This is a genomic window from Parabacteroides goldsteinii DSM 19448 = WAL 12034 (assembly GCF_000969835.1).
GTDB classification, from domain to species: domain Bacteria; phylum Bacteroidota; class Bacteroidia; order Bacteroidales; family Tannerellaceae; genus Parabacteroides; species Parabacteroides goldsteinii.
The window spans coordinates 1,307,229-1,352,537 of sequence record NZ_KQ033912.1 but is presented as its reverse complement, the minus strand read 5'-3'; the positions used below and the strand labels follow the sequence as shown (position 1 = coordinate 1,352,537).

General features: G+C 40.4%; 35 protein-coding genes and 1 riboswitch (1 of these 36 cut by a window edge). Of the genes, 24 read left to right on the top strand and 11 right to left on the bottom strand.

Features of this window, described 5'->3' with window-relative positions; genetic code table 11:
- The first annotated feature begins 660 nt into the window (after nucleotides 1–660).
- The gene (locus HMPREF1535_RS05175; RefSeq protein WP_046145488.1) at nucleotides 661–2,727 is read left to right on the top strand and encodes a response regulator; all 2,067 of its coding nucleotides are present in this window, start codon (nucleotides 661–663) and stop codon (nucleotides 2,725–2,727) included.
- A gap of 130 nt (nucleotides 2,728–2,857) precedes the next feature.
- On the opposite strand, the gene HMPREF1535_RS05170 is transcribed toward HMPREF1535_RS05175, so the two are convergent.
- Nucleotides 2,858–3,139, bottom strand: coding sequence for an HU family DNA-binding protein (locus HMPREF1535_RS05170; RefSeq protein WP_010801728.1), 282 nt, complete (start codon nucleotides 3,137–3,139; stop codon nucleotides 2,858–2,860).
- Between the two features lie 753 nt (nucleotides 3,140–3,892).
- Here HMPREF1535_RS05170 and HMPREF1535_RS05165 point away from each other — a divergent pair.
- Entirely contained in the window at nucleotides 3,893–5,461 is a 1,569-nt protein-coding gene (locus HMPREF1535_RS05165) for an ATP-binding protein (protein WP_046145487.1), read from the top strand.
- Nucleotides 5,462–5,551: 90 nt separating this feature from the next.
- Here HMPREF1535_RS05165 and HMPREF1535_RS05160 read toward each other — a convergent pair whose 3' ends face one another.
- Complete coding sequence (locus HMPREF1535_RS05160) at nucleotides 5,552–6,436, bottom strand: Rpn family recombination-promoting nuclease/putative transposase (protein ID WP_046145486.1); 885 nt, start codon at nucleotides 6,434–6,436, stop codon at nucleotides 5,552–5,554.
- Nucleotides 6,437–6,810: 374 nt separating this feature from the next.
- Here HMPREF1535_RS05160 and HMPREF1535_RS05155 point away from each other — a divergent pair, with 374 nt between their 5' ends.
- The 16 genes from HMPREF1535_RS05155 (at nucleotide 6,811) to HMPREF1535_RS05080 (ending at nucleotide 24,883) form a co-directional block, all read left to right on the top strand.
- Nucleotides 6,811–8,079, top strand: a complete 1,269-nt coding sequence (locus HMPREF1535_RS05155; RefSeq protein WP_082150468.1) for a fimbrial protein — start codon at nucleotides 6,811–6,813, stop codon at nucleotides 8,077–8,079.
- Nucleotides 8,080–8,324: 245 nt separating this feature from the next.
- Nucleotides 8,325–9,596, top strand: a complete 1,272-nt coding sequence (locus HMPREF1535_RS05150) for a fimbrial protein (protein ID WP_046145484.1) — start codon at nucleotides 8,325–8,327, stop codon at nucleotides 9,594–9,596.
- Between the two features lie 56 nt (nucleotides 9,597–9,652).
- On the top strand, nucleotides 9,653–10,567 hold the full coding sequence (locus tag HMPREF1535_RS05145; protein ID WP_046145483.1) for a FimB/Mfa2 family fimbrial subunit: 915 nt from the start codon (nucleotides 9,653–9,655) through the stop codon (nucleotides 10,565–10,567).
- Nucleotides 10,568–10,578: 11 nt separating this feature from the next.
- Nucleotides 10,579–11,655 carry a fimbrial protein gene (locus tag HMPREF1535_RS05140; protein WP_046145482.1) on the top strand — a complete coding sequence of 359 codons (1,077 nt, stop codon included), beginning with the start codon at nucleotides 10,579–10,581 and terminating at the stop codon, nucleotides 11,653–11,655.
- A gap of 34 nt (nucleotides 11,656–11,689) precedes the next feature.
- Nucleotides 11,690–13,162 (top strand): fimbrial protein, encoded by a 1,473-nt coding sequence (locus HMPREF1535_RS05135; protein ID WP_046145481.1) that lies wholly within the window; start codon nucleotides 11,690–11,692, stop codon nucleotides 13,160–13,162.
- Between the two features lie 341 nt (nucleotides 13,163–13,503).
- Nucleotides 13,504–14,610: a hypothetical protein gene (locus HMPREF1535_RS05130; RefSeq protein WP_046145480.1), complete on the top strand. Its 1,107-nt coding sequence runs from the start codon at nucleotides 13,504–13,506 to the stop codon at nucleotides 14,608–14,610.
- Nucleotides 14,611–14,645: 35 nt separating this feature from the next.
- Nucleotides 14,646–15,941 (top strand): hypothetical protein, encoded by a 1,296-nt coding sequence (locus tag HMPREF1535_RS05125; protein WP_046145479.1) that lies wholly within the window; start codon nucleotides 14,646–14,648, stop codon nucleotides 15,939–15,941.
- A 19-nt stretch (nucleotides 15,942–15,960) separates the two neighbouring features.
- On the top strand, nucleotides 15,961–18,684 hold the full coding sequence (locus tag HMPREF1535_RS05120; RefSeq protein WP_046145478.1) for a DUF4906 domain-containing protein: 2,724 nt from the start codon (nucleotides 15,961–15,963) through the stop codon (nucleotides 18,682–18,684).
- 599 nt (nucleotides 18,685–19,283) lie between these two features.
- On the top strand, nucleotides 19,284–19,676 hold the full coding sequence (locus HMPREF1535_RS05115; protein ID WP_046145477.1) for an HU family DNA-binding protein: 393 nt from the start codon (nucleotides 19,284–19,286) through the stop codon (nucleotides 19,674–19,676).
- 43 nt (nucleotides 19,677–19,719) lie between these two features.
- Nucleotides 19,720–20,169, top strand: a complete 450-nt coding sequence (locus tag HMPREF1535_RS05110) for an HU family DNA-binding protein (RefSeq protein ID WP_010801736.1) — start codon at nucleotides 19,720–19,722, stop codon at nucleotides 20,167–20,169.
- A 261-nt stretch (nucleotides 20,170–20,430) separates the two neighbouring features.
- A complete protein-coding gene (locus HMPREF1535_RS05105; RefSeq protein WP_010801737.1) occupies nucleotides 20,431–20,883 on the top strand; it encodes an HU family DNA-binding protein in 453 nt (150 codons plus the stop codon).
- 126 nt (nucleotides 20,884–21,009) lie between these two features.
- Nucleotides 21,010–21,252 (top strand): DUF6722 family protein, encoded by a 243-nt coding sequence (locus HMPREF1535_RS05100; RefSeq protein ID WP_046145476.1) that lies wholly within the window; start codon nucleotides 21,010–21,012, stop codon nucleotides 21,250–21,252.
- Between the two features lie 221 nt (nucleotides 21,253–21,473).
- On the top strand, nucleotides 21,474–22,055 hold the full coding sequence (locus HMPREF1535_RS26190) for a hypothetical protein (RefSeq protein ID WP_235438477.1): 582 nt from the start codon (nucleotides 21,474–21,476) through the stop codon (nucleotides 22,053–22,055).
- Nucleotides 22,056–22,095: 40 nt separating this feature from the next.
- Nucleotides 22,096–23,142, top strand: coding sequence for a hypothetical protein (locus tag HMPREF1535_RS05090; RefSeq protein ID WP_046145475.1), 1,047 nt, complete (start codon nucleotides 22,096–22,098; stop codon nucleotides 23,140–23,142).
- A gap of 9 nt (nucleotides 23,143–23,151) precedes the next feature.
- On the top strand, nucleotides 23,152–24,249 hold the full coding sequence (locus HMPREF1535_RS05085; RefSeq protein WP_046145474.1) for a hypothetical protein: 1,098 nt from the start codon (nucleotides 23,152–23,154) through the stop codon (nucleotides 24,247–24,249).
- A gap of 4 nt (nucleotides 24,250–24,253) precedes the next feature.
- Nucleotides 24,254–24,883, top strand: coding sequence for a hypothetical protein (locus tag HMPREF1535_RS05080; RefSeq protein WP_046145473.1), 630 nt, complete (start codon nucleotides 24,254–24,256; stop codon nucleotides 24,881–24,883).
- A 425-nt stretch (nucleotides 24,884–25,308) separates the two neighbouring features.
- Here the strand turns inward: HMPREF1535_RS05080 and HMPREF1535_RS05075 are convergent, their stop codons facing one another.
- The 3 genes from HMPREF1535_RS05075 to HMPREF1535_RS05065 form a co-directional block, all read right to left on the bottom strand.
- Nucleotides 25,309–25,476, bottom strand: coding sequence for a Txe/YoeB family addiction module toxin (locus HMPREF1535_RS05075; protein WP_282097433.1), 168 nt, complete (start codon nucleotides 25,474–25,476; stop codon nucleotides 25,309–25,311).
- A gap of 33 nt (nucleotides 25,477–25,509) precedes the next feature.
- Complete coding sequence (locus HMPREF1535_RS05070) at nucleotides 25,510–25,815, bottom strand: hypothetical protein (protein WP_007655283.1); 306 nt, start codon at nucleotides 25,813–25,815, stop codon at nucleotides 25,510–25,512.
- A 165-nt stretch (nucleotides 25,816–25,980) separates the two neighbouring features.
- The gene (locus HMPREF1535_RS05065) at nucleotides 25,981–26,850 is read right to left on the bottom strand and encodes an Rpn family recombination-promoting nuclease/putative transposase (protein WP_046145472.1); all 870 of its coding nucleotides are present in this window, start codon (nucleotides 26,848–26,850) and stop codon (nucleotides 25,981–25,983) included.
- 320 nt (nucleotides 26,851–27,170) lie between these two features.
- Here HMPREF1535_RS05065 and HMPREF1535_RS05060 point away from each other — a divergent pair, with 320 nt between their 5' ends.
- The 3 genes from HMPREF1535_RS05060 to HMPREF1535_RS05050 are packed head-to-tail and all read left to right on the top strand — an operon-like array spanning nucleotide 27,171 to nucleotide 29,650.
- A complete protein-coding gene (locus HMPREF1535_RS05060; protein WP_046146413.1) occupies nucleotides 27,171–27,728 on the top strand; it encodes a DUF3575 domain-containing protein in 558 nt (185 codons plus the stop codon).
- An 8-nt stretch (nucleotides 27,729–27,736) separates the two neighbouring features.
- Entirely contained in the window at nucleotides 27,737–29,224 is a 1,488-nt protein-coding gene (locus HMPREF1535_RS05055) for a DUF3868 domain-containing protein (protein WP_046146412.1), read from the top strand.
- Nucleotides 29,225–29,281: 57 nt separating this feature from the next.
- Nucleotides 29,282–29,650 (top strand): hypothetical protein, encoded by a 369-nt coding sequence (locus HMPREF1535_RS05050; RefSeq protein WP_224263558.1) that lies wholly within the window; start codon nucleotides 29,282–29,284, stop codon nucleotides 29,648–29,650.
- Nucleotides 29,651–29,775: 125 nt separating this feature from the next.
- Here HMPREF1535_RS05050 and HMPREF1535_RS05045 read toward each other — a convergent pair whose 3' ends face one another.
- The 6 genes from HMPREF1535_RS05045 to HMPREF1535_RS05020 all read right to left on the bottom strand — a co-directional run bounded on the left by HMPREF1535_RS05045 (nucleotide 29,776) and on the right by HMPREF1535_RS05020 (nucleotide 39,728).
- Complete coding sequence (locus HMPREF1535_RS05045) at nucleotides 29,776–30,411, bottom strand: thiamine diphosphokinase (RefSeq protein WP_046145471.1); 636 nt, start codon at nucleotides 30,409–30,411, stop codon at nucleotides 29,776–29,778.
- Between the two features lie 26 nt (nucleotides 30,412–30,437).
- Nucleotides 30,438–31,499 (bottom strand): PDDEXK nuclease domain-containing protein, encoded by a 1,062-nt coding sequence (locus HMPREF1535_RS05040; RefSeq protein ID WP_046145470.1) that lies wholly within the window; start codon nucleotides 31,497–31,499, stop codon nucleotides 30,438–30,440.
- Nucleotides 31,500–31,559: 60 nt separating this feature from the next.
- Nucleotides 31,560–32,153 (bottom strand): nicotinamide riboside transporter PnuC, encoded by a 594-nt coding sequence (pnuC, locus tag HMPREF1535_RS05035; protein WP_010801817.1) that lies wholly within the window; start codon nucleotides 32,151–32,153, stop codon nucleotides 31,560–31,562.
- A 13-nt stretch (nucleotides 32,154–32,166) separates the two neighbouring features.
- Complete coding sequence (locus HMPREF1535_RS05030) at nucleotides 32,167–34,368, bottom strand: TonB-dependent receptor (protein WP_046145469.1); 2,202 nt, start codon at nucleotides 34,366–34,368, stop codon at nucleotides 32,167–32,169.
- A gap of 63 nt (nucleotides 34,369–34,431) precedes the next feature.
- Nucleotides 34,432–34,547, bottom strand: a riboswitch (TPP riboswitch).
- A 137-nt stretch (nucleotides 34,548–34,684) separates the two neighbouring features.
- Entirely contained in the window at nucleotides 34,685–36,292 is a 1,608-nt protein-coding gene (locus tag HMPREF1535_RS05025) for a SusD/RagB family nutrient-binding outer membrane lipoprotein (protein WP_046145468.1), read from the bottom strand.
- A gap of 40 nt (nucleotides 36,293–36,332) precedes the next feature.
- Nucleotides 36,333–39,728, bottom strand: coding sequence for a SusC/RagA family TonB-linked outer membrane protein (locus tag HMPREF1535_RS05020; protein WP_046145467.1), 3,396 nt, complete (start codon nucleotides 39,726–39,728; stop codon nucleotides 36,333–36,335).
- A gap of 994 nt (nucleotides 39,729–40,722) precedes the next feature.
- On the opposite strand from HMPREF1535_RS05020, the gene rimP reads away from it, so the two are divergent.
- The 3 genes in view from rimP to infB are tightly spaced (at most 21 nt apart) and all read left to right on the top strand, a layout consistent with a single transcriptional unit that may run on beyond the window.
- Nucleotides 40,723–41,190 (top strand): ribosome assembly cofactor RimP, encoded by a 468-nt coding sequence (gene rimP, locus HMPREF1535_RS05015; RefSeq protein ID WP_173012337.1) that lies wholly within the window; start codon nucleotides 40,723–40,725, stop codon nucleotides 41,188–41,190.
- Between the two features lie 9 nt (nucleotides 41,191–41,199).
- On the top strand, nucleotides 41,200–42,465 hold the full coding sequence (gene nusA, locus HMPREF1535_RS05010) for a transcription termination factor NusA (protein WP_007655272.1): 1,266 nt from the start codon (nucleotides 41,200–41,202) through the stop codon (nucleotides 42,463–42,465).
- Between the two features lie 21 nt (nucleotides 42,466–42,486).
- Nucleotides 42,487–45,309: the 5' portion of a translation initiation factor IF-2 gene (gene infB / locus HMPREF1535_RS05005; RefSeq protein ID WP_010801821.1), read on the top strand. The gene runs 219 nt beyond the window's last position; 2,823 of the gene's 3,042 nt are visible here — the first part of the coding sequence; it begins with the start codon at nucleotides 42,487–42,489; its stop codon lies off the right edge, out of view.

Below are 45,309 nucleotides of genomic sequence, written 5' to 3'. Positions count from 1 at the left end.
TGAAAGAAATTGCTGCCATCAGTGTGCAAACAATAAACAAACAATTTGTGAAAATTCTACCCTTTTTCATGACCTTAATTTTTTATATGCTTAAAATTACCCTATACTCGAGAGATTATTTCCGGTTAAGACCCTCATCAAAACCTTTTCTCTCATCTTGATGTTGCAAATATAGAGACTAAAATGATATGTGTATCGTATAGTGAGATAATAAAAGTTAAAGCAATCAAAATAATCGCCGAAAATATCAAAACAAGTGGTGTGAATGTCTCAAATAGGTGGTGTAAGTGTCGTTTTAGCCCTCGAATCAGTTTCTGATATTACTGTATTTATATCTTATTTGATAGGAATAGCCTGCGTTTGTGATACGAATACACCCGCTTTTGCCCTGCCGGTTAGTAATAGTACTTATTTCTGTTCCGGTCAATCCCATTATTATGCTAAATATTACTGATAAGCTGGTTTGAATATCGGAAATCGTGCGAAAAAAATATGATAATCATTTCTTTTTACGCAAATAATCTTGCGTTGATGTTCGCAAAACGAAAATTTATTATCATCTTTGCATAGATGATTATACACAGTTATGAGGAGGGTTTACTGTTGGTTCTGAAATACTCGGGAGAAAATTATCTTAGAAATTAAAATATATATATCATTATGAATAATAGAACTTTGTTCAGGAAGTGGTCTGTCTTTCTTGCATGCTTTGCTTTTTGCGGTCAGCAGGCATTTGCAGCAGGAGGCTCCGCCAGCCCTTTGGAGATAACTGTTCTTGTAGTAGTCATTCTTTTGGCATTGTTGTTTGTCCTGGCGGCTTTTTATTTGAGAAAGATGTATGCCGGTTTTTCGAGCCAGTCCCAAAAGGCGGTAAAGGAAAAGGAGTTGCTTGCCCTGAACCAGATTGAGATTGAGCAAAAAAATAATGAGTTGGAAGCTGCTAAGAAGAAGTTGGAGGAGCAGAAGGAGGCTATCGAGTCCAAAGCGGCAGAACTCGAATCTGAGAGAAATGAACTGGAATCTCAATATAATGTATTGTCAACAGCGAATAAAGAGCTGGTTCAGAAACTTTCCACGCAGGAGACGATGATCTCTACGCTGAACAGCAATAAAAAAGACCTGGAGCAGTTGCTCGTCACCAAGATCAAGGAGAGTGATGCCATGCAGCGGGAGGTTGCCGACAGGCTTTCGGAAGCCGAGTCCCGTTTGAAGGATGCCGAAATGATCCACGATAACTTCTTTATCGAGACAATCCACGAAATGCGTACGCCTCTTTCACTGGTGCTCGGTTCATTGGCATTGGTGGTACAGAATAAGGATGAAGAAAAAGATATGTCCACCCAATTACTTTCGGCTTATCGTAATACACTTGCTTTGCAGGACCTTGCCGATCAGTTGATCGGAACCCGCAGGGCAAACGATGTCGCCAATTATCTGCGCATCGCCCGTTACGACCTGGTGGAAATATCCCGGCAGATATGCGACCTGTTTGTAGACTGGGTTGCGATGAATAATGTCGATTTCCAGGTCAATACCCAGACGGCTAAGTTATGGATCTGGCTCGACCGCCGTAAAATGGAATATGCTTTACGCACATTATTATCTAATGCATTTAAGAATACATTTGTTTATGGCAAAGTCACGCTGGATATTTCAGTCGTCAGGAAAGACGGGAAAGCGTATTGCTCTCTGTCCGTGCAGGATGAAGGACTGGATGAGAATGAAAGTGCTCGCCGCGGTTTGAAGCAGGTGCACGATATGGTGGATGACATCGGCGGATTTTATAGCAACGAAACGACTTCGTCGGGCACTGTCTATACATTATTAATACCGTTAGGCAAACAACACCTGATGGAACGCCGGGTGGAATTTGTAGAACCCGAAGCTGACCTGGTGAGATTGAACGACCGTCAGAAGGAAGAGATCGCCGAATTTATTCAGGTTGTCCCGCAGAAAAAGCTCACCGGCAAGAAAATCCTAGTCATCGACGACAGCGACCAGATCCGTTGGTTCCTGAAACATGTCTTTACTAAGGAATATGAGATTCTCGAAGCCCGTAATGGGGAGGAGGGAATACAAGTTGCCTTTGCCAACAATCCGGACCTGATCCTTTGCGACGTGATGATGCCTGTGAAAGACGGTTTTCAAACCTGCAAGGAGTTGAAGGCCGATCCGCGCACTTCACAGACACCGGTTGTCATGCTGACGGCGAAGGTGGAGAGCGAAGACATCATTGTCGGTCTCGAAGCCGGGGCGGACGATTATATCACCAAGCCGTTCGATGTGGAGATTCTTCGCAGCAAACTGAACAACCTGGTGAAACGCCGCGAACAATTGAAGCAATTCTTCACCAAGTCGCTGGCAGGAACAAGCGCACCGAATACGGATGAAAGCGATTCCGGCATACCGAGCAATCCGTTTATGGACCTGGTTGTTAAAAACATCGAGATGCATCTCGATGATTCGACCTTTGAGGCAAAGGTGCTCGCAGACTCATTAAACATGAGTCTGCCGACATTGTATCGTAAAATTAAGCAATTCTCTGATTGCAGTATCCTGGAACTGACCCGTACGATTCGTCTGAAAAAGGCCGCCGAATTAATCCAGACGCAGCAGTATTCGGTGCAGGAAGTCGCAGAAATGGTCGGTTTCAACGACACGGCCACCTTCCGCAAACGTTTCACGGAACAATATGGAACGACGCCTTCGCAATACGGGCAGCCGTAAGATCAGTATATAGTTATATTTACCTGAAAACCCGTTTTAAATGAGCACAAACTTCGTTTAAAACGGGTTTTTTCTCGTTTTAAACGAGATTTTTTGCATCATCGACCTTTAGAAGATGAATGTGTCGGTATTATTTTTTACCGTTTATAGCTTCCAACAAGAATTTGCCTGGTTTGAATTTTACGGTTGTTCTGGCCTTGATCCGTACCGGAGTGCCGGTCTTTGGATTACGTGCCATCCGGCTACTCTGCGGTCTGGGAATCAACGTTCCGAAGCCAATAAGGGCTATTTCTTCATTTTGGGACATTTTTTCAGTCACGATCTCCATATAGGATTCCAGGACTTTTTTTGCTTTTTGTTTGCTCAATCCGGACTTTTCAGCTAAAGCCTCAATGAGTTCTGCTCTGTTCATGGGTATTTATTTTAATGATTAATAATTCTGCAAAGCTAATGAAAACAAACTGTATAATAGAATGGTTCCGGCAAAAAATATAGATGTTTTTGACAAAATGATATTTAATGTGTCTTGTAGGTGGATTGTACGGAGTGTAGCACGATATTGATTGTTTGCAGGCGATTGTAATAAGGTTATGTGTATCCGATGTGCTCTGTATATCGCGTGATAAGCGTCATAATATTCCATGTTAGTTGTGATTCTTGTTATAATGCTCGTTTAGGTGTCTTTTTTGTATGAATTTTGATAGTTGACTGCGGGTGAATATTTCTGTGCTTCCGGAAGGAAAATATGTTCCATAACACGTAATATAGCGCTTGAAAAATTAAAAAAACGGGATTATTCGTCTGTGATTAACAAAAATTTGCTTTAAAACGAAATGAAATTTTGCTGCAGTCAAATTTTATTTCGTTTTAAACGGATTTGAAATTCGTTTTAAATGAACTTTTTTTTGTTTGCAGAGAGTTGAAAAGTTAGTTGTTATCGAATGTTGTGTTAATAAATGTGTATTTTGTTTTTCTAAAAGGGAGAGATATGGCAATTTGAATGTTACTGAATTTGCTATATCTTTATCATAAAGTTGGAAAATGCGCTTTTGTTGCTGCAAAATGCTATTAAAGTCGTTGGATAATACCGAACCTATCTGTATTTACATTGGCATATTCCTTCATTATTCTTATCTTTGTATTGGTACTTAAAAACGACGGAAATATGGAAACAATGCCGATCAGAAAACTCCCGGTAGGGATACAGGATTTTACAAAATTGCGTGAAGAAAATTTTTTGTATGTTGATAAAACGGCTTTGGTCTATCGAATGGCTGTTTCCGGAAATCCTATATTCCTGAGCCGCCCGCGCCGTTTTGGCAAAAGCCTGCTGCTTTCGACGCTCGAAGCTTATTTCCTCGGACGAAAAGAGGTCTTCAAGGGACTCGCTATCGAGCAGTTGGAAAAGGATTGGAAAGTATATCCGGTGCTTCATCTGAGTCTGAATGCCCAGTATTACGAGGATAAACGGAGTCTCGAACAAGTGTTTGAAGTTCATTTTATTGAATGGGAAAAGCAATACGGTAAAACAGATAAAGAAGTGGGCTATGCCGGACGTTTCATGCAAATCATTCGTCAAGCCTGTGAGAAAACAGGGGAGAAAGTGGTCGTCCTGATCGACGAATACGATAAACCGCTCTTGCGTACATTATTTAATGATGATCTACAAGACGTTTACCGTGAAATGCTGACCGGCTTCTATACCGTACTGAAAGATGCCGACCGCTATCTGCGTTTTGTGTTTATCACCGGTGTAACGAAGTTCTCACAGTTGGGAGTCTTCAGTAACCTGAACCAACTGATGGACATTAGCATGAATCCGGTTTATGCCAATATCTGCGGTTTGACCCGCCAGGAGATTGAACATACCTTTACTCCGGATGTAAAAGCGGTTGGCGAAATGAATGGTTTAACCTTTGAGCAAACGATGAATGAACTGACACGCAGATACGACGGTTATCGTTTTACGCAGATCAAGACAGAAGGACTATATAATCCGTTTAGTATTTTGAATGTGTTTAGCAGTCGTGTATTTCAGAGTTACTGGTTTGCCACCGGCACGCCTACTATGTTGGTCGATATACTGAAAAAGACAGATTATGACCTTCGGAAACTGGATGGCATAGAAGTACCTGCTGCTGCACTGACCGATTACCGGATGGATTTTCATAACCCGGTACCGATCATTTACCAGAGTGGGTATCTGACGATTAAGGAGTACGACTTCTTAAAGAACTTCTATGTACTCGGTTATCCGAATGCCGAGGTAGAATATGGATGGTTAAATTTCATTACCCCCTATTACACACCTATGTCGGAAGCGAATGCCCCGTTTTATATAGGAAAATTCTGGGATGAGTTGCGTGAAGGTGATGTCGACAGTTTTATGGAACGCCTTCGCGCCTTCTTTGCCGGTATGCCCTACGAGCTGAACGACAAGACGGAACGTCATTATCAGGTGATTTTCTATATTGTCTTTAAGCTATTGGGGCAATATGTCGATGTCGAAGTGCGCAGTGCCCGTGGTCGTGCCGATGCCGTCGTAAAAACAACAGATTATATCTATGTATTCGAATTCAAACTGAACGGTTCGGTAGACGAAGCCCTCCGTCAGATCGACGACAGAGGCTATCTGATCCCTTACGCAGCCGATGGCCGTCAGTTAGTCAAAGTAGGCGCCTCCTTTAACAAAGAAGATCGTAATATCGGTGAATGGAAAGTCGTTGACAGTTAACAGATGACAGTTGATAACTTCAGAAATGAAACAAAAAATCAGCAAAGCTTTCCGGAAAGGCGAAACTTTGCTGATTTATATAGTTATGGATTATAATTCGTTTATCTCTTCTATGGACAGACCGGTACATTGGGCTATCGTTTCGATGCAGATTCCCTGCTTTTTGAAATTGGTTGCAATCAGACGTTGTCCTTCGGCAAGACCTTCTGCTTTCCCTTCTGCAAGACCTTCCGCTTTCCCTTCGATCCAGCCGGTTTTGATCACGCTGCGTTGATAACGCAGTGCTTCCATATCTGCATAATATTGTCGCCGGTCTTTCTCATTTAACTGGTCTATGCGCAGGCGTTCGCGAGCTTCCTGTAAGCCATAAGCCGTGCTGTTCTGGTCGATCTCGCCTGTTTTCAGGAAAGCGATCCATTCATCGAGCGGGGTTTTGGCCTGCTGGTTGAAACCGTCCACGCGTAATACGTAATATTCAGGAAAGATATCACCGGCTTCGTGGCGGACAAACTGCTCTTTCTGCCGGACAGAGAGTTGAAGAACGTCATTGTAATGGATACCTTTAAAGGTTGTTTTTCCATGATAGACATAATCTTTTCCCTGGCCTAACTCAAAATAAACGATGTTGATCGAATATACTTTACGGATAATACCATATTCCTGTCCTTCGTTGATATAATCGGTGATAGTTTTGGGTGCTCCGTATAACATACGATGATAATAATAGAGTTCACGGTTGTTATGTAATTCAATGATAATAAGTTCACCTTTACTGTCTTTTGCCAATATATTTACCGGGTTGAACTTATTATCGATACTTTCCTTATTGTTTTCGCTTTCCAGCATTTTTACAATACGTATCTCTTGCCCCAGTAAAGTGGACAAAAAACCTTCCAGCACAACAAAATTCGACTTAATACGCAAAATGCGCTTGACGGCCCAATCAAAATGAACCAATGCAGAATGATTTTTCATAGTTACTCTTATTTATATGTTACTTGGGCAAAGATAAGTGATTATCTCATGCCTGGGTCCTCTTTCTCATTTAAAATCAATTTATTTCCGCGGCTGCTCAAAAAATCTCCTTCTTCCACCCTCAAAAGAGATTTTTACCCCTTTTTTGAGAGTCTTGCAGTTGTCTCTAAATGCTTCAAAAGACCCGTTGAAAAACATTTAGAGTTTTACCGCTGATTATTGAGACGGACACCTATTTCGATTTTTTTAGGACCACCATACCTTTGCATTGTCATCAGGAAACAAATTATCGTATAGGGTAAAAATGATAATCCTCTTATGGCTAAAGCTAGTATTTATTAAACGTATTATATAACTTCTAAATTTTAAAAAATATGAAACTAAGAAATTTATTATTCGGTACAATGATCGCTTGTGCGTTCGTTGCTTGTTCAAACGATGACGATCCTACACCGGAACCAACACCAGAAGTTGGAACAGGAACTTTGATTGCTGGTCTAGATTCAAAAGCTCTGACAAAAGCAAATTCTTCTGAAATAACCTCATTGATTGTCGCTCTTTATAGGGCTGATGGTTCTTTTGTTCAGTCTGCAACTTTAGCAGATAATCAACCGACTGAAATAGAGGCGGATAATGATGTTAAATTTACAGGACTTCCTGTCGACGTAGAGTATACAATTGTAGCTTTTGCCAATATGCCTACAACTTTTAATGCAGCACAAAGTTTATCAACAGTTGTTGCGACACCTATACAACTGCCTTCTGGTGCTTATTCTACAGGTGGATATCCAATGAGTAGTCAAGGAATTGATAAAGTAACCTTAAAGGCAAATACAACAACTTTTTATGGATATACCCAAGCTGAATTTGATGCGGCTACTACTGAGGGAACTAAAGAATTGGTAGCAGCAAATAGTCCTGTGAAATTATATAGGAATGTAGCAAAAGTAAATTTGAATAAGGTAACATTAAATGTACCCACCAATGAAAAATTCACATCTGGAAAAGCTGAGGTTACACTTGATGCTGCTATTATTTTAAATGCTGCGAATACATCTTTGGCTGCAGATGTTAAAGGTGCATATTCAACTAATAATTGGGGATCTGTTCAGAATTTGACGGGTAATGCTTTTGATGCAGGTACTTGGTTTAAAAAGGACGGAACAACTGCTTTTGCAGTAAAACCGGATTATATAACTTCAGAGAGTGCTGTAACTTATACTGAAGCTAATTATATAGCAACATTGACAAATACTTTAAATCAAGCAGCATTGGGTACAGGTGTAAATACAGGCAATGACCAATTAGCATCTTTCTATGTATTTGAAAATCATGGAGAAGCAAGTACCTCTAAAACAATATTGACTTTGCGTGGAACATACAAATTTGATGCTATAACTACTAATGGTGCTCCATATGCTGAAGCTAGAACTGAAGCTTATTGGCCTTTGCAAGTAGGTATAACAGGTCTTACAGATGGTGTAAAAGACGGTGTTCATAGAAATGTTCAATATGATATAACTATAACTATTACAGGTAATGGTAATTTAGATCCGACAACACCGGATGTAGAAAGTAATATGTTTGTAAAGACAGAAGTTGTTGAGTGGGGACATATTTCTCAGGATGTTCCAATTGAATAATTAAAAAAAATAGGAATTTAAGTAAAAGGGAATGTTTCAACATCCCCTTTCTTATTTAAATTGGATTAAGATGGGTTTATCGGTAATCCTCGCACAATATAGGGAAAAGTATCAGTTTTAGTAAATTGATACTTTTGTCTATTAATATAGATACTTGCACCTATCTGAGAAACAAGGCTTCTTGGCTACTTTTGTAATGTGAAAATAAATGAAGCAAATGGGGTAAATAAAAAAAATATATATCTATGAATTTCAAAAACTATTTTCTTCTCGGATTATTATTGTGCGGAATATCTGCCTGTTCGTCAGACGATTCTGCAGGGCCTGAGGAGCCGGTTCTTCAGAAAGCAAAATTCGCTGTATCCGTAAAAAATGATCAGGTAGCTAAGCGTACAAAAGCAGGAAATACTGATTATGATAAAACAGTTAATAAACTGACAGTCGGAATATTTGGCGATTCTTGGAGTACGATTTATACACAAACACCGACAACATCCGTAGATGGTCAGTTTAGTCAGATAGGTCCTCAGGAGGTTTATGCTGGTGATGTTCAGGTGGTAGTTGTAGCTAATGCGAGTACCAAAGTTGAGGCTGCTTTAAAGAGCGCTAAAACGATGGAAGAATTTATTGCAACTCCGATAACATTGAGCGATGAGTATTCGGAAAACGGCCTGACGATGAGTAGCCAGGTTTTTGACGATATTAAAATTATTGCTGATAAGACCAATTATTTTGGATATGCAGAGAGTAAAGGTGATTTGCCATCTGTAGATGGGCAGACTGATGGCGTTGAAATAAAAGGAGATGGAGCTGTTAAATTAGTTCGTAATGTAGCTTCTGTATCTTTAAAATCAATTAATTTATCATCTGAAGGGAATTATAATAGTAAGTCTTTCCTTTTAAAAGAAGTTTTCGTTGCTAATGTGAAAGGCCTGTCACAAGCTGCTTCAAGGGAAGAATGGGGTAAGATAGAAACTCCGTTTACAATAACCGCTGATAATGATTATTTAAAATATTGGGTAGGTGAAATGTTTGAGGGAACGATGGATATGGGGACATATAAATATGGAACTCAGACTGAATCTGAAAATTTGAAAAAAGAAGAAACAGAGAATTGTTTACTAACCGACAGTTGGAACAAAATCCCGGCATCCATTGATTATCCTTTTTACGTATATGAGAATGTTAATGGAGAAACAAACAGCACAGGTAAAAATTATACTCTGTTTGTCGTAAGAGGTGATTATACTTATACAAGTAAGGGTGGAGGAGATATAACAGATAAAGACCGATTTTATGCTGTTATCGTTAATAATCCGGCAGATATGAATGCGAGCAATTACGAAGGCGTTGGAAAGCATAATTATGTGAAACGTAATTGTAAATATGAAATAAACTTGACCATTTTAGGTCCGGGTTCTGAAGTCCCTTATGATCCGATGATTTCTACTAACCTGAGTACTGCCGTTAAGGTAGAACCTTGGAATGTAAAGAATGTCCATGAGGAAGTTGAATAAGCTAATATTTGTAATAGGGTAAATAAAATAAACTATATCAAGTAAAATTAATTGTTATGAAACGCAATGCTATTATAAGACAACTTTTATTTCCGGCGCTCTGTCTGTTGGGAGTATTGGCTACCAGTTGTATCAAGGATGATTTGGACGAATGTTATAAACTTCGGTTAAAGGCAGAGAATATAAAGGGGGAAGATGTTACCGGATTGGGATATGTGTCGGCTGCATCACTCTATATCTTTGATGAGAATTTGAACTATCTTGAAACTCGTGTTCTGGATAAGGATTTTATTATTTCGCATGATGAGATCGTGCTTGATAACTATCCTGCTTCCCAAAAGCTGAATATCGTGGCTTGGGGTAATGTGAATGTGTTGGGAGATAAGCAGGAAGTATCCGAAAGTAAACGAATCGAAGATCTGAAAGTGATGTTGAAAAGCCAGAATAGCCTGGCCGTATTGCCGGATAGTTTGTATTTTGGAATCCAACAGGTACAAACAAAAGCGAGTGGGGGAATTACTGAGAATAAGGAGATTGTAGTCCATCCGAAAGTCGGCTCTGTAACGATTGAAACTATAAACCTGAAATACGGTTTGAGAAGTAAAGGTATATCATCGGTTAATGAATGTGACTTTTATCTGAACCGGACATTGAGTGGCTTCGATTACCAGGGAGAACAGATAGGTGATAGTGTCTATTATAATCCAGCCAGTGTTCCCAATGATAAAAATACAGGTGAGTGGAAAACTCCGAATCTGCAAACCGCTTGTCCGGGTGACGGTCTGGGAGTGTCTCTTGATATCAACGGTATTAATCTGGGTAGTGCTACGCATGACCAGGATAATAAACCGATTGCCACTAAAGCCGGTGAAAATACTCATATCGTACTTGAATTTGCAGAAGATGGAACTTTATCAGCCCGTGTACAGGTACGTCCTTGGGGAGAAGTAAACGATCATATTGAATTTTAACAGGACAGATCATGAAAATAAAACAACTAAAATCTCTTTTGTTGACGGGTGCTTGCTTATTGGCTTGTCTGGCTTGTTCAAAAGACGATGATTCTAAAATCGATACAACGGCCGATGCTAAATTGACTGTTACTATCAAAGCAGCCAGCGTGAAAACAAAGGCTTACAATCCGGACGATAAGAATGAATTGCAAGGTGAAGCTAACATAAACAATTTGGCAGTAATTGTGTTTAGTGCTGACGGTTCAGAGGTGTACGGTTCAAGATGGGAGCCGGTGCAAACCGAATATACAGCAACTTTGGCAGATGTACCTGCTAAATCGAATAATGCGCGTATCGTGATTGTTGCCAATATACCGAAAAATATAGTCGACGGCATAACCTCTTACGCAGATTTCCAATCGGTGTTGGTTGACCTGGCATCTCAATCACAGATAAGTCTGGCTATGAGTAGCCGGGTGATCGATACGGAAAAGCCGCTGATTGCAGGTGACAACTATCTAGGATATACTTCTATGGGGGATGACAATATCAACGGAATATCTTCTCCGATCTATTTAACTCGTGTCGCTTCCCGAATTGATTTGGTCACAGTAGATACTAAGTTTGCCGGAACTAAACTTGAAGGAAATTCAGTAAGACTAGAACAGGTATCAGTTATTAACCGTAAAACTCAGGCGCATTATTTTAGTGAAGCCGAATGGGGAGTGGTAGAAGTGGATGGAAACCTGGATAATTCTCCGGTTGTTTCCCTGAATTCTACGATAAACGATGCCAATTCATTGACAGGAACAAGCTATGTTACTTATGTAATGGAAAATTCAGATGCAACAACCCCGACTAGTATTCAGATCCGGGCCAGCCTGGTGAATGCTTCCGGTAACGTTGCACAGACTAAGACATTTATTTCGCCTATTAACCTGAATGGTGTAAATCAGGGATATGGTCATAACCTGATCAAACGTAACTATGTTTACCGTGTATGGATTACCTTCGGTGAAAACAGCTTCGACCCGGAAACAACTTTGAATGTCCGTGTAGAGGTGGTTGACTGGGGAAATGTCTATCAGGATGTAGTGATCGATTAGCAATATACCAACGAATAAATAAAAAATTAAAGATATGAAACTCAAACATTTATTTTTAACCGCATTAGTTGTCGGTTCATTGGCTTCCTGCTCGAAAGATGATGACGGTCCAAATGAACCGGTCTACCAAAAAATAGATACTTATTTGACGATTTCAGCAACATCAAATAATGGTATAGTTATGAAATCCGTTGTAGATGAAGGTCCTGATGAAGATGGTAAACAATTATTAGAGAATGAGGCCTTTATTAATAAATTGACAGCATATGTGTTTTATAATGAAGGAGAAAAAAAGTTAGCTGCAAAAGAAACGGCTTGGGCTAAGAATAATAAATCAGTAGATCGTATTGAAGACGTGATTGTGAAGGTTGATGCAACTGAGGCCGGAGCAATTTCTAAAACATCATTGATCGTTGTTTTATTAGCAAATGTAGATTTAGCGGAAGAACCAGCGTCTTATTCAGATCTGGAAAAGGGAATAATATCTGGTATTGATAAATATAGCGTTGAAGGTTTGGCCAGTACAGGCACTACACTAAGTTATTTACCTATGAGTAGTAAAGTTATAGAGATTGAAGCAAATACATTGGCTGCAGGAACTGCTTATGATAACTGGATAACTTTGGATAATGGTAAAACTAAAGTTATAAATACTACACAGAGGGATAAAAATACAGACGCTTTGCCTATTTTGATACCAAATAATGGTTCAGTAAAAGATGTTACTTCTAATAATGATTTAACAGTTTCAAAAATAGGTGAGAATGCAAAAATAACTTTAACTCGTTATGTGGCTCGCGTCCAGTTAGAGGGTTTAGACTGTAATTTTGCAGGTAATTATGAGAATGCAACTTTTACTGTAAAAACAGTTTCAATTGCAAATGCAAGTAATAGTTCTAAATTATTCGGAGAAGGTAATTTTGCTCTGCAAAATGTATTAGGTAAAACTGATGTTACCGGAGTATATAATCAGGCAGATGCTTTCTTTCGTGGATATCCGGAAACTATTGATCGTGTAGACTATTATTTAGCGGCAGGGACACGAAAAGATGTGTTGAAGAAAGAATATGAAAATGGTCCTGTTATAAAGAATGGTACTTCTGTATTATTTAAAGGGGTAGAGAATGCAGAGGAAGGTGCACCCGAAATGGCTAGATTTTATGTTTTTGAATTTCAAAAATTTGCTATAGGTCAGGATTCAAAAGCAGAAGAAGGGGATAAATTAGGTGCAAATGATACAAAAGATATTTATACTACATTGATTATTACCGGTGAATGGGAGAATGGTGCAATAAAAGGTATTCGTAATTTCAGAATTCCTATTAAATCGACTGATGGGGCTGAGGGAGAAGGTGTAATGCGTAATAATGTATATAAAGTTTCAGCAACTTTGACTGGCGAAGGTACTGACAACCCGGATAAGAATATGTTGAATGCTTGTATTAGCTTTAGCGTTCAGGTCAAGCCCTGGAAAGTGATCAAACAAACGGAAACGGATATAAATTAATTGGCCTGCATTCATAAAATAACGGAGAGGTCACTTCAACATTCGTTGAAGTGACCTCTCCGTTATTTTTCCTATGTATAAGTTTCACTTCTGATGGGTGCGCCTCTCAAAATGAGAATTTATTGTTTTATTGATATATATACCCTTCAAATGGATAATAATCAGTTCTTTTATGGGCATTTCTATCGTTCCGCAAAGGCACTTCTATCAATCTTATCGGTTGCGATTTTTACCACTTAATCTTGAAAGTTTCGCCTATCGCCACTCTTTATAAATCGCCATACATTTGCATCGTAAGACAAACGAAAATGATTTTAGAAACGATTTATAAGTGTAGGGTCATGAAAATTATAAATACATTATCAGTTTTATTTTTCCTGTTGGTAGCGGTAGCTTGTTCTTCGGAAGGCGATACGATCATGAATGATATAGATAAAGAAGTAGAAGCGTCTTCTGAAGCAGTTGCTTTTTTTGACATAGCGTTGGCAAACGATGGAATTCAGACACGCTCTTCTGAAAAGTTGGAAGATCAAGATCCTAATGCTAATGAGTACAGTTTAAATAATTGTTTTATTGCTGTGTTTAATAATGATACAAAGGCTTTTATAACTTCTTATTTATATCAAAAAGATGAATTGGGAAGCTGTAATACTGAAAATGGAAACTTTCAATATAGTTTATCTAAGCGAATATCAGTGAAAGTAAATAATACAACTCCAAAACTTTTATTTGTTGCTATTGCTCAGACGAATGATGCATCGGGAGAATATGAAGTTTATTCTACTCGTAAAGATTTATTGTCATGTACAAATTATAATGACTTACAAGATATCATCATCCGTGAAAATCCTGCAGTTATGGTAAAATGTGGAGAAGTAGTTTTGGATAATTATAGGGCCGTTGAATCTTTGAAACATCAAAATCATGAGTCATGTAATCAAGTGACTATACCTTTATTTCAGCGTTCTGCAGCTATTCAGTTGGAAAGTTTTAAGGTCTTGGATGCGAATAATAAAAATTTAGATGCTACCATCACTTCTTTACAGTTGAAGAATATGAAGATGTTTGCAAAAGTGAAGGGCGAAGTAAATAGGTTGTCCAGTGAGTTAGCTTCTATATATGACGGAGTATATTTTGAAGATTATTCAGGGCAAGTATATAGCACAGATCAGTTTCCGGAAGGTTGGATGAATAGGGCTTGTTTTTATACATATGAGAATACAAATTCTGACAGGCCAACGACTTTCATTATCAATTATTCTGTTGGAACAGAAACAGGACATTTTGAGGTTGCTATAGAAAGTCCGAATGGAACAAAGGAAATTCTAGCCGGGAATTTTTATAAGTTGGATGTAACAATTAAAAATGCAGTGGCAACTGCTACGATTAAATGTTCTACAAATGACTGGGAAGAAGGTGGTGTAATTGAAGTTCCGGTACAAAAGTAAAAGATTAATAGGGTAAGAAATAAAATATATTTATCATGAAACTAAAAAATATATTTCTGGTATTTGTTTTAGGAGCTATTTGGGGATTTTCCTCTTGTAGTTCGGAGGAGATAATTGATACTCCGCAAAATGGAGAGGCTACTCTGTCGATTTCTTTGTCTGTGAATGATATCGAAACAAAGGCTGGTGAACAAATTGCTACATCTGAGGAACTTCAGATTAGCAATTGTCATATTGTCGTATTTGATAATGAGTCAGGTGTTACAAATGGCAAATTTATAACCTCTTTTGATTTTTCGGATGGCGACGGTTTGACAGGAGACAACAACAATTATACTTGTACTTCTCAACAAATTCGAACTTTCGGATTAAAAAGAAATGTTAAGTTTCTGGCAATAGCCAATATAGATAAAAATGTAAATCAATTAGAAGATGTGGCAGGCAAGTCATATTCTGAATATCTTAATGCAGTTGTGACATCTTCGTCTTTTAATTCAACAAGTTTGGTGAAAGTTGGAGAGAAAGATTATCTAATAGAAAAGGATAAATCTTATACTGTTGAAATTAAATTGACGCAGTTGACTGCACGGTTTGATTTCGAAGGAATTACGATGGGGGGAGGGAACAGTGCTTCTAAAGCAGCATCTTCAAACGAAAGTTATAGGTACGAATTCTTAACTAAGACAGAATTGGATGAACATCAGAGTCTAAAAAATGCAATGTCTAATGTCTTCTATTATGGCGGCGGTTCTTGGAGCGGAAACAGTTTTCAAGCTGAGTACGGTAGTCAAAGAGTGATTGGTATTAAAATTACAAAAACAACATCTCAACCATCAGGTACTCAATTTAGCGATACTAAAGTGTGGGGAATAAATAAGAAATCTATAATAGGTGCTTATAAAGGTGGAAGTAATGATGCATCTGAATCTCCAGTTGAAGGTGTTACTTTTGGCGAAAGGTTTTATACATATAAAAATGTGTCAGATGAATTTAAAGTGACTGTTGTGAAGTCAAGTAATCAGTCCGTTTTTTACGGTTATATATATCAATCTGATTATTATGGGTACGGGTGGTCTCCGAGCTTGAATAATTTGTCTTCTGAATCAGATGTTTACAATGAGAAAAATCAAAAAATTACAATAAAAAATATAAGCTGGGGAAACAATGGCAGTCAAGGTGAAACTTTTACTTTGGATTTGTCAAAGGTTGATTTTGAAAATGGAAAAAGGTATACAATTAAAGGTACATACAATCCAACCGTAAGTGCTGAAATTGATTGGGTTGTTCAGGATTGGAGTTCAAAAGAGAATATTAATATAGGGTTTAATTAATTCATAAAGTGTTGATTCTATGAAACGATATATAAATTCATTGGCAGTTTTATTGTTGGCATGTTTTATCGGTACTTCTTGTACGGATGAGGATGCGGTAAATGGAAAATCAAAATATGAAAGTGGGATACCTGTTTCTCTGTCTCTGTCATTTAAACCGGATGTCCCGGATGTTGTTACCAAGGCGGGAGAGAATATGGATGATTATAAGGATGATGTATATGATATTACCATATTTGCCTTTGCAGAAAATGGTAAAGTGAATGGAATACAAACTTATCAAAATGAAAACGGAGAAAAATTAGGTACTAAATCGGGAACAGTAACAAATTTTTCAACACTTTCCGGGGTGAATTATATATATGCCGTAGCGAACGCACAGACATACTATTATCAGGGACTGATTGACCAGTTGAAGGGTTGTAAGGATCGTAGTGACTTTTTAACTCAGGTCGCAACTCTCCAACAAAAGAGTATTGATTTAGTGGACGGTCGTTTTTTGATGAGTGGGGTATTTGGACCTAAAAACATAGGGACGGAAACAGTGGATTTGGAAGCATCGAAAGTGGATATTGCTCCCGAAGTGACGAAGTTGTCTGGTGAAATTAAATTATCGCGAGTAGCTTCCTCTATCACATTTAATATCAAGGTGGGAGAAAATAGTGATTGCACAGCATTTACTCCTAAGTCGTGGAAAGTGGTCGATGTTCCGGCTGTTTCCTATTTATTTGATCAGGGACACGATTACATAGGAAAAGCAGGAGAAGAAGGAAAATATTATTTTGATTCTGATTCCGCATTGTTTAATCAGAATCAGACCTCAATCACATTTTATATGACTGAGAACCGAAAGAATGCAGCAAAAGTGGATTCTTATTTGGACAGAATGAAGGAGCGCCCGGAACGTGCCACTTATTTACAGTTGACTGGTGTTTATTCGGGAAAAGCGAATAAGTATGATGAGAATAATAAAAAAGTTACGGATGATAAAGTTACATCGGAAGCGTATGTTACTTATTATATTCCATTAGGAAGTGCAACAAATCTTACTAGTGTAACAAATTTAGGTAATTATGAAACGAAGAGAAATACCCAATATATTTATAATGTTTTTGTAAATGGTGTGAAGGATATTGTTGTAGAAGTGATTGAAGGAAAGGAAACTTCTGTTGCAGGAGGTGATGTGATTTATAGGTCGGATGATGGAGCTTCTTATAAATTATTGGATGCTCATTATGAAGCGAGAGTATTAACCTTTAAACTTAGTGATATCACTAATAAAGTAAAACTTATTTATGGGGTAAAAACGCCTTATACAAATGGATATCAATATGATAAAGATGCTAAAGATATCGATTGGGTAAAATTTCTTGTGCATACGGATGGAAAAGAAAGCATAAAAGATTATCCGGGGGATAATTCTAAGGAGTTTTTGACCGTAGAAGAGTTAATGAACAAAATGATAGAAGCTAAGAGTGCTGGTAAAGAACAAACATTGTTTAATGTATCTAAAGGTGAAGATAAATTACTATATGTGACAGCATTCATAGACGAGTATTATTATGAAAATAAAGATTGGAAAACATTTGTTAATAAACCCAACCGGGAAATGTTACTACTTTGCACGACTAAAAATGGTTTTGATAGTTCAGTAACAGATGCGACCTTTGTTTTATCTCAGCGTTCTATACAAACTTATTATACTTTAGATGAAAAAGCTGGTAATATTATTGCTGTTGGTTTGGAATGGGCGAATGAGACACCGATACGAAATAATGCCGAAGGAATAGGGGCTACTTCTTCTAAAAATCAAAATGGACGTGCAAATATGTTGTCTAATTTAAGTGGTAAGTCTTGGTCTAATGTTCCTACTATGACAAAAGATTATTTGGTTTCTAATACAGACGATAATGATCATTTTACAAATGGAGGAATAACACTTGGAATGGCTAACTTGAGTCCATTTACAGCCTGTATGTCTAGAAACCGGAGTTCGGATGGTAAAAATAAGATAGATGAATCAGATGTTAAATGGTTTCTTCCCTCAATTGAACAATATCAATATATGGTATTGGGTCAATCTGGTTATGATCAGGGTGCTTATTTATATCCTTCTGGTCGTGATAAGTCTAAAGAGGAGAATAGACTACATTTTTATTCAAGTAGTGTAAATACTGATGGTAGAAATATTTTATGGGCTGAAGAGGGAATGTCTACTAGTACTAATGATGAATATCCAAAAGATCCTTCTAATTATTGGCAAAGGCGTCATTCTATTCGTTGTATTAGGTATTTGGGTAAACTGGAAGGTAGTGAAACTTCTATTGTAAAAAAAGATACTTATCGTGAAAACAATGTGTCTTATGATGTTGTAAGAACTACATATTTGAATAATAATTCAATTAGAGGATCAAAAAATTCTTCATCATTAACAAAACACAATGAATTGGAAGAAAATAACAAACCTTATGAGGCTTTTGCAATAGCGAAAGGTGATATTGAGTATAACAACTCCTGCCCTAGAGGATGGCGCATACCTAATCAGAGGGAAATGTCTTTGATGTATTCTCTATATGGTATTGGTGCTAATGACGCGAGTAAAAGATATATTACAAGTACCGAGTTTTCAGGATTTCCAAGTCGTATGTTTATATTATCCAAGGGCGGTATGGGAGTAGGGTATATTTCAGATATACCTCATGGTATGAGGAATTACATTCGTTGTGTCCGTGATGTCGATTAATTACCCTTTTCTAACAAAAAGCGCTTGAAAGTACCTGTATAATTTCGTATACTTCCATAGAATTTTGAGTTGGTGCCTCCATCTTATCTTTGTATCATAATCAAGAAACAAAGATAGGATGGCGGTTCTTTTTGTGCCTGTCTCTCCCTATTAACGGTACAAAAGTGCAATTAAATGAAAAAAAGTGTCGTTTCGTCACGTGAAAACACATAGGTCTTCAAGGCCATAACCTCTCGCCGTACCTTTGTTTCATAATTATTTAAAACAAAATAGTATGGCATTAAAGTATGTAATAAAGAAAACTGTTTTCGGGTTTTTATGTCTTTTTCAAGAAAAAAGTACCCGAATGTTCCCGAATAGTCCCGTATCCTTCCGTAGGTTCCCTTGGCCCCTGACCGGTGTCCTATCTTTGTAACATCATCAAGAAACAAAGCTCTGACGGTGTTTGGATGAAAAAACGGTTGCGATTAGGAACATATATGGCAGTAAACCGATTTATTCCTATTTAAACCTTCTTATCCCGCACTAAACCGCTCTATCCCGTTTTCGTCGGAATAGCCTGTCGTACCTTTGTTTCGTAATCATAAAACAATAATAGTATGGCATTAAAGTATGTAGTTAAGAAAACTGTTTTCGGTTTCGATCAAACCAGGACAGAGAAGTATGTAGCCCGTCCTCTGCTGGCCGGTACAGTGAATTATCCCGAGCTTTATGAACAGGCCGCCAAACGTTGTATGGGAGTGTCGAACAGTGTGATAAGAATGGTTATCGACGATTTAATCAAGGTGTTGGAATGGAATCTGCTCAATCACATGTCGGTGAAGTTGGATGATTTCGGGACGTTTCGTCCGGGACTCGGATGTAAGCCTCAGAGTGAGGAAAAGGATGTGAATGCAGATGTTTTGTGCCGTCGCAAAATAATCTTTACCACAAGCGGAAATTTCAAAAGGATACTGGATAATGCAGGTGTCCGGAAGTCCGAAAAACGATGAATTTGTAGTCTCTTTTTTAATAATCATTTAATAACAAATCAGTATGGCATTAAAGTATGTAGTTAAGAAAACTGTTTTCGGGTTTGATAAAACCAAGGCAGTGAAGTATGTAGCCCGTCCATTGTTGGCAGGTACGGTAGATTATTCCGCTCTTTGCGACCAGGTAACCAAGGTTGGTATGGCGCCCCGTGGCGTAGTGAAAATGGTGACCGATGGTCTGATCGATGCGATCATGTGGAATCTGGAAAATCATTTGTCGGTGAAGCTGGGTGATTTCGGGACGTTCCGTCCTGCTTTCGGCAGCAAGAGCCAGGATACGGAAGAGGCCGTGAATGCGGAAGCTTTGCGCCATCGTAAAATCATTTTTACTCCGGGTTCTTATTTCAAGGGAATGTTGAGTGATGTGAGCATCCAGAAGTTCGAAATTCCCAAAACTGATGAAACAGGCGGTTCTCAGGGCGGCGGTTCGGAAGATCGTCCGGAAATCGAATAGGTTTCGCCGGAGTAAGTAACGTATTAAAGTATCTAAAATATTGCAGTTTCAGAGAAGCAGTGAGAACAGGAAAAAAGCTTCTTTTATGAGTTTTTATTGGGGTCAATACGTTGTTTATTAGAATGTTATTGCGTTTTGATGTCCTGTTTTTATTGCTTTTTACCCCTTTGAGCATAGTATATCTTTGCAGTGTAATCGATTATTTATTGAAAACAAAGAATTCATTATATCCTTTTTTATAATCATTTAAAAATAACTAGTATGGCTTTAAAGTATGTAGTTAAGAAAACTGTTTTCGGGTTTGATAAAACCAAGGCAGTGAAGTATGTAGCCCGCCCATTGTTGGCAGGTACGGTAGATTATTCTGCTCTTTGCGATCAGGTAACCAAGGTTGGTATGGCGCCCCGTGGCGTAGTGAAAATGGTGACTGACGGTCTGATCGATGCTATCATGTGGAATCTGGAAAATCATTTGTCGGTGAAGCTGGGTGATTTCGGGACGTTCCGTCCTGCTTTCGGGAGCAAGAGCCAGGATACGGAAGAGGCTGTAAATGCCGAGGTTTTGCGCCATCGTAAAATCATCTTTACCCCGGGGGCTTATTTCAAGGGTATGTTGAACGAAGTAAGTATCCAGAAGTTCGAAATCCCCAAAACCGATGAAACCGGTTCGGGCAGTAGCGAAGGCGGCGGTTCCGACCGTCCGGAAATCGAATAGGAACTATTCTTTTTCTGATTAACAAAGCAGGCATGGACCGGATAACGGGGGCGTGCCTGTTTTGTTTTAGTAAATATTTATGTGTCTCATACATTCCTATTCGAAAAAAATCACCATATTTGCAGTATGAGCAATTGGGAAAAACAGCAGGAAGTAAAGAAAGAAGGACGGGAAAGGGACAGATCTCGTAGAGAGACATTGGGAAAATATTTTTACGATCTGTCGAAGTTGATGTTTGCTGCAATTGTTTTGGGTGAAATGCTTATTCTTCAAAAGGATATGAGTGATTCTATTAGTTGGCTCATGATTTTGTTTGGTGGTTTGCTAACTTATTTGTTGGCGTGGATTGGTAATAAAATATTAAAATAGATTGTTATGACTGGATTAACATGGTTTTTTGTAGTAGGTTGTGTCGTTGCCGTTGCATTTTTAGCTTGGCTTTATACCAAGCCCGGCAAAAAATGGCTTGAGAATTTGTAACGAAATTTTCTCTTATTATAGAATAGATAAACTACAAGAAACTCCGGGAAGTATCTGTAACAGGATATTTCCCGGAGTTTTTTTATGCCTTTTTCAATAAAAATGCCTGAATGTTCCCGGAAAGTTCCGTCCTGCTATCGGTAGCAAGAGCCAGTACGGAAGAGGCTGTGAATGCCGAGGCTTTGCGTCATCGTAAAATCATCTTTACTCCGGGTACTTATTTCAAGAACATGCTGAGTGAAGTAAACATCCAGAAGTTAGAAATCCCTAAAACCGATGAAACCGGTGGTGCTCCTGACTGCTTGGAGAATTGGCTTTGTCCGTTGATTCCCACCGGTCTTCTTTGTTTTAACATCCTGACCCTTGTAAATCTATCTCAGATTAGCGGTGTAACTATCAATTTTCACTACTTTTCCACATTGCTACTTTTACCCCTTAAATATGAGAATTTGACCTATCCCCACTTGTTTCGGTGTATCCTACATTTGCCGCATAAATCTAATCGGAAAATAAATAAAGGAATAAAATATAGGGTCATGAAATTACAGAATATCTTCGCATTAATCGTTACTTGTAAGTCTGAGAGCGAATTATGTGACATACACAACTCGGAATCGTACTTCTTTTTATTCTGGAACAAAGCCGACTATCAATTGGGCTGGTTTTATCGAGAAAAGAGTGGAAGGTTTTAAGGGAATCATTTTAATAATTTATATCTAAAAAATATCTCTAATGAATAATAATAATAAGGGTAAACATATGAGGTACATTGTCTTTTCCAGGCCTGTCGGTGGTATTGAGCAATTACAATTAGCCACCGATATAGCATCTATAAATAAGACAATAGAGAATGCTTTCGAAAGGTATAATAGCATTTGTTTGCATAATACGAAATTGATTGCAAAGCTTGATTTTCAGTTAGTAGATTGTCATGAGAAATCGCTGATAACTTATTTCACTACCAAATGTCCATATGTAGAAAAAGTTCGATTGATTATTAGTTTTCAAATGCCTTTGGATAATCCGAAAGATCCGTTTTGGGTTTTGAATAATTCTATTCATTTTGTTATTAAATGCAAGGTGGATGCTGATTATATAGAACAACCAAAATTTGTTGAGAGTTCGGAAGGTTATAATGCATATACGTGTACTAATTTTGTCAATTTGGAACAGTTAGTGCTAGATGTTATGATAGATATGGGGGTTGAGTATAAGTTACTACTTAGTGAATATAAGTTACGGTTAGATGATTATTCTTTTATGGATGCAATTAGTAACCGTAAAGCTTCTTTCTTGAAAGTATCAATGGGAAAGGAAATTTCAGAAGAGCAGGCTCCTTATATTTGTTTTTCTTCTTTTTTTAGATCAGCAGAAAACTCTTTTGAATATGATTTATCAGGAATACTTCAATGTTGGACAGCTTTTTTGTTGGAATTAAGTGGTCTGCTTCTGAATTTTCCTAAGATAAGCGAAGTCGAAGATTTAATACGATTTTTATCATCAGAAAAGCAACATGGAGGTTTGCCATTGAAATCTTTGAAAGCTTCTTTTCGTGAAAAATGTATTTATCCCGGTTTTTACCTGTATGTTTGGTTAAGAAAGAGTGTGATAGGAACTTCTAAAGATCGAAAAGTCTCAGTTCAAACTATTTTAGGTGGAAAAGGAGATAAGGTGAATCGTTGTACTATTATTCCATTTACATATTTTTATGTGTTAAACAATGTAAAAGATTTGTTGAGTTATCGGATTTTTGAGTTAGTTAAAAAAGAAAAAAAATAATGAATTAAAATGGCAGATTATATTGCATATATCGATTTGTTGGGAATTAAGGATATGGCAAAATACAGTGTAGATAAATATGCTGCTGCCATGTCTGTTTTCACCGATAAGCTGAAGAGCTGTGCTGTAGACGTATTTGATAAAGATGAAAAATACAAAGATTCACATGTCTACTATTTTTCGGATAGTGCATTTATCAGATGTAAAGAAATTAAGGCAATGTTCATGTATTTGATTTCTTTGCGTAGTGATTTAATAAGTACGGCTTCGCCTTTAATGTTTACAGCAGCTGTAGGGGTCGAACATTTCAATAATAGAACGGGGAAAAGAAGAAATACAGAAAGGGATGAGGTTCATTATACAGACAAGACTAAATATGTGGACGGCGTTTTTTTCGAAACAAAAGAAGCTTGCGAAGTATATGTTTTACAAAACAGTTTTAAAGGGATTGGTATATTTATTGATAATCAAGTACTTGATGTTTGGAGGGATGAGTTGTCAAAGGCTGATTTTGAGAGGGAAAAAGAGCAATACATTTCCAGATCTTTTTACTTTCCATCCATTAATACATCAAATCCGGTCTATTACAATGATTTAAAGTTACAATCCTATGAAATGCACTCTGTTTATTTTCAAAAAGTACTTAAAAGGTATCATAGTGCCAATTTGAAAAGTAAAAAATATGGACGGTATTATTTGTCTTATTTAGCAAACTGGATTTTGAGTGAAATTTCCTCTGATAAGGATATAAAATCAAATATATCTTATATTAATCTGATAGAAAATAAAGATGCCTTGATTGATAATTTAAGAAATAATGCGTATAAATTTGATTTGTTGATCTTTTTTCTCCTTAATGCGTTTATTAATTATAAAGATGTAAAAGGTGTTGATAGCGAGGCTTTCAATAGTATTATTAAATTTATCGTTAGTACATCTTCAACACGAAAATATATAAATGACTTAGCATCAATACCGGAAGGCATTTTATCGACAGATAATCGAGATATTTTTATCGACTTCTATCAAACAATATTGAAAGAAGTTCCGGAAAAAAAGGCTGGAGGTCGAAAAAACGAAAAGAAAAAGAATAAAGAAAAAGAATAAAGATATGATTAAAGTTTCGAGTTCAGGTATAGAAATTTCTTCCGACAGGTATCTTACGGATAATGCTACCGGATTGTTCTTTTGGCTAAATCTGTTTATCTTGATGAAGTTAGATATATTATCTTATTTAAATATTGATAGCCTATCAGGGATAAAGACAATTACAATTGGAGTGCTTTTATTTGTCTTGTCTACTGCAGTAGGTTTAATTATCAGTGTTTTTAGCTATATGTTGTTAGAGTGGCTTTATGTTCAAACTGAAAAGTTTTGGATGAAGTTGAAATGGCCTTTATTGCCGATTCAGTTTGTTGCTATATATGATGAGTTAGTCCAAAAGTATAATTTGAGTTCAGATAATTGTCAAAGTTTTTTTGTTCTGATTGAGGAAGTTTTGATAGCTCAAAAAGTTAATCTTGAACGGTTTTTGATACAAAGAGGAATTCGTGTTTTGTTGCGTAATTTGTCTTTTATATTATTGTTAGATGTCATACTGTGTGCTATCCCATGTACTTGGAATGCTTTTGTGCAATCAGCTGTTCTATTTTTGTGTGCTATAATTTTGCTATTTATTTCCGGTTATATAGGTTTTTTTGCCAATGTGGGATTATTATTGAAATATGAGATAAACAAATAGTTAATAAAAAGGAGAATCTGCAAATGAGATAAAATTTATTATCGAATCTTCCTTTGCCTATTCATAGTCTTTCTGGATCCAGTACCGCCATCTTATTTTTGTATCATAATCAAGAAACAAAGATAGGATGTGTTTTTTTGTGGTCTGTTACTTCCTATTAACGGTACAAAAGTGCACATAAGTACGACTAAAATAAAAAAAGTTCCTGAATAAATGGTGACTGACGGTCTGATTGATGCGATCATGTGGAATCTGGAAAATCATTTGAAGTCAGTTCGGGCGGTGGCGAAGGCGGCGGTTCAGACCGTCCGGAAATCGAATAGGCACTATTCTTTCTCTGATTAACAAAGCAGGCACGGACCGGATAACGGGGTCGTGCCTGTTTTATTATTTCTTAAATGGAAGAATCAGGTTAGGACTAAGATTCATTTATCATTATAATGACCATAGGCATTGACAATAAGTACATCAATTTTATCTTTGTGGATTTCGTAAACCAAGCGATGTTTATCTGTTATTCGGCGTGACCATTTGCCAACGAGATTGCCTCGTAGCTGTTCCGGCTTTCCTGTTCCGATTTCCGGATGTTCCATCAATAGCATCATCAGTGTAAGATAAGTTAAAACTCATAACCCTTCCAATAGTCTGAATAATTCATCTTTCCCACTTATGGTAGTCACTTTTCCGGCCTTTGCTTGTTCGCTAGATTGCAAAATACGGTTTATATTTCTTTCATCGGAAAAAAAAGGATCACCTGATGGACTTGGGTTATTTAAGGCTGCATCAATTGCTTTTGCTTGTTCTAGCAAGACATTTTCCAAATATTTTTTCAAACTTATTCCTTTTGCAGCAGCAGCCATCGCCAAACTTCTAACCGAATCAGATGGAAGATCTACTGCTTTTCGTTGTTTAAATAACTCTGTTGTATTCATATTCTAAATATTATGAGTACAAATATATGCAAAAAATACAATGTGTATATAATGATAATATATGCATAATGTTATTTTAACGATTGCACGATGGAAAGATTTTATCGCTTTCCGGTTCGGGTAGTGGCGAAGGCAATAAATATTTATGTATCTCTCTGATTTGTGTTATAGTATGGCTATATCTTCGAGAGAAAGTCCGGTATATTGGCTGATTGTTTGCGGATCCAAGCCTTTGGCTTTCATGTTAAATGCTATAGCCTTAGTGGCTTTTAGGCTACCTTGTTCAATTCCTTGCTCAATCCCTTCTTCCTTGGCAGCACTTAGGACGTCGTTTTGGATCATTATATTTTCTAAGTGACGGTCGTAGGCTTGACGTTCCTGAGGGGGCATATCGTAATAGCGAAGTTTTTCGCGCGCTTCGGGAAGTCCCGGGGCTTTGGCTTCGGAGGATATTTTCCCGGTTTTCAGGTAAGTGATCCATTCTTCTAAAGGAGTTACGGCAAGTTTATTGAATTCGTTGACACGTATCAGATAGTATTCCGGGAAAATTTTATCCGGTGTTTTTCTGATGATGGCATTCTTTTCTTTCAGACTGATTTCGAGTTCATCATGGGTGTTGAGTCCGCAGAAGCGTGAAGAACCCTTGTAAATATAGTCTTCTCCTTTTCCCATATCGAAATAGATGATACTGATGGAATAGATTTTTTTTACGGATGAGTACGAGTCTCCTATATTAATATGTTCGGTAATTGCTTTCGCTACCCCGTAAAGAATGCGTTCAAGATAATAAATCTCACGTGTGTTTTGTATCTCAATGATGATGATATCGCCTTTACTGTTCTTTGCTTTGATATCGACACGGTTGAATTTATCACTCTCGTCTTCCATGTTTGCTTCACTTTCGAGAATTTCCATGATATGAATATCTTCTTCCAGAAGAGTTTTGAGGAATCCTTCGAGTACGTCGAAATTCGCTTTGTTGCGTAAGAGCCTTTTTGCGGCCCAATCGAATCGGATGTAATTTTCTTCTTTCATAGTTGTATAATATATTGATATTTATAATTATACAAATATACGACATTCTTGGAATACCATTCGCGAAAGTCACTGCTTTTTGAGAATGAAATCCAAGAAAATCGCAACTTTCCCAGATTATGTTTTGTCGGTATTTCTATCCGTAGAGGCGAGGTGAGGTGGTGTTTCTATCAAAACCGGCTAATTTGGTAGAAACACCCTATTAACTTGAAAGACTTGCCTATTATTTGGAATAAAGTAAATAACTACTTTTGTAAACGTTGAAAATCTTTCTTTTTAATTAGATTTGCAGGGTAAATGAAATTATAATAATAATGTATATGAAAAAAGTACTTTTCCTCTTTTTGCTTTTGGCAGGTATGACGAATGTCTATGGACAGAAGTTTGCGGTGAAGTCTAACTTGCTTTACGATGCTACTGCTACCATTAACCTGGGAGTAGAGGTCGGATTGAGCAAAAAGTGGTCGCTGGATTTGTCCGGTAACTATAACGGCTGGATGCTGGGAGACGAAGCTCGTTTTAAACATTGGCTGGTACAGCCGGAAGCACGTTATTGGCTGTGCGAGAAATTTAACGGACATTTCTTCGGTGTGCATGCTCATTATGCTGATTATAATGTGGGTGGTCTGAAGATTCTGGGTGAAAACATGGAAAATCACCGTTATCAGGGACATCTGTATGGGGCAGGTCTGTCGTATGGTTATCAGTGGTTGCTGAGTAGCCGGTGGAGTATGGAAGCTGTGATCGGTGTGGGTTGGGCGCATTTGGAGGACGATAAGTATCCGTGTGCTGTTTGCGGCTCTATCGAGAAAAGCCGTACCAAGGATTATTTCGGCGTGACAAAAGCCGCTCTTTCCTTTATTTATTTCTTTAAATGATCGGGACAATGAAAAACAGAAAGAATATCTATATAGCAGCCGCTTTGTTGGTGGCCGGTGTGGTTCCAACAGGAGCACAAACGGGAAACAGTCCGATCAGTGTCGCTTGCAACGACCTGATGCAGAAAGGGGATTCACTTTATATCGATGCAACAATCCGGGTGAAGGGTGACCTGATCGAATCGCGTAAGTCATTGACATTGACTCCACTGTTGGAAAGTGCAGAACAGAAAGAAGGACTTCCTTCCATATTGCTGAACGGAAAAAATCGTGCAAAAGTTTATAAACGTGAAGTCGCGTTGAAGAACTTGCAAGATGAACCGCGTTATCAGGTTCTTCGGGCCAGTGACGCTTCGGAGCATACTATTCCTTATAAAATGGTGATAGCCTGGGAGCCATGGATGAAAGATGCCCGTTTCATTCTGGCACAGGATCTGTGCGGTTGTGGAAAAGAAGAAGCGGTGGGTCCGTTGCTGATCGCCGATAAGATTCGTATGGCACCGACGGAACGGTATAAGGTGCAGCCGACACTGGCATATATTTCGCCGGAGGCTGAAACTGAGAAACATCGTGCCGAAGTGGGAACTGCTTATCTGGATTTCCAGGTGGGAAAATCGCAGATCTTGCCGGATTTCCGTAATAATGCGTCTGAATTGGATAAGATCAACAGTACGATCCGTTCGGTAACGTCGGATAAGAATATCACTCCGAAGGGTATTATATTAAAAGGTTATGCTTCGCCGGAAGGTTCGTATGCTTCCAACGACCGTTTGTCGGATAACCGTGTGAAGGCTTTGCGCGATTATATCCGTTCGAAGAATGATTTCCCGCAGAGTTTCTTTACGCTGGAAAACGAACCTGAAGACTGGGCCCGTTTCAAAGCGCAGGCAGAGGCTGACTATGATATGCCGGCACGTGACGAAGTGCTTAGTATTATCAACAGTGACTTGCAGCCCGACCAGAAAGAGGCTAAACTACGTGCTTTGAAAAGCGGATCTGCTTTTAGTTATGTTTTGAAAAATATTTTCCCGTCGTTGCGCCGTTCGGAATATCGTATCGACTATACGGTTCGTGAGTTTACGGTAGAAGAAGGTCGTGAGATTATCAAGACCCGTCCGCAACAATTGAGTCTGAGTGAAATGTTTGCCGTAGCCAACAGCTATGAAACGGGAAGCAAGGAATATAATGATGTATTTGAAATTGCTGTACGCATGTACAGTTCTGATCCGGTGGCTAATCTGAATGCTGCTAATATCTCTATAGGAAAAGGTGATTACGAATCCGCTAAAAAATATTTGTCGAAAGCAGGTAATTCGGCTGAAGCAATCCATGCCCGTGGCGTTATAAAATTAATTGAGGGTGATCTTGACGGGGCAGAAACTTTGCTGAAACAGGCAAAAGAAGCCGGTGTGATAGACGCAGCAGCTAATTTGAGAGAATTACAGAAGAAAAGAGATGACAATGCTTTATTTGATAGTTTCAACATGCATAATTGATATGTATACCGTGTGGAATTATAATAAATAGAGTCTATTTTTGCATCAGAATGATTTATGGAAAAGCATAAAAATAATAATATGGAACATGCTGCACAAGTCGAATACGTTTTAGTAAACGAGATTGACAACCAGAACGGAGTGCATCTGTATCTGGAAGGAAATAAATGGTGCGCCTATGAACGTTCCGCTTATTATCTGGCTCAGTTGAAAGTGCCGGTTGTAATAAAGAAGGAAATAGTTCGTGACGGATATGACGTGATTCTGTTGAAAGCTTTTTTTGAAGTGGACGACATGCGTTTGCCTCTTGCTCCGAAGACTATTCTGAAACAAGTGGCTGACGACAAGCTCTTATTTCAGTTGAACGATCAGATCGATGGCTTCCCCGAATGGAAGGCTTGTCAGCTGAATAAATTACCAGCATAAAAGGTGAAGCCGTGAGGCTTCGGTTAAGTATACTAAGTTGTAAAATTGAGGGTGTATTAAGTCCCCGGAAGTGAGTGGTTATCCTTCCGGGGCATTTTTTTTAATTGAAAATTGAAGATTGAAAATTATGCGGGGGACTGGAAATAGACGATTAATCGGGCATCGGGGGATAAGGTGAGGGTAAACTCGGTTCCCAGGGCTTCGTTGAGGGAGCCTTGCCACCAGGAGGTCAGGCGCCGTCGGGTGATGGGCCATCGGAGGCCTTCGGTGGTTATTTCTCCGCAGGGATACATGGAAAAGATGGATATTTGCTGGCCGGGTGTGCATGGTAGCGTTGTTGTCCGGAGGACGGGGATGAAGCGACCGTAATCGGAGAGCATTTCCACGACTTCGAATAGAGGAGCAAAGTCTGTCAGCAAGGAGATATTTCCGAGCGTATGGTCTTCGCGAAGTCCCGTAGCTCCGAGAATCAGTATTTTCCGGTAACCGGAAGCGTGGGCGAAACGTACAGCCTTGGTCAGGTCGTTTATCTCCTGGTCTTCCACGGTATGGATACGGTCGGCATATAGCCGGAGCATTTCCGATGGAATACTGTCCAGGTCGCCGACAATGGCCGACGGGACCAACCCCCTTTCATGAAGGTTCTGCACGGCCCCGTCGCAGGCAATGATGACGGGTGTTGCTTTTAATAATTCCAAAGGCCCCGCTGTTTGCGGAAAACTGCCGTTAGCAACTACTACACAATCATATAATGTTTCCATTTGTATTTAATTCCTTTCTTTAAACTTTATTCTTTTAATTCAGCTTCAATTTCTTCTATTGAAGGCAGGCTTCCCTTGAAGTCTTCCGGACATAGGCGAGTTAGTTCGTATTCCGAGACGCCAATGGGCTGACTAATTCCTTTCAATGAATATTCAGCAATAAAGCTATCTTTATTTTTACATATCAACAGACCTATTGACGGATTATCTGCAGGGTGTTTCAATAAATCATTTACTGCAGTCAGGTAAAAACTTAATTTGCCGGTATATTCTGGTATGAAATCGGTTGCTTTCAACTCGATAACAATATAACATCGTAGTTTTAGATGATAAAAGAGTAAATCCAGATAAAATTCTTTATTACCTACTTTTAAAGGTATCTGGCGGCCTACGTAGGCAAAACCAGCTCCTAACTCAATTAAAAATTTCGTGATATTGTCGGTTAAGGCATTTTCCAGTTCACGTTCTTTATAGCTATCTGTAAGTGTAAGAAAATCGAAATTGTAAGGATCTTTTAGTAATTCCTGGGCCAGGTCACTCTGGACTGTTGGTAACAAACGGGAAAAATTTGATACGGAATGCCTTGTTCGTTGAAATTCTTGTTGTTTGATGTGTTGATCCAGAATACTGCGACTCCAGCCATATTCGATGGTTTTATGGATATAGAACATAGCTTCTTCTGTGGATTTGCATTGAGCAATAATACGAAGATTATGGCCCCAGGGGATTTGGGATACTAACTCTTGAATGTTAAATGTATTTTCTAATTGGCCAACAAGTTGTTGGCCAATTGTAATGCCTTTATAATAAAATAGATACCATTGTTTTATGTATTTGATATTGCTGATAGAGAAACCTTTCATATTAGGAAATTCCTGCTGTAGATCTGAACTTAATTGTTTTATCAAGCCATCCCCCCACTGTGATTGTTCCTGTTTGGAAACAATTTCCTTTCCAAGCTCCCAATATAGGTTGATTAATTCTGTATTAACTTTCAATGCCGCTTTGATTTGGCTGTTTCGTATACGGAATTTAAGATCGGTGAGCCATTGCTTATATTCAATGTCAGATTTAAGAATTACATTCATAAGGTTTTGTTTTTTATAAGTTTGTAATACCTCACAAATGTAGAGTTTATTTTCAACATTTCATATCCGTTCTTTATTTATTCCTTTCTTTTTCCAGGTGAAATATCCGACGATGGCCAATATTGCGTAGCAAATGTACAAAAACATGGTTGGATAGAGGCCACGGAGGTAATAAAGATAAACGGATACGAAATTGACGATTACCCAGAAGATCCAGTGTTCGATGATACGGCGGGCCAGCATCCAGGTGGCTACGATGCCGACGGAGGTGGTGAAGGCGTCGCCCATCGGGATGGGGGAGTCTGTGAAGTTATGGAGTACGTAATATAATAGGGCGTATATAGCGAGGATAGCGGAAGCTATCCCTGCTAATAACGGCCAGGTGATATGACGGTAGAAAATCAGGTCATCGGAGACTTTCTCTTCAGTGACGCTTTTTTTCGTACAGGTCCATTTTTTGAAACCGTAAATGCTGATGGCAACATAGTAGATATTCAGCCCCATATCGGCATATATCTTTGAGAAGAAAAAGACAAATACGTAGACCAGGGAGGTGAGGAAGCCTACTACCCACATTGCTTTATGCTGCCTGATCTCTAATAACAGGTAGAGAAAACCTGTAATGACACCGAAATATTCTAATAGTTGTTCCATAATTTATATTTTTCTAGAACCTGATTGTTACTCTGACCATGGCGTTTGTGCCGGCCTGGGTGAAATAACCGTCGTCTTTGTTGACGATCCCTTTGCTGATGTAGGTATATACCCAGGCGTTTGTTTCGTATTTCTCATTGAAGAGGTTGTTGATGGTGACGTTGACGCCGATCTCCTTGACAAACTTCGGTTTGAAAACGTATCCGACACGCAGGCTGTTCACGAAATAGGGATCGATGGAACGGTCTTTGGTGGAGGTATTGTCGATGTATTGACGGCCTACAAACTGTGAGTTGAAGCTGGCGGAGAATCCTTTCAGGTTGAAATCGAACATGCTGTTGGCGATGATGCCGGGAGAGAAGGCGATGTCGGTTGTTCCCAGATAATAACTTGCCTGGCCTCCGTTATCGAAGTCATCTATATAATGAGTGAAATTCTTTATTTTGTTACGGCTCAGAGTGATGTTTCCGTTCCAGTCCAGCCAGTGGGTGATACTTGCGCCTCCGGTCAGTTCAATTCCCATGCGGTAGCTGTCTTTGATATTGCTGGTCAATGCTTCACCGATTTCGCTGATTTTTCCACTCAGGATCAATTGGTTGTTGTAGTCCATAAAATAAAGATTGGCTCCGGCGCGGAAACGTTGGTTGCCGAAGCTGTAACCGGCTTCGTAGTCGTAGAGTGTTTCGTGAGTAGGACGTTCGTTGACTGCGGCTTCCGTAAAATTGTCGCGATTGGGTTCACGGTTGGCGACGGAGAAAGAGACGAAAGCATTATGACCGCCTTTCTGGAAATTGATACCGGCTTTCGGGTTGAAGAAGTTCCAGTTTTTGTTGACGTAGATTTCCTTACCGGTATTGTCGTCACTTCCTTTGATCGTGTAATGGATGCCACGGTATTGCAGGTCGAGGTATCCGTTCAGGTAGGGGTGGAACCGGTAGTTGCCTTTTACGTAAAAGTTATAATCCAGTTTGTTCCCTCTGTTACGGTAATATTCGTAGTCAGGCGAGGGGAGTGCTTCTGCATTTTTGACCCACATGACACGGCCGAAATGGTCGCCTACATATTTATTGACAGCTGAACCGAAGCTCATCTGGAGACGTTCGGAACGATAGTTCGCACTGTAAACGATACCGTAAAAGTCGTTGTCCAGCCATTTACGGCGGACGAGGTCGGACTTGACGATTGTGTCGCCTTTCCCGTTGATATAAGACTCGGGGAGTTTGTATTTTGTAAATTCTTCATTGGGCTTATAGTCTTCGTAATATCCTTCTCCATGTGTGTAATGGAGTGTCAGGTTCATATTCCACAGGTCGCTCAGTCGCTGACTTGCCATCAGGTGGTAGTTTTGCTGCCGGTAATTGTCTGTCTGGTTGTCGTAGAATTTTTTAACGCCGTTCTCTTTATATTCTCCGCAAGGGTTGTAGGTCCGGTCGCTTTCCAGATAAATGGAAGGGACACCGTTCCAGGCCTGATACGTTTTTTCTATATTGCCGAATGTCTGGAAGCGGACCAGAGTGTTGTCGCCGTAATAGGTGGCTGAGCCGAAATAAGAGTGCATATTGGCTGTTGCCCGGTCGATGTATCCGTCGCTTTGGACGTTGGAGTAGCGGGCGTCGAAAACGAAATGATCCCGGAGTAACCCGGTTCCTGTTTTGACTGAGTTTTTGACGGTTCCGAACGAACCTGCCGAAAGGCTGTATTCGGCATACGGTTTCAGGTCCGGCTTTTGCGTTTGCATGGCGACGGTGGCACCGAAGGCGGCGGCTCCGTTGGTCGATGTCCCGGCTCCCCGTTGTATCTGTATGTTATCGACGGAAGATGCGAAATCGGACATGTTGGCCCAGAAAACGGTGTGAGACTCGGAGTCGTTAACCGGTACGCCGTTGACCGTGATGTTGATGCGGTTGGCGTCTGTGCCGCGGATACGGAAACCCGAATAGCCGATACCTGTCCCGGCGTCCGAAGTCATGATGACGGAAGGGGATTGGGAGATGAGATAGGGGATACCCTGGCCATCGTTTTTGCGGCTGAGTTCGTCTTTGGATACTTCGCTGTAAGCCACCGGAGTACCTTTGGCTACTTTGGTGGCGGTGACGACTACTTCGTCCAGCGATAAGTCACGTGAAATTTTGAGAGAATCGACAGGGTCGGGACGGTTTCCCGCTGCTGCGAATGTTGCCAGAGATCCGGCACAGATAATCAATACACTTTTCATCCTTTTTACCTTAATGTTTAAAAACCTGATAAGTGAATAGGAGAGGTGTGTTGTGTGAAGAAGTATACCATGTTTTACAATTCCCTTCGCCGGCATTATCCGTATCAGGTAATATGGGTATAATCTCAGCCTGCGGCACGTACTGTATCGGTACGTGGCAAGCACCCCTTTGTATTCGGGGTACAAAGATAAGGAAAGTCAGGGAATTGTACAAATGGAAAAAACCGCCGCGAATCACTTCGGGGCGGTTTCGACTCCACAATTTTCCATCAATTATGTTGTAATTATTTACTGTGGATATATCTCTGTTTATTTGTTATTCAACAGTGGTGTACCAATTGCTCTTCATCCAGTTCAAAGGAGCGTACCAGCTGTCTTCCTTACCTCCCAGATGGGCATTCAGGTTGGCTGAGTTATAGTCTTTTTCGTCAGCCGGATACTGGATGCGGTCCAGAGGAAGCGGAGTTGCGACAGACTGCGGGTCGCGTTTGAAATAAATTTCCGGATATCCGGTACGGCGGACAACATTCCATGCTTCATATTCCTGGATAGCACCGTGATGGATCCAACGCTGTGTCAGGATACTCTTTTGCGGATTGCTGGCGTCCCATTGTGTTTCAGCATATGCTTCAACTTCGGCTGCTGAGGGAGGAGTTAACGGATCACGGTAGGTACCGGTTGAATTCAAATCGAAATAGAATTCAGTGGAAAGTTTTATACCGTTGATATATTCGCTCTTGGCATTACCGGTAGCCCAGTTGTTGGCATAGGCCTCCGCCTTCATGAAAGCAACTTCGGCTGCTGTCATCCAGAGTCCCGGGAATCCGGGGTTACGGGTGAAGGTCGATGTATCCAGGGCTGCGTAATATTTAGCCGTACCATGTGTAGAGATACTCATATTCGTTTCCTGTTCCGTGAGTGTTTCAGACGGATCGAGGCCGATATATTCGTTATTCCAGTTACTGTCATACAAGACTTTCAAACGTGGGTCCGGATTATTGGTGTTGGCATTCAATGCGCGTTGCATTGGGCCGGACATGCGGTTGTAAGTTGAATTCTCGATTGCATTTTGCAGGTCGCGGTCAAAATCAAACTGGTCATCGTCGGTTTGTGGCACTGTGATATTATCAGAGTTTAGATCTACCATCGGATAAGTACCGGGATTTTCCAACATGGTTTTGATCGCAGCACGTGCTTCACTTACCAGGTCGCCGTTAGAAGCCAGGTGAGTAGCTACACGTAAACGCAGGGAGTTCACATATTTACGCCATAAGGTGATATCACCGTTGTTCACATAGTCTTCTGCATTCAGGTAAGTACTGGCATTGGCTGTAAGCGAACGGCCGTTGAGGTATGTGTTGACTTCGTCCAGGTCGCTCAGGATCATTCTATACAAATCGATATCCGAGTCGTATTTAGGTTTGGAAGCTTCTACGTCTCCTGTTGCCCATAATGTGCCGGCTTCAGAGAATGGTACTCCACCCCAGGAGGAACAAACTTCATAAAGTTGTTCTTCCATTACCGTACGTCCCAGCAAGAAGAAGATACGATAGTCTTCTTTTTCTTCTTCCGGAAGGTTGTTGAATTCGGTTTCCAACACCCTGTACTGGGTGACAGTGTTGTAGAAGTTTCTCCAACGTTCGTTGAAGTAACCCTGGCCAGCACCGGCAAAGCGGTCTTTACTGTTTGTATGACCGATCACTCCGGAGAATAACCCGGAAGTGGTGGAAGATACGTAATATCTGTAATAGACCGGATTCATCCATGTATTAGAGGCTTGCCATACTCCAACCATCAAGGCCGGGCATGATACCGTCTGTGTCTTTGACGGGTCCTGATATTGATCCGTGAATTTGTCGTCACTACAGGAAGACGTTGCCAGAAGGGCAGCACATCCAAGTGCGAGTGCATATATTTTTTTCATAAATCTTTCAATTTTAATATTCTATATTATTTTTCGTCAATTAGAAGCTTGCACGTAATGAGAAGCCGAATGAACGTGTTGTGGCTGTTGAACCACCAATCTGTGCCTGCGTGATCCAGGTTGTACCGTCTGTACATTCTGCATCGAATTCTTTCAGGCTCTTATAGAAGTAGAACAGGTTACGACCGTATACGGAAACCATCAGGTTCTTACAACCGAATTTGGAAGTGATGTTTTTCGGTAATCTGTAACCAAGGCTCAGTTCACGCATCTTTACATATGAATTCTTCTGTATTGCGTTTTCGTAGGTGATGTTTCCGGAATATCCCCAACCGTATTGGTTGTAATATGATTCACCGGCAGTGATGATCGTATTGTTCGGAGTACCGTCCTGCTTAACACCCGGCTGGATTACACCGTTATCGTAAACCATGTTACCGTTAACTGTAGATCCGGCAGGCTGGTCTGTCAAATGACGTTTTGAAGGGTCTGACAGGTCGTTGCCGTCTGCATACCAGGTAAGACCGCCACGTGAAGCGTCACGGTTATCCAATGTACAATCCAGGATACCGAGTTCGGTCATATACTGGTAAGGCAAGTTCAATACGTCACCACCAATACGGAAGTCGATAGTGGCATCCAGATAGAAATCTTTATAGTTCAATGAAGTGCTGATGCCTCCGACAACTTTCGGCATGGCGTTACCTGCTCTCTGGCGTTCTGTATAGTCTACGATATACAGACCGTTATCACCAACGACTTTGTTTCCGTTCTCGTCTTTTACCGTACCGTAAACATACCAGTCACCCATCGGGCGTCCTACTCTGGATTGCAGCACTGCGGCTCCGTTATCAACAGTAGAATGGTCGATAGAGTTGATACCGTCTATCAGTTTTGTTACTTCGTTCTTGTTCCATGACCAGTTGGCACGAATATCCCAGTTCCAGTCTTTAGTCTGGATAACTGTACCATACAGAGACATTTCAACACCGGCGTTCTTTAATTCACCGACATTCATCCAGATGGAAGTACCTCCTGAAGATGCTGATGTTGTAGTCTGAAGGATCTGGTCTTTTACTGTATTCTGGTAATAAGAAAGTTCGAAGCCCAAACGGTTGCCGAGGAATTTGTTTTCCCAACCCAATTCGAATTCGTATTTCTGTTCCGGTTGTATCTCATTGTTTCCAAGTGCCTGTGGAACCTGATTGTAGATATAACTGCCTACAGCGCTCTGGTTGTAACCGGTAGCTGCTTTATATATTTCCGGGGCGTTACCTACAACACCGTAGCTAAGACGAATTTTACCATAATCCAGCCATTCGGGTTTATTATCTTTCAGCAAAGATGAATAAATGACGCTACCGTTCACAGAAGGATAAACGAATGTGTTGGATCCGGGGTACAACGTAGATGTTTTTTCCTGACGCACAGTTCCTTCCACATAAGCCCAACTGTCGTAACCGAAAGAAGCTGTAGCAAAGAAGGCTTGTTTTAACAGCGATGCTTTTTTCATCGATGGATTTGCCGGTGTTAATCCGGAAGAGTTCAGGTGGAACCAGTTTTCAACACTCAGACCTCCGCGGGTACTCACTGAGGTGTCGAACTGACTTTCCTGACGGGCAGACCAACCTGCGGTTGCAGCAACATTGTATTTTTCAGCAAATGTACGGTCAAACATCAACATGATATCACCGTAATAGATCTCATACTTTGAATTTTTCAATGAATAGGATCCGGTATAGTTGCCCGGCTGTCTGAATACGTTCGGAGTTTCCGTTGAGTTCTTATTCTCAATTACATTGTACGTCAAGTCTGTTGACAGACGGCCGCGTGCGGTCAAACCCGGAATGATTTCCCAACTTGGCGTTACACTCGCGATGAAACGGTTATTGTCTTCCAACTGTTCTTTACCTAAGATATTCCAGAAATACTCTGAAGACATCTGATAGTTGGCCGGATTCCAGTCCCAGGCTTCATCAGGAGTCAGTGTATTGCTGGTATAAGGGACGTTCATGTATCCCAAGCTGGTAACAGTGCTGTTCTTCATTGCTGCGATGTCATCATATCCGGTGAACATACCTGCATAGTTTGTCAACAAGCGGCTGATACGGTAAGCACGGTTTTTAACATGCTGGCGCATATAGTTTGCCGAGTAATCCACTTTTAAGTTTTTCAGGATATTGGCGCTACCAGAAAGAGCAAAGTTGTGCTTGTTGTTGTGCGAGTTCAACTGTGTCGGCGTATTATCCATATAGGTATAGGAGAAACGCAGGTTGCCTTTTTCCGTTCCGTTGGTAATGGCCAGGTTATAAGTCTGGTTGATACCTGTCTGGAAAACATCATTCCACTGGTTGTGGTCGATAGGTGCGTAAGTACGAATAGCCCCGTTATAATTGTATAATTGGGTGGTATAGTCGTATGGACGTCCCCATGAATAATACGTATTACGCGGAGAGATTACCTGGTTTCCGTTACGGTCTGTACGCGTATTCTGAAAACCGGTTTGCTGTTCGAATTCACTTGCGGTGGCCAACAGGGCATTGTCATATCCCGGACCGAATTCTTTCTGGATGCTCGGCATGTAGGCTACTTTGTCAAAGCTTACATTTGCACTGAAGTCTACACCGAGACCACTTTGGCCTTTACCGCTTTTAGAGGTAATCATCACAACACCGTTGGCTGCTTCAGATCCGTACAGGGCAGATGCGGCGGCACCTTTCAGGATAGAGATGCTTTCGATATCTTCCGGGTTGATGTCCACCATACCGTTGGATTCTACACGCTGGTTAGTCCAGTAACCGTCTTTGTTGGCGTCGCCGTTGTGGATGGGCACACCGTCCATTACGATCAGCGGCTGTGTCGTACCGGTGATAGAAGACAGACCACGTACGGAGATGGATACGGAGGAAGTACCACCACCCGGAGCTGCCTGGATGCGCACACCTGAAGCCTTACCGTACAATGATGTGGCGAAGTCCGGAGTACCCGTTTTGATCAACTCTCCGGCATCGATTGTACTTACGGCATAACCTAGTTTTTTGGCGTCTTTCTTGATACCCATGGCGGTAACGACTACCTCGTCCAGTTTTTGAGTATCTTCAGCCAGTAGGACTGATAAGGAAGATTGACCGGTGTATGTCACTTCCTTTGTTGCATACCCGATGAAAGAAATCTGGATGACGCTTCCGTTCTTTACATCGCTCAGGCTAAAATTACCTTCTGTGTCGGTAATTGTGCCGTTTGTGGTTCCTTTCACGACTACAGATGCTCCGGCGATCGGGCCGAATTCATCTTCTACGGTACCGGTAACTTTCCCGTTCTGCTGGGAAATCGCGGTTTCATGCTTCTCTGGCGCAAAGTTAGCGGATGCACTTACGGGAAGTGTCATGGCTCCTGCGACAAGAATCAAGCTGACAGGTTTGAAGTTTTTCAACATAATAATTGATTTTATTAATAAATGAGGCGTTCTCTTTGTCCCCCTTCTTTTTCTTTTACTCTATTTTGTTTAAAATGTGTATAGAAAACTTTAGATCCTGACGTTTAATAGTTGGCGAATTCATAGTCCTAAAAGAACTCACGTGCTTTTATTATGTTGATGAATTGGGTTTAATTTGCATATTATCAGTTTGTTAAGTATGTATTGGGCTTGGTGTGTATTCGGCCTGTTGGAATTTGAAAAAATCAGAGATATATCAGAATGAAAAAATTAGTCCGTTTATGTCTGAATTATTGAAAAAAGCGCCTGTTTTTAACACAATCCCCTGTTTTATGAAGAAAATTAACAGTTAGTTCCCGGATAACAGATTGTTCTTCTACTGCGGTTCAATATTAATATCTGAGCTGCTTTTTGTGGTTATATGACATATATATAGTGATTTATGGAAGATATTTATACCGCCTGAAAAGGTCGTATTGTGCAATGTTTTCTTTTTTAACAATATGTATCGCTTTAATGTTTATTTTATATATTGATAAATAAATCTTCGCGATTTTTAGGATTGAGATATGAAAAAATATTATTTACGGTTAGTTAGGGGCATAATTGTTGGCGATATGTTAAAAAACGGACTATCAATCATTTTTTTTAAACAAAATGCAATATATTGAAACAATTATTCCATATATTTGCACTGTAATAATTGTATAGAGTTCTTTTAGAACTACGTTATATATCAATGAATTAAAGTCCTTTCCAGCCTTGTTTTTTATGTTTTCACCGGAATTCTCCCATTGTTTTAATTTCCTAAAAGATGTAACCTATGTTAAGTATTGAGATAAAGAGAGTTTATCTTAGGCTGCAAAACGAACTTTTCTGATAAAAAGATTGTATTTGTTTGAAAACTCACTGATTATTTGTATATTTGCGGGCGATTAAGCGAAGATGAGGAGGGGGCGGGTAGTCCCCTTCTTTTGTTCTTAACAGTATGTTTATGATTGAAAAGGGAGTAATAACTCAGTTGGTTGAAGAGAAATTGGCTTCTTCCGACAATTATTTGGTTGACGTAGTAGTTAAGCCGGGAAACCTTATTATTATTGAGATTGATAATGATGAGGCAGTTTGCATTGATGATTGTGTGGAATTGAGCCGGTATGTAGAGGAACATCTGGACCGGGATGTGGAAGACTTCGAACTGGAAGTCGGTTCGGCAGGAGTTACCTCTCCTTTTAAAGTGCTTCGTCAATATGTAAAGAATATAGGGAACGAAGTGGAGATGCTGCTGAAAAGCGGTGTGAAACTGACCGGAGTATTGAAATCGGCTGACGAGAACGGTGTTGTAGTTACCGTTGAAAAGCAGGTAAAACCTGATGGTGCCAAACGCAAAGTTACTGTCCGGGAAGATCAATCCTATACATTCGAAGAAATAAAATATACAAAATACCTAATAAGATTCAAGTAAAGAAAGATTATGGCCAAGAAAGAGGAAACAATCAGTATGATTGACACACTTGCGGAGTTCAAGGAGTTGAAGAATATAGATAAGGATACGATGATCAGCGTGCTGGAAGATTCCTTCCGTAACGTAATCGCTAAAATGTTCGGTACGGATGAGAACTACGACGTAATTATCAACCCTGAAAAAGGTGACTTCGAGATCTGGAGAAACCGCACGGTTGTGGCTGATGACGAACTGGAAGATCCGAATCTGCAACTTACGTTGACCGAGGCCCGTAAGATCGATGCCGACTGTGAAGTAGGAGAAGAAGTAACCGATGAGGTTCATTTCGCCGATTTCGGACGTCGTGCCATCCTGAACCTGCGTCAGACGCTGGCTTCAAAGATTCTTGAATTGCAGAAGGATAGTTTGTATGCTAAATATAAAGATAAAATAGGTACAATCGTAGCAGCTGATGTATATCAGGTGTGGAAGAAAGAGATCCTGTTGCTGGATGACGAGGGTAATGAGTTGCTGCTCCCGAAATCAGAACAGATCCCTTCCGATTTCTATCGCAAAGGTGAAACCGTACGTGCGGTTGTACAAAAGGTGGATAATTATAATAATAATCCGAAGATTATCCTGTCCCGTACAGATAAAATGTTCCTGCAACGTTTGTTCGAACTGGAGGTTCCCGAAATTAATGACGGCCTGATCCTGATCAAGGCTATCGCGCGTATCCCGGGAGAAAGAGCAAAAGTGGCCGTTGAGTCATACGATGACCGTATCGACCCGGTAGGTGCCTGCGTAGGAATGAAAGGTTCTCGTATCCACGGAATTGTGCGTGAGTTGAGAAACGAGAACATCGATGTTATTAATTATACATCCAATGCGTCGCTGTTTATCCAGCGTGCATTAAGCCCGGCTAAAATTTCCTCTATACGAGTGAACGAAGAAGAACATAAGGCAGAGGTTTATCTTCGTCCTGAAGAAGTATCACTGGCTATCGGTAAAGGCGGTTTGAATATTAAACTGGCCTGTATGTTGACTGAATACACGATCGATGTATTCCGTGATGTGGAAGGAGCCGACGAGGAAGATATTTATCTGGATGAATTTACAGATGAAATTGATAGCTGGGTAATCGACGCACTGAAGAATATCGGTTGTTATACGGCCAAGAGCGTGCTTGCTTTGAGCCGTGAAGAACTTATTGAACGTGCCGACCTTGAAGAAACAACAGTCGACGAGGTACTTGCTATCTTATCTGCCGAATTTGAAGATGAAAGTCAGGAATAAAGTATTACGACAAAGTTAGATATGCCTATAAAATTAATACAAGTACAAAGAAAATTAAACGTAGGGATCAACACGGTTGTTGAGTTTCTACACAAGAAAGGTCATCCTGTTGAGGAGAATGCAAATCCCAACACGAGGATCAGTGATGAACAGTATGCTTTGCTCGTAAAAGAGTTTGGAAAGGATCTGCCTGAGGGTGGTTTTGAACGTCCGCGGGTAGAACGTCCTCACAGAGAGAAAGAGAGAGAGGCCGCTTCTGTGAAAGAAGAGAAGACCTCGGAAATAAAGACCGTGATCCCGGAAGAGTTCAAGCCTAAAATCGTAACGAAAGGCCGTATCGACCTGGACGGACAGCATAAAAAAGTTCAGGAGACTCCTGAAGTGAAAGAAGAACCGGTAGTAGCCAAGCCGCAGCCTGTCGTTGAACCGCAGCCTGTCGTTAAGCCTCAGCCGGAAGTCAAACCGCAACCTGTTGCAGAACCGCAACCGGTTGTCGTTTCTGCTCCTGCTCCTGAAAAAAAGACAGTAGAAGCCCCTGCAAAACAGGAAAAACAGGAGGTTGCTCCTGTTGAAAAGCCTGTGGAGAAAAAAGAAGTAAAAGAGATAGTTGTGGAAAAAGAAAGAATCGAAGAGAAAAAACCGGAAGTTAAAGTGAAGCCGGAAACGACGACAAGCTCTTCTGAAGAAGTGAATAAAACGGCCGCAGAGGGTCAGACTTCTGCTGAATCGGAAGACAGTAGCTTGTTCCGTTTGAACACTCCGAAGTTCGAGTCGAATATCAAGGTAACCGGCAAAATTGACCTGAATGCCTTGAACCAGTCTACTCGTCCTAAAAAGAAAACAAAGGAAGAGAGACGGAAAGAACGCGATGATAAACGCGAAAAGTTCAACAACAATAACAGACCCGGACAACCGGGATTCCATAAAGGACCGAAAGATCCGAATGCCAAACCGGGTGCACCGGTGAAGCCGGGAGCTCCTGTTAAACCGGGCGAAGCGAATGCGGATGCGAAAAAGAAACGTAACCGTATCAAGAAGGACCGTGTGGATGTGAACAACACTCCGGGTACGAACTACAGCCGTCCCGCTAACCAGCATCAGCGCGACGACCGTGGCAAACCCCGTCTGAAAAAGCCGGTTAAGGCCGAAGTAAGCGAGGAGGATGTACAGAAGCAGATCAAAGAAACCCTGGCTCGTTTGACGAACAAGGGAAATAAGAATAATAAAGGTGCCAAGTACCGTCGTGATAAACGTGATGCAGCCGTTAAACGCGAGCATGAATTGCTGGAACTGGAAGAACAGGAAAGCAAAGTGTTGAAACTGACCGAATTTGTTACGGCAAACGACCTCGCCAACATGATGGACGTGCCTGTGACGAAGGTTATCGCTACTTGTATGAGTATCGGTATTATGGTTTCAATCAACCAGCGCCTGGATGCGGAAACGATCAATATCGTGGCCGAAGAGTTCGGGTTTAAGACTGAATATGTCAGTGCGGAAGTGGTGGAAGCCATCAATGCCGACGAAGAAGACGATAACGAAGAAGACTGGGTAGCACGTCCGCCTATCGTAACAGTGATGGGACACGTCGACCACGGTAAAACGTCTTTGCTGGATAATATCCGTAATGCCAATGTGATTGCCGGTGAAGCCGGTGGTATCACGCAGCATATCGGTGCTTACAATGTGAAGCTGGCCAGCGGACGCCGTATCACCTTCCTGGATACTCCGGGTCATGAAGCGTTTACCGCTATGCGTGCCCGTGGTGCCAAGGTAACGGATATCGCTATTATTATTGTAGCTGCCGACGATGCCGTCATGCCGCAGACCATTGAAGCGATCAACCATGCTTCGGCTGCCGGTGTACCTATCGTATTTGCTATTAATAAGGTAGATAAGCCGCATGCCAACCCTGAAAAGATCAAGGAAGAACTGGCTAACATGAACTACCTGGTGGAAGACTGGGGTGGTAAATACCAGAGCCAGGATATTTCGGCCAAGAAAGGCATGGGCGTTGAAGAGCTGCTTGAAAAAGTATTGCTTGAAGCCGACCTGCTGGATCTGAAGGCTAACCCGACAAGACGTGCAGTCGGTTCCATCATCGAATCATCCCTGGATAAGGGACGCGGATATGTTTCTACCGTATTGGTTGAAAACGGTACCCTGAAAATGGGTGATATCGTCTTGGCCGGTACACACCACGGACGTATCAAGGCTATGTTCAACGAACGTAACCAGCGTGTGGAAAAGGCCGGTCCTTCCGAACCGGTTCTAATCCTCGGATTGAACGGTGCACCTCAGGCCGGTGATACATTTAATGTATTGGAGACTGAGCAGGAAGCACGCGAGATTGCAACCCGCCGTGAACAGTTACAACGTGAACTGGGTATCCGTACACAGAAAATGCTTACGCTGGACGATATCGGCCGCCGTATCGCTGTGGGTAACTTCCAGGAACTGAATGTAATCGTGAAGGGTGACGTGGACGGCTCCGTAGAAGCATTGTCCGACTCTCTGATCCGTTTGTCTACCGAAGAGATCCAGGTGAACGTGATTCACAAGGCTGTCGGTCAGATTTCCGAATCGGATGTGGTATTGGCTGCCGCTTCGAATGCGATCATCATCGGATTCCAGGTTCGCCCGTCCGTACAGGCTCGCCGTAATGCAGAGAAGGATGGCGTTGAGATCCGTCTGTACTCTATCATCTACGATGCGATCGAAGAGGTGAAGAGCGCTATGGAAGGTATGCTTTCTCCGGAAATCAAGGAAGAGATTACCGCTTATGTGGATGTACAACAGGTATTCAAGATCACGAAAGTGGGTACGGTTGCCGGCTGTATGGTT

Excerpts from the sequence above, each read along its gene's own strand:
- HMPREF1535_RS05175 (WP_046145488.1), top strand. The coding sequence starts at position 661 with ATGAATAATAGAACTTTGTTCAGGAAGTGGTCTGTCTTTCTTGCATGC.
- HMPREF1535_RS05170 (WP_010801728.1), bottom strand. The coding sequence starts at position 3,139 with ATGAACAGAGCAGAACTCATTGAGGCTTTAGCTGAAAAGTCCGGATTG.
- HMPREF1535_RS05165 (WP_046145487.1), top strand. The coding sequence starts at position 3,893 with ATGGAAACAATGCCGATCAGAAAACTCCCGGTAGGGATACAGGATTTT.
- HMPREF1535_RS05160 (WP_046145486.1), bottom strand. The coding sequence starts at position 6,436 with ATGAAAAATCATTCTGCATTGGTTCATTTTGATTGGGCCGTCAAGCGC.
- HMPREF1535_RS05155 (WP_082150468.1), top strand. The coding sequence starts at position 6,811 with ATGAAACTAAGAAATTTATTATTCGGTACAATGATCGCTTGTGCGTTC.
- HMPREF1535_RS05150 (WP_046145484.1), top strand. The coding sequence starts at position 8,325 with ATGAATTTCAAAAACTATTTTCTTCTCGGATTATTATTGTGCGGAATA.
- HMPREF1535_RS05145 (WP_046145483.1), top strand. The coding sequence starts at position 9,653 with ATGAAACGCAATGCTATTATAAGACAACTTTTATTTCCGGCGCTCTGT.
- HMPREF1535_RS05140 (WP_046145482.1), top strand. The coding sequence starts at position 10,579 with ATGAAAATAAAACAACTAAAATCTCTTTTGTTGACGGGTGCTTGCTTA.
- HMPREF1535_RS05135 (WP_046145481.1), top strand. The coding sequence starts at position 11,690 with ATGAAACTCAAACATTTATTTTTAACCGCATTAGTTGTCGGTTCATTG.
- HMPREF1535_RS05130 (WP_046145480.1), top strand. The coding sequence starts at position 13,504 with ATGAAAATTATAAATACATTATCAGTTTTATTTTTCCTGTTGGTAGCG.
- HMPREF1535_RS05125 (WP_046145479.1), top strand. The coding sequence starts at position 14,646 with ATGAAACTAAAAAATATATTTCTGGTATTTGTTTTAGGAGCTATTTGG.
- HMPREF1535_RS05120 (WP_046145478.1), top strand. The coding sequence starts at position 15,961 with ATGAAACGATATATAAATTCATTGGCAGTTTTATTGTTGGCATGTTTT.
- HMPREF1535_RS05115 (WP_046145477.1), top strand. The coding sequence starts at position 19,284 with ATGGCATTAAAGTATGTAGTTAAGAAAACTGTTTTCGGTTTCGATCAA.
- HMPREF1535_RS05110 (WP_010801736.1), top strand. The coding sequence starts at position 19,720 with ATGGCATTAAAGTATGTAGTTAAGAAAACTGTTTTCGGGTTTGATAAA.
- HMPREF1535_RS05105 (WP_010801737.1), top strand. The coding sequence starts at position 20,431 with ATGGCTTTAAAGTATGTAGTTAAGAAAACTGTTTTCGGGTTTGATAAA.
- HMPREF1535_RS05100 (WP_046145476.1), top strand. The coding sequence starts at position 21,010 with ATGAGCAATTGGGAAAAACAGCAGGAAGTAAAGAAAGAAGGACGGGAA.
- HMPREF1535_RS26190 (WP_235438477.1), top strand. The coding sequence starts at position 21,474 with ATGTTCCCGGAAAGTTCCGTCCTGCTATCGGTAGCAAGAGCCAGTACG.
- HMPREF1535_RS05090 (WP_046145475.1), top strand. The coding sequence starts at position 22,096 with ATGAATAATAATAATAAGGGTAAACATATGAGGTACATTGTCTTTTCC.
- HMPREF1535_RS05085 (WP_046145474.1), top strand. The coding sequence starts at position 23,152 with ATGGCAGATTATATTGCATATATCGATTTGTTGGGAATTAAGGATATG.
- HMPREF1535_RS05080 (WP_046145473.1), top strand. The coding sequence starts at position 24,254 with ATGATTAAAGTTTCGAGTTCAGGTATAGAAATTTCTTCCGACAGGTAT.
- HMPREF1535_RS05075 (WP_282097433.1), bottom strand. The coding sequence starts at position 25,476 with ATGGAACATCCGGAAATCGGAACAGGAAAGCCGGAACAGCTACGAGGC.
- HMPREF1535_RS05070 (WP_007655283.1), bottom strand. The coding sequence starts at position 25,815 with ATGAATACAACAGAGTTATTTAAACAACGAAAAGCAGTAGATCTTCCA.
- HMPREF1535_RS05065 (WP_046145472.1), bottom strand. The coding sequence starts at position 26,850 with ATGAAAGAAGAAAATTACATCCGATTCGATTGGGCCGCAAAAAGGCTC.
- HMPREF1535_RS05060 (WP_046146413.1), top strand. The coding sequence starts at position 27,171 with ATGAAAAAAGTACTTTTCCTCTTTTTGCTTTTGGCAGGTATGACGAAT.
- HMPREF1535_RS05055 (WP_046146412.1), top strand. The coding sequence starts at position 27,737 with ATGAAAAACAGAAAGAATATCTATATAGCAGCCGCTTTGTTGGTGGCC.
- HMPREF1535_RS05050 (WP_224263558.1), top strand. The coding sequence starts at position 29,282 with ATGGAAAAGCATAAAAATAATAATATGGAACATGCTGCACAAGTCGAA.
- HMPREF1535_RS05045 (WP_046145471.1), bottom strand. The coding sequence starts at position 30,411 with ATGGAAACATTATATGATTGTGTAGTAGTTGCTAACGGCAGTTTTCCG.
- HMPREF1535_RS05040 (WP_046145470.1), bottom strand. The coding sequence starts at position 31,499 with ATGAATGTAATTCTTAAATCTGACATTGAATATAAGCAATGGCTCACC.
- pnuC (WP_010801817.1), bottom strand. The coding sequence starts at position 32,153 with ATGGAACAACTATTAGAATATTTCGGTGTCATTACAGGTTTTCTCTAC.
- HMPREF1535_RS05030 (WP_046145469.1), bottom strand. The coding sequence starts at position 34,368 with ATGAAAAGTGTATTGATTATCTGTGCCGGATCTCTGGCAACATTCGCA.
- HMPREF1535_RS05025 (WP_046145468.1), bottom strand. The coding sequence starts at position 36,292 with ATGAAAAAAATATATGCACTCGCACTTGGATGTGCTGCCCTTCTGGCA.
- HMPREF1535_RS05020 (WP_046145467.1), bottom strand. The coding sequence starts at position 39,728 with ATGTTGAAAAACTTCAAACCTGTCAGCTTGATTCTTGTCGCAGGAGCC.
- rimP (WP_173012337.1), top strand. The coding sequence starts at position 40,723 with ATGATTGAAAAGGGAGTAATAACTCAGTTGGTTGAAGAGAAATTGGCT.
- nusA (WP_007655272.1), top strand. The coding sequence starts at position 41,200 with ATGGCCAAGAAAGAGGAAACAATCAGTATGATTGACACACTTGCGGAG.